55 protein-coding genes and 1 riboswitch (2 of these 56 cut by a window edge) are annotated in these 57,671 nt (G+C 44.2%); of the genes, 33 read left to right on the top strand and 22 right to left on the bottom strand.

Annotated features, from left to right (window positions below; genetic code table 11):
- On the top strand, nt 1-1,110 hold the 3' portion of the coding sequence (locus tag NSS66_RS05825; protein WP_028543185.1) for a sensor histidine kinase. It extends 780 nt beyond the left edge of the window; 1,110 of the gene's 1,890 nt are visible here — the last part of the coding sequence; its start codon lies off the left edge, out of view; its stop codon occupies nt 1,108-1,110.
- A gap of 99 nt (nt 1,111-1,209) precedes the next feature.
- Here the strand turns inward: NSS66_RS05825 and NSS66_RS05820 are convergent, their stop codons facing one another.
- From NSS66_RS05820 to NSS66_RS05805, 4 genes are all read right to left on the bottom strand, one after another.
- Nucleotides 1,210-1,446, bottom strand: a complete 237-nt coding sequence (locus NSS66_RS05820; RefSeq protein WP_013309068.1) for an NHLP leader peptide family RiPP precursor — start codon at nt 1,444-1,446, stop codon at nt 1,210-1,212.
- 75 nt (nt 1,447-1,521) lie between these two features.
- The gene (locus tag NSS66_RS05815) at nt 1,522-2,457 is read right to left on the bottom strand and encodes a hypothetical protein (RefSeq protein ID WP_338533321.1); all 936 of its coding nucleotides are present in this window, start codon (nt 2,455-2,457) and stop codon (nt 1,522-1,524) included.
- Between the two features lie 177 nt (nt 2,458-2,634).
- On the bottom strand, nt 2,635-3,708 hold the full coding sequence (locus NSS66_RS05810) for a polysaccharide deacetylase family protein (protein ID WP_053324787.1): 1,074 nt from the start codon (nt 3,706-3,708) through the stop codon (nt 2,635-2,637).
- 37 nt (nt 3,709-3,745) lie between these two features.
- Entirely contained in the window at nt 3,746-4,834 is a 1,089-nt protein-coding gene (locus NSS66_RS05805) for a glycoside hydrolase family 11 protein (protein ID WP_076157754.1), read from the bottom strand.
- A 376-nt stretch (nt 4,835-5,210) separates the two neighbouring features.
- Here NSS66_RS05805 and NSS66_RS05800 point away from each other — a divergent pair, with 376 nt between their 5' ends.
- Nucleotides 5,211-5,687, top strand: a complete 477-nt coding sequence (locus tag NSS66_RS05800; protein WP_338533322.1) for a hypothetical protein — start codon at nt 5,211-5,213, stop codon at nt 5,685-5,687.
- A gap of 86 nt (nt 5,688-5,773) precedes the next feature.
- Here NSS66_RS05800 and NSS66_RS05795 read toward each other — a convergent pair whose 3' ends face one another.
- From NSS66_RS05795 to NSS66_RS05785, 3 genes are all read right to left on the bottom strand, one after another.
- A complete protein-coding gene (locus NSS66_RS05795) occupies nt 5,774-6,268 on the bottom strand; it encodes a hypothetical protein (RefSeq protein WP_053324789.1) in 495 nt (164 codons plus the stop codon).
- Between the two features lie 94 nt (nt 6,269-6,362).
- Nucleotides 6,363-6,869: a DJ-1/PfpI family protein gene (locus NSS66_RS05790; protein WP_338533323.1), complete on the bottom strand. Its 507-nt coding sequence runs from the start codon at nt 6,867-6,869 to the stop codon at nt 6,363-6,365.
- A gap of 208 nt (nt 6,870-7,077) precedes the next feature.
- On the bottom strand, nt 7,078-7,524 hold the full coding sequence (locus tag NSS66_RS05785; RefSeq protein WP_338533324.1) for an AbrB/MazE/SpoVT family DNA-binding domain-containing protein: 447 nt from the start codon (nt 7,522-7,524) through the stop codon (nt 7,078-7,080).
- Between the two features lie 198 nt (nt 7,525-7,722).
- Between NSS66_RS05785 and NSS66_RS05780 the strand changes: the two genes are divergently transcribed.
- On the top strand, nt 7,723-9,120 hold the full coding sequence (locus NSS66_RS05780) for a helix-turn-helix domain-containing protein (protein WP_339201576.1): 1,398 nt from the start codon (nt 7,723-7,725) through the stop codon (nt 9,118-9,120).
- Nucleotides 9,121-9,358: 238 nt separating this feature from the next.
- Nucleotides 9,359-9,544, top strand: coding sequence for an aspartyl-phosphate phosphatase Spo0E family protein (locus NSS66_RS05775; RefSeq protein WP_076157770.1), 186 nt, complete (start codon nt 9,359-9,361; stop codon nt 9,542-9,544).
- A gap of 262 nt (nt 9,545-9,806) precedes the next feature.
- On the opposite strand, the gene NSS66_RS05770 is transcribed toward NSS66_RS05775, so the two are convergent.
- Nucleotides 9,807-11,033, bottom strand: coding sequence for an acyltransferase (locus NSS66_RS05770; RefSeq protein WP_076157774.1), 1,227 nt, complete (start codon nt 11,031-11,033; stop codon nt 9,807-9,809).
- A gap of 218 nt (nt 11,034-11,251) precedes the next feature.
- Between NSS66_RS05770 and NSS66_RS05765 the strand changes: the two genes are divergently transcribed.
- From NSS66_RS05765 to hcp, 4 genes are all read left to right on the top strand, one after another.
- Complete coding sequence (locus NSS66_RS05765; protein WP_075153854.1) at nt 11,252-12,259, top strand: substrate-binding domain-containing protein; 1,008 nt, start codon at nt 11,252-11,254, stop codon at nt 12,257-12,259.
- A gap of 37 nt (nt 12,260-12,296) precedes the next feature.
- Entirely contained in the window at nt 12,297-14,285 is a 1,989-nt protein-coding gene (locus NSS66_RS05760; RefSeq protein ID WP_340958562.1) for a cache domain-containing sensor histidine kinase, read from the top strand.
- Nucleotides 14,245-15,546, top strand: a complete 1,302-nt coding sequence (locus NSS66_RS05755) for a response regulator (protein ID WP_340958561.1) — start codon at nt 14,245-14,247, stop codon at nt 15,544-15,546. The genes NSS66_RS05760 and NSS66_RS05755 overlap by 41 nt, the downstream gene beginning before the upstream one ends.
- Before the next feature lie 142 nt (nt 15,547-15,688).
- On the top strand, nt 15,689-16,981 hold the full coding sequence (gene hcp / locus NSS66_RS05750; protein WP_028543172.1) for a hydroxylamine reductase: 1,293 nt from the start codon (nt 15,689-15,691) through the stop codon (nt 16,979-16,981).
- Between the two features lie 41 nt (nt 16,982-17,022).
- On the opposite strand, the gene NSS66_RS05745 is transcribed toward hcp, so the two are convergent.
- Nucleotides 17,023-17,370, bottom strand: a complete 348-nt coding sequence (locus NSS66_RS05745) for a helix-turn-helix domain-containing protein (protein WP_023987345.1) — start codon at nt 17,368-17,370, stop codon at nt 17,023-17,025.
- A gap of 452 nt (nt 17,371-17,822) precedes the next feature.
- Between NSS66_RS05745 and NSS66_RS05740 the strand changes: the two genes are divergently transcribed.
- From NSS66_RS05740 to mmsB, 9 genes are all read left to right on the top strand, one after another.
- Nucleotides 17,823-18,362, top strand: a complete 540-nt coding sequence (locus NSS66_RS05740) for a hypothetical protein (protein ID WP_254347677.1) — start codon at nt 17,823-17,825, stop codon at nt 18,360-18,362.
- Nucleotides 18,363-18,437: 75 nt separating this feature from the next.
- Nucleotides 18,438-18,764: a nucleoside triphosphate pyrophosphohydrolase gene (locus NSS66_RS05735; protein ID WP_340958560.1), complete on the top strand. Its 327-nt coding sequence runs from the start codon at nt 18,438-18,440 to the stop codon at nt 18,762-18,764.
- Nucleotides 18,745-18,876, top strand: coding sequence for a hypothetical protein (locus tag NSS66_RS05730; RefSeq protein ID WP_340958559.1), 132 nt, complete (start codon nt 18,745-18,747; stop codon nt 18,874-18,876). Before NSS66_RS05735 ends, NSS66_RS05730 begins: the two co-directional genes overlap by 20 nt.
- 361 nt (nt 18,877-19,237) lie before the next feature.
- Nucleotides 19,238-19,957, top strand: a complete 720-nt coding sequence (locus NSS66_RS05725) for a hypothetical protein (protein WP_340958558.1) — start codon at nt 19,238-19,240, stop codon at nt 19,955-19,957.
- A 1,136-nt stretch (nt 19,958-21,093) separates the two neighbouring features.
- Nucleotides 21,094-22,191 carry a dsDNA nuclease domain-containing protein gene (locus NSS66_RS05720; protein WP_340958557.1) on the top strand — a complete coding sequence of 366 codons (1,098 nt, stop codon included), beginning with the start codon at nt 21,094-21,096 and terminating at the stop codon, nt 22,189-22,191.
- Nucleotides 22,188-23,912 carry a hypothetical protein gene (locus tag NSS66_RS05715; protein WP_340958556.1) on the top strand — a complete coding sequence of 575 codons (1,725 nt, stop codon included), beginning with the start codon at nt 22,188-22,190 and terminating at the stop codon, nt 23,910-23,912. Before NSS66_RS05720 ends, NSS66_RS05715 begins: the two co-directional genes overlap by 4 nt.
- Nucleotides 23,913-24,713: 801 nt before the next feature.
- Entirely contained in the window at nt 24,714-25,799 is a 1,086-nt protein-coding gene (gene chvE, locus NSS66_RS05710; RefSeq protein ID WP_340958555.1) for a multiple monosaccharide ABC transporter substrate-binding protein, read from the top strand.
- 32 nt (nt 25,800-25,831) lie between these two features.
- Complete coding sequence (gene mmsA, locus NSS66_RS05705; RefSeq protein ID WP_340958554.1) at nt 25,832-27,382, top strand: multiple monosaccharide ABC transporter ATP-binding protein; 1,551 nt, start codon at nt 25,832-25,834, stop codon at nt 27,380-27,382.
- The gene (gene mmsB / locus NSS66_RS05700; protein WP_068938496.1) at nt 27,366-28,529 is read left to right on the top strand and encodes a multiple monosaccharide ABC transporter permease; all 1,164 of its coding nucleotides are present in this window, start codon (nt 27,366-27,368) and stop codon (nt 28,527-28,529) included. Before mmsA ends, mmsB begins: the two co-directional genes overlap by 17 nt.
- A gap of 119 nt (nt 28,530-28,648) precedes the next feature.
- Here mmsB and NSS66_RS05695 read toward each other — a convergent pair whose 3' ends face one another.
- Nucleotides 28,649-29,401: an MBL fold metallo-hydrolase gene (locus NSS66_RS05695; RefSeq protein ID WP_069081210.1), complete on the bottom strand. Its 753-nt coding sequence runs from the start codon at nt 29,399-29,401 to the stop codon at nt 28,649-28,651.
- A 158-nt stretch (nt 29,402-29,559) separates the two neighbouring features.
- Between NSS66_RS05695 and NSS66_RS05690 the strand changes: the two genes are divergently transcribed.
- Nucleotides 29,560-29,985, top strand: a complete 426-nt coding sequence (locus NSS66_RS05690) for an Lrp/AsnC family transcriptional regulator (RefSeq protein WP_023987353.1) — start codon at nt 29,560-29,562, stop codon at nt 29,983-29,985.
- A 65-nt stretch (nt 29,986-30,050) separates the two neighbouring features.
- Here the strand turns inward: NSS66_RS05690 and NSS66_RS05685 are convergent, their stop codons facing one another.
- A complete protein-coding gene (locus NSS66_RS05685; protein WP_340958601.1) occupies nt 30,051-30,527 on the bottom strand; it encodes a GNAT family N-acetyltransferase in 477 nt (158 codons plus the stop codon).
- Between the two features lie 132 nt (nt 30,528-30,659).
- Here NSS66_RS05685 and NSS66_RS05680 point away from each other — a divergent pair, with 132 nt between their 5' ends.
- Nucleotides 30,660-31,574, top strand: a complete 915-nt coding sequence (locus tag NSS66_RS05680; RefSeq protein WP_340958553.1) for an EcsC family protein — start codon at nt 30,660-30,662, stop codon at nt 31,572-31,574.
- A gap of 102 nt (nt 31,575-31,676) precedes the next feature.
- Here the strand turns inward: NSS66_RS05680 and NSS66_RS05675 are convergent, their stop codons facing one another.
- Complete coding sequence (locus NSS66_RS05675; RefSeq protein WP_023987356.1) at nt 31,677-32,945, bottom strand: MFS transporter; 1,269 nt, start codon at nt 32,943-32,945, stop codon at nt 31,677-31,679.
- Between the two features lie 355 nt (nt 32,946-33,300).
- Between NSS66_RS05675 and NSS66_RS05670 the strand changes: the two genes are divergently transcribed.
- From NSS66_RS05670 to NSS66_RS05645, 6 genes are all read left to right on the top strand, one after another.
- Entirely contained in the window at nt 33,301-35,292 is a 1,992-nt protein-coding gene (locus tag NSS66_RS05670; RefSeq protein ID WP_053324807.1) for a copper amine oxidase N-terminal domain-containing protein, read from the top strand.
- A gap of 210 nt (nt 35,293-35,502) precedes the next feature.
- Nucleotides 35,503-37,272, top strand: a complete 1,770-nt coding sequence (locus tag NSS66_RS05665; RefSeq protein ID WP_340958552.1) for an acid phosphatase — start codon at nt 35,503-35,505, stop codon at nt 37,270-37,272.
- Nucleotides 37,273-37,541: 269 nt separating this feature from the next.
- Entirely contained in the window at nt 37,542-38,948 is a 1,407-nt protein-coding gene (locus tag NSS66_RS05660; protein WP_076264421.1) for a sucrose-specific PTS transporter subunit IIBC, read from the top strand.
- A gap of 18 nt (nt 38,949-38,966) precedes the next feature.
- A complete protein-coding gene (gene bglX, locus NSS66_RS05655) occupies nt 38,967-41,222 on the top strand; it encodes a beta-glucosidase BglX (protein WP_076264420.1) in 2,256 nt (751 codons plus the stop codon).
- Nucleotides 41,215-42,594: a glycoside hydrolase family 32 protein gene (locus NSS66_RS05650; protein WP_264454081.1), complete on the top strand. Its 1,380-nt coding sequence runs from the start codon at nt 41,215-41,217 to the stop codon at nt 42,592-42,594. The genes bglX and NSS66_RS05650 overlap by 8 nt, the downstream gene beginning before the upstream one ends.
- 215 nt (nt 42,595-42,809) lie before the next feature.
- A complete protein-coding gene (locus NSS66_RS05645; RefSeq protein ID WP_023987362.1) occupies nt 42,810-43,643 on the top strand; it encodes a helix-turn-helix domain-containing protein in 834 nt (277 codons plus the stop codon).
- A gap of 112 nt (nt 43,644-43,755) precedes the next feature.
- Here NSS66_RS05645 and queF read toward each other — a convergent pair whose 3' ends face one another.
- The 6 genes from queF to NSS66_RS05615 form a co-directional block, all read right to left on the bottom strand.
- The gene (gene queF / locus NSS66_RS05640) at nt 43,756-44,253 is read right to left on the bottom strand and encodes a preQ(1) synthase (protein ID WP_013309106.1); all 498 of its coding nucleotides are present in this window, start codon (nt 44,251-44,253) and stop codon (nt 43,756-43,758) included.
- A 429-nt stretch (nt 44,254-44,682) separates the two neighbouring features.
- Nucleotides 44,683-45,546 carry a 7-carboxy-7-deazaguanine synthase QueE gene (queE, locus tag NSS66_RS05635; RefSeq protein WP_338533331.1) on the bottom strand — a complete coding sequence of 288 codons (864 nt, stop codon included), beginning with the start codon at nt 45,544-45,546 and terminating at the stop codon, nt 44,683-44,685.
- Nucleotides 45,539-46,030, bottom strand: coding sequence for a 6-carboxytetrahydropterin synthase QueD (gene queD, locus NSS66_RS05630; RefSeq protein ID WP_071559070.1), 492 nt, complete (start codon nt 46,028-46,030; stop codon nt 45,539-45,541). Before queD ends, queE begins: the two co-directional genes overlap by 8 nt.
- Complete coding sequence (queC, locus tag NSS66_RS05625) at nt 46,023-46,706, bottom strand: 7-cyano-7-deazaguanine synthase QueC (RefSeq protein WP_340958551.1); 684 nt, start codon at nt 46,704-46,706, stop codon at nt 46,023-46,025. The genes queD and queC overlap by 8 nt, the downstream gene beginning before the upstream one ends.
- A gap of 134 nt (nt 46,707-46,840) precedes the next feature.
- Nucleotides 46,841-46,884: riboswitch (PreQ1 riboswitch) on the bottom strand.
- A 79-nt stretch (nt 46,885-46,963) separates the two neighbouring features.
- Nucleotides 46,964-47,668 carry an AIM24 family protein gene (locus NSS66_RS05620; protein ID WP_013309110.1) on the bottom strand — a complete coding sequence of 235 codons (705 nt, stop codon included), beginning with the start codon at nt 47,666-47,668 and terminating at the stop codon, nt 46,964-46,966.
- Nucleotides 47,669-47,693: 25 nt separating this feature from the next.
- The gene (locus NSS66_RS05615) at nt 47,694-48,134 is read right to left on the bottom strand and encodes a hypothetical protein (RefSeq protein ID WP_023987365.1); all 441 of its coding nucleotides are present in this window, start codon (nt 48,132-48,134) and stop codon (nt 47,694-47,696) included.
- Between the two features lie 313 nt (nt 48,135-48,447).
- On the opposite strand from NSS66_RS05615, the gene NSS66_RS05610 reads away from it, so the two are divergent.
- From NSS66_RS05610 to NSS66_RS05600, 3 genes are all read left to right on the top strand, one after another.
- A complete protein-coding gene (locus NSS66_RS05610; protein WP_023987366.1) occupies nt 48,448-48,603 on the top strand; it encodes a hypothetical protein in 156 nt (51 codons plus the stop codon).
- Nucleotides 48,604-48,826: 223 nt separating this feature from the next.
- Nucleotides 48,827-49,594: a hypothetical protein gene (locus tag NSS66_RS05605; RefSeq protein ID WP_069081218.1), complete on the top strand. Its 768-nt coding sequence runs from the start codon at nt 48,827-48,829 to the stop codon at nt 49,592-49,594.
- A gap of 71 nt (nt 49,595-49,665) precedes the next feature.
- Complete coding sequence (locus NSS66_RS05600; protein ID WP_023987368.1) at nt 49,666-50,649, top strand: helix-turn-helix transcriptional regulator; 984 nt, start codon at nt 49,666-49,668, stop codon at nt 50,647-50,649.
- Between the two features lie 40 nt (nt 50,650-50,689).
- On the opposite strand, the gene NSS66_RS05595 is transcribed toward NSS66_RS05600, so the two are convergent.
- The 4 genes from NSS66_RS05595 to NSS66_RS05580 form a co-directional block, all read right to left on the bottom strand.
- Nucleotides 50,690-51,361, bottom strand: coding sequence for a 3'-5' exonuclease (locus NSS66_RS05595; RefSeq protein ID WP_023987369.1), 672 nt, complete (start codon nt 51,359-51,361; stop codon nt 50,690-50,692).
- Between the two features lie 243 nt (nt 51,362-51,604).
- Nucleotides 51,605-53,506, bottom strand: a complete 1,902-nt coding sequence (locus tag NSS66_RS05590; RefSeq protein WP_340958550.1) for a 5'-nucleotidase C-terminal domain-containing protein — start codon at nt 53,504-53,506, stop codon at nt 51,605-51,607.
- Nucleotides 53,507-53,700: 194 nt separating this feature from the next.
- Nucleotides 53,701-54,126 (bottom strand): ImmA/IrrE family metallo-endopeptidase, encoded by a 426-nt coding sequence (locus tag NSS66_RS05585; protein WP_023987371.1) that lies wholly within the window; start codon nt 54,124-54,126, stop codon nt 53,701-53,703.
- An 11-nt stretch (nt 54,127-54,137) separates the two neighbouring features.
- Nucleotides 54,138-54,611 carry a helix-turn-helix domain-containing protein gene (locus tag NSS66_RS05580; RefSeq protein WP_340958549.1) on the bottom strand — a complete coding sequence of 158 codons (474 nt, stop codon included), beginning with the start codon at nt 54,609-54,611 and terminating at the stop codon, nt 54,138-54,140.
- A 332-nt stretch (nt 54,612-54,943) separates the two neighbouring features.
- On the opposite strand from NSS66_RS05580, the gene NSS66_RS05575 reads away from it, so the two are divergent.
- The 5 genes from NSS66_RS05575 to NSS66_RS05555 all read left to right on the top strand — a co-directional run.
- Nucleotides 54,944-55,420 (top strand): ArpU family phage packaging/lysis transcriptional regulator, encoded by a 477-nt coding sequence (locus NSS66_RS05575; protein WP_013309118.1) that lies wholly within the window; start codon nt 54,944-54,946, stop codon nt 55,418-55,420.
- A 339-nt stretch (nt 55,421-55,759) separates the two neighbouring features.
- The gene (locus NSS66_RS05570) at nt 55,760-55,894 is read left to right on the top strand and encodes a hypothetical protein (RefSeq protein WP_023987373.1); all 135 of its coding nucleotides are present in this window, start codon (nt 55,760-55,762) and stop codon (nt 55,892-55,894) included.
- Nucleotides 55,891-56,751: a hypothetical protein gene (locus NSS66_RS05565; RefSeq protein ID WP_023987374.1), complete on the top strand. Its 861-nt coding sequence runs from the start codon at nt 55,891-55,893 to the stop codon at nt 56,749-56,751. Before NSS66_RS05570 ends, NSS66_RS05565 begins: the two co-directional genes overlap by 4 nt.
- Nucleotides 56,752-56,761: 10 nt before the next feature.
- Nucleotides 56,762-56,980 carry a hypothetical protein gene (locus NSS66_RS05560; RefSeq protein ID WP_013309120.1) on the top strand — a complete coding sequence of 73 codons (219 nt, stop codon included), beginning with the start codon at nt 56,762-56,764 and terminating at the stop codon, nt 56,978-56,980.
- Between the two features lie 2 nt (nt 56,981-56,982).
- Nucleotides 56,983-57,671, top strand: the beginning of a protein-coding gene (locus NSS66_RS05555) for a phage tail sheath family protein (RefSeq protein WP_160789420.1). Its footprint extends 778 nt past the window's final position; only the first 689 of its 1,467 coding nucleotides appear in the window; it begins with the start codon at nt 56,983-56,985; its stop codon lies off the right edge, out of view.

Here is a 57,671-nt window from a genome sequence, read left to right as displayed (position 1 = left end):
TTTGAGCAAAATATCAATTCGATTATACTGATTCGCAAATTCAGAAAAGTGTTAACCGCCTACTCTTTGTTCTGCTTTACCATGATGATTGTTAATTTAGGAGCACAGGAGCGGTTGAACGATATATATTATTTTTTTAGTGTAGTCATCCTGGGTATATTACTCGTCGCCTTAATGATACTGCTGGTATTTGCTTCGGTTCGCATGGCACTTAAGGGTGATCACGAAGCGATCATTTTATCGACAGGCTTTGCATTTTTTGCAGTCATCTCTATCGGGGAACTGAGCTGGTTCTTCATTCTAGACGGACACTACAATATGTTTTTGTGGAAATGGGGCGTGTTCGGTTTTGTACTGGCGTTGATCGCGATTTTGGGCAGAAGACTGGCAGAAAAGCACAAGCAGGTGGTTCGGTATTCCAGAGAACTGGAGATGTTCAATAATGAGCTTCAACGTTCGGAGAAAATGGAGATTATTAGCGATCTGGCTGCATCTGTAGCTCATGAGGTACGTAATCCGCTTCAGGTTACACGTGGATTTCTTCAGTTGATGAGCAAGCAGGAGGATGGTAAAAACAAAGACTATCTACATATCGCTCTGGAGGAGTTGGATCGAGCTTCCGCGATTATTACTGATTTTCTGACTTTTGCCAAGCCAGAGTTTGACCAAACCAAAACGTTGACCATATTGGACGAATTCAAACATATTGAAGGAATCATCAGTCCAATGGCTAATTTGCAAGGTGGAAAAATTTCACTGGATATTCCCCAGGAAATCAAAGTACGCGGGAATTCCTCCAAGTTCAAGCAGGCGTTCATCAATATTATCAAAAACAGCATTGAAGCGCTGCGAGACCAGGGTCATATTCATATATGGGCTTATGTGGACAACGGAGAAGCTGTCATTCATATTCGGGATAATGGTGAAGGGATGGATGCTCAGACTTTATCCAGACTAGGTGAGCCTTATTTCTCGAATAAGACAAAAGGCACGGGTTTGGGGATGATGGTGACTTTTCGGATTATTGAAACGATGAATGGAAAAATAACTTTTACAAGTGCAAAAGGGGTGGGAACGGAAGCGACCATCCGCTTCCCCGTAGCCGGATAATATCCGGCTTTTTTGCATTCGGAGAAAACGGAGGGAAGCTTGCTGAGCCCACCCACATGAGATTAAGGAATATAGATTAAATAAGCATTAACAACCAATTTACCACATCGAGCGAGGTTTCTGGGATGCAGCGAGTACACCGGAGGGGTCTGGAGGAATTACCAGAAAAAACTGATCAGGCGTTTCCTCTAACGTTTTGATTTGGATATGATCGGGGATCACGACTCCTAACACATCACGAATTGCAGATTTGGGATCTGTCATCAGTTTCTCTCTGAAACTGGCATCCTCCCAAGCTTTTTGAATGACTTGTGTTTGAAGAACTTCAGTAGCCATCAAAAATCACCCTCTCATTCAATTGGTTATATTTACCTAGTCAGTATACCACGAAAGACTCAGAAAAATCTAGCATTATTTCATATTTTTGGAGAGCCAGTAATCAAGTCCGCCTCTTCTCAAATGCGAGCGTCCGCCTTCAATTTCCGCCGCCACTTCGCCCAGCTCCGCTGCGATAGAATGTGCAAAGCTACGTAGGCCGTGGATAGAAGGCTCCAGGGTCTCTAACTGTTGGACTGCTTGATCGGCAATGTTCACATAGCTGGCGAGTGCACCGCGTACATAAATCGCTTCCTGAATCTGTTTGGGTCCCAATCCTTCACAGTAAGCCGTCTTCTGCTCGGCACTGATATGGGACAAAAGACAGTTATAGCTATGTTCGACCAAATCTTCTGACCAATCCGCCCAATCATCCGACATTTGAAGCACGAGTAGCGCCAAGTCCGTCATATCTGTAATGATCTGGATCAGATCGGCACGGCCTGCAAGCAGTAAAGCACCCGTTCCGGCCATTTTTAATGGACTTGCTTTCAGCGCGACCTTATTTCTTTCCCCTTGAAAATAGTCCTCTGTTCCTTCGAATGTCACACTAACGGCCCATTCATCAATATACGTTCGGGCATATGACCAAAAAGGAGAGGTTGCCGGAAAAAGGTCCCGATATACGCTTAGACACTCGGTATAGAATAGCTGGCTTAACGCGAGTTGCGTTTTACGGTTGTCTGCTGCTGTGTCCATCACATCATCTTGAATTAAATAGTGAGCCATGACGAATACGTTGCCAAGTGACAGCTTGCGGCATGTTTCGGGGGGGAGTCCGGTGAGTTCTTGCAGCCAAAATGGAAGCAAATAGCATATGTAATTACGCGTGCTGTCTTCCCTCAACGGATTAAAACGCGCCAGATAGTCCAAACCCTCTTGCTGAAAGGGAGCTGGAAACGTGGACGTCCGTTCCTCCGCTTGACGAAATACTTTTTCCAATTCGTCTTTGTATGCAAAATACCATTCCATCGCTATCACCTGCATCTCTTATGAATATTTTTATAGCGATTTCTAGTTGTTAACCGCCATTATACAACAGATTGCAATTTTCAAGATTTTGTTATTTTTACATTGAGAATGTTGTAAAAAGGATATCGACAAAAATCCCGGCTGGGAAGATCCCGCCGGGATTTTGTTTTTTTAAAATTAGATGATCTCTAAATAGTCAATATAAGCATCCCATGTCCCATCATCGGCTGTTACAACAAGCTCAATCTCTTGATTTCCGGTTCCATGGCTGACATTGTTTAAAGTATAGACCGCAGGACTGCTCCCGCCGAAATAGAAGGTACCCTTCGTTTGTCCACCAATTTTCAAGTCAACTTTGGCCATGTTGGAATTATTTGAAGCACCACGGAGTGAAAAACTATGGGTGCCACTGGTAAAATTCTGTGTGAATTTCACTGAATCATTGTTGGAGTATAAAGCCACTCCGTTGAACGGCGAGCTGATATTTGAAGTGTACTGACCGCCTTTGGTCATATTCTCTGCTTCCACTTTTGTGCCTTTGTTTGGCGGCGTTTCGCCGTTTCCGCCATCAGGCGCTACTGCCCGGCCATTGCTTGGTGAGATCATACCAGAGCAAAGGTTACGGTTTTTGAGGTTCTGTGCAATTTGTGGAATAGCTTGGAGTGTAGTCTGGTACTGATCATGCATCAGGATCACATCGCCGTTTTTAAGTTTGCCCGCAGCAGCTACGATCTGTGCGGTGGAGGCGCCGTTCCAGTCTTGGGAGTCAACGTTCCACAATACTTCGGTAAGACCGTTTTGGGTCTCAATGGATTTGAGGGTTGCGTTGGTCTCGCCATACGGAGGACGGAATAACTTTGGTACCGTGCCAGTAATGGACTGTATCGTTTGCTGCGTGCGTGTAATTTCCGATGACATCTGCGATGTGCTCAGTTGTGTCATATGCGGATGTGACCATGAATGGTTACCGATCCACATGCCTGCTGCTTGCTGGTCACGTACAAGCGAAGGATTATTCTGCACGTTTTGTCCAAGATTAAAGAGCGTCGCGCGTAAACCGTTTTGCTTCAAAGCACTAAGCAGCGCTTTGGTGTTAGAGGGATTGGGACCATCGTCGAAGGTTAACGCTACATAACCGCTCGAGCAATCAGCCGCAAGCGCCTGGTTGCTCGAGATCACCAGCGATCCTGTGAATAAAGACAAGGTGATTGACATAATCGCCGTCCATTTTCCTGCTTTAGCTATAAACAAGGTTGTACCTCCTTAACAATTTTAATAGATAGTAAGGTTAGTTGATCTCCAAATAATCAACATAAGCATCCCATGTTCCGTCATCGGCTGTTACAACGAGCTCGATCTCTTGGTTTCCGGTGCCATGACTGACATTGTTTAGAGTATAGACGGCAGGGTTGCTTCCACCAAAATAGAAGGCCCCCTTTGTTTGTCCACCGATTTTCAAGTCAACTTTGGCCATGTTGGAGTTGTTCGAGGCACCACGTAGTGAAAAACTATGGGTGCCGCTAGTGAAATTTTGCGTATATTTCACCGAATCATTGTTGGAGTATAAAGCCACTCCGTTGAACGGCGAGCTGATATTTGAGGTATGCTGACCGCTTTTGGTCATACTTTCGGCTTCTATTTTCGTACTTGTGCCTGGAGGAGTAGTCGTTCCGCCGTCAGAACTGCCGCCAATCGTAATTGTATTACTAGTTACATTGGCACTCCCACTGCTTTGGTATCCCTCTACAGTAAGTGAAGTTTCATACATCTTGCCCATTTTCATGCCCATGCTTTCCCACTTTTTGAAGTGCTCGCTAACCGATATGGTTCCGCTTGTGCGTTTGGATGTCCGGACACTCCAATACTGTTGAAAAGTTGTTTTGTCTCCTTTAATGGAAGGCTGGTCAACCCGAGTGGTTTCATAAATATCATATGTTCCCCCGTCAACGGTAAAAGTGCCCTTCGATGTTGCACCGGGTGGACGCCAGCTTCCCCAGCTATCGACGATGTAATATTCTACGAGCGGGTTAACTGCCCATCCATAGACGCATAAATACGAATTACCATTTGGCTGGTAGTTGGCACTGTAGTTTACGGAAATGTTTCCAATTTGCTGGTGTGTCTTGGTCTCGTCGAATTTCTTGCCTTTACGGAATAATGCATTTCCAATGTTACTCCACTGGGCACTGAACGCCCCCCCACTATTAAGAGTCATACTTGTGTTCCCGGAATCTTTCCACAACTCATAGTAGTAGTTGTCATGGGTACCGGTTTGGTTTGAGGTGATCGTTGTTGCCGCCTGTGCGTTTACTGCGGGTAAGATAAGCGAAAAACAAATCAAAATTGATAAAAATAACCGTATTCTTTTTTGTTTCATTGGACTTTCCTCCTTGTGTGTAATTGCATGTAGTCTGACTATGATGCAATGCATTCTGTAGTAGCTTGATACAACATTTATTTCCAAAAATTTAATTGTAATCGATTACAAAAAAATTTTATCATATTTTCCTTAATATTTTACCTGAAAAATTTCGAATTATATTGTAGAAAGTTTAGTACTTCATTCTTACTTACCCTACAGGATAAGGTTTCCAAGGAGTGCGTTCAGATCGAAGATTGGGGTATAACCGTGATAGAAATGTTCATGAGCTCGTATTTTCCCGGTCTTGTGACTACTTAACAGGTGAAAATACGAATAAAAATAGCGGAAAGAGAAAATATTAAATTAAAATGGGTGAAAGAAGGGCCTGAATATGAAAAAACAATGGAAATTAATCACTGCTACCCTGTATGTAGGAGTGATGATGTATAGTAGTGCAGGGATGATCGAAGCTGCTGGTATAAAGACAAGCCCCCAGATGCAAGCTCTTACTCCTAGCAACTCTATTCAGGGTGAGGCTGATCCAGGGCGCATGCAGTCACAGGACTGCCATCGACAAGGACATGCTTATAAGCACGGGCATGGCAAACGGCCTGGAGGCTGGGACCATCATCTGAACGAAAAAGTAGCCAAACTATTGGGTATCACTCCTGTTCGCTTAGAAAATGAGTTGGGACAAGGCAAATCGTTGTCCGACATCGCTAAAAGCAAAGGAATTAATGAGGAACAGCTTATAAATAAGCTAAAAAATGAAATGACCGTCGATCTGAAACGGCTCGTCAACCGCAAAGGCCCGATTACATTCGATCGTAAGTCCGGCGCTTCGAATGAAGCTCAATTGAAGCGTTAGCAGGGGATTCCGTGGCACATCTTCCTTATGAATAAGTCGAGGAGTAGATCGTTTGACAACAAAAAAAGGATGGGGGAAACCCATCCTTAAATTGCAACTTCCTTATCGTGTACGATGTCATATTTAGTTACTTTGCCAGTGTATTTGTCTACGTAATAGAATCCATAAGTTGCAATGTGATCAGGGAAATCTTCGTAAGCTCTTAAAGAGTATTTTGTTCCTTCCAAACCTTCAACCATTACATTTAAATTGTATTTAACAGCTTCGTTTTTTATTTTATCAAAAAGAATATTGATCGCTTGATTTTCTGTAATAATATTTTGCTGTTTACCTAAATACAGTTTATTATCAATGAGGCTGATTTGTCTGCCTTCTGCAATTCCAATATCTTTAACAGAGATGTATGTGTTTCCGTTGTAAATCAAGGCATCGGCAGTATTCTTTTTTGTTCCCTCTAAAAACACATCAAACTTTTTCACAACAGCATTTACGCTTGTTCCAGATGCAGCCATTGCGGTTGTACCTGTAATCATCGTACCAATGGTTAAGCCCACTAATAGCCCCTTTAATTTGTCATTCATTTTAATTACCCCTTTATGTATGCTAATTTCCTTATTAATAATATCCCAAATATCACCATGCATAAAGTGATTGTTGTGGGGGAGAGCAGAAGAGTCAACTATCTTTAAAGAGCTTAAAAAAATCAATGGTTTCTTTTAAATCTTCATCATCCGTATAAATGTTCATCACCTTGCCTATTTCAATTGCAAAGTCCACATACTTATTTGGTTTAGCCGTAATGATATTCTTGTGTATCTCCAGACCCGTTGGATGATTCACAGGACTTTTATAGTAGACAACTGCTATCTCCAGTAGTTCAGTGGCAGAACAAATGGTCGCTATCACTTTATTATCATTATTTAGTGTATTGATTAAAGCTAGAAGTTGCTTGTTCGTCTTTAATTGAGTGTTATCTCCACCAGGTATAATTAGGAGTTGAATATCCTCCGCAGACACTTCATCAATGGCCATCGAAGGCGTAACTTTAAAATCCTCATAGGAAATTACAGGGTCTTTGGTTACCCCAATCGTAACAATGTCCCCTTTGGTTTTCATAAAATAGGTTGCTAACATAATCTCAAAACTCACATAACCATCATAAATTAGAACATGTGATTTCATTTATTCACCACTCCAACATTTAATTTTGTAGCTTTGTATTCGTTAGACGTGCCTTCAGGAAGTTTACATATAGTCAGAATATATCACCTTGATAGGTTTAATTCCATAATTTACAGCAAATAATGGGTTGGAAGTTTAAATAACCAGTCGCACGAAATCAACCAGCGACTGGTTATTTAGCTTTGCTAGAATATGAGTCGTGCGGTACCTATAATAGCTTTTTAAGCTGGGAAATACGGCCTTGGGATACGCCAAGCCATTCAGCATATTCACCTTGCTTGGCTGCTGGATGCTCACGCATAAGTCTTCTTAGCTTTTCAACCAAATGTTGTGAAGGCGACCGATGTGCTCGTTTTTCTTTGTATGGTTCCTTAACAACAGGAACAGGTAATTGACTCACACCTATATTTCCCTTCAGATCGTTTATGCATTTTTTACACAAAAATGAATCCCTGAAATAGCTTAAATCATGAACCGAATAACATAAGTGACAGCAGACTCCAATATACTTCCGCATACTCAATAATCCTGTTTCAACATCTAAATAAAATTCTAAAGACTCACCAGCTTGAATACCCATAGAGGTTCGCAACTCCTTAGGGATAACAATCCGGCCTAACGTATCCAAGGGACGTGTCATACCTGTATTTTTCAAATGATCCTCTCCTTCCATTGTCCAACATCCAATGATCTCCTAATAAAAATATAAAAATCAATAAAGTAAAAGCATTTATGTTTGTTCCAAAAGATGGTATTATCGTGAAGGAAAATCTATAATTATACTATTAGTTTCCAAACTATATTGTTTATTGAAATTGAAATTCTATGAAAATGCTGAAAGGGTGGTTTATCCATGGAAATCACACCTACGATACAGGCAGAAATTCAAACCTATTTGAAACGAAAAGGCTTAACGATGACCAAGTTTGGTCACACGATTGATTTGAATGTAGGTACAGTTAGTAGCATTGTGACCGGTAACCGATCTATTTCTGTTCACCAACTGGATAGTATTACTGCGGGAATGAATTTACCACCGGATTATTTTTACGAGCGTTATATTGAAGAATGTATTGAAGAATCTCCGCTCAACTGGAAAAAAATCAGCCCTTTCCTATACCGCTGCATTGAGCTAGGACGACTGGACTGCTTGCAGCGAGTGGTAATTCTGTTATTGGATAACCCTAATTATCCGCCATCACTCTTTGAAGTTGCCGAAAATGTATACAAAGACGGTTATAATGAAGCAGCGGCTTACCTTTACAAAAAGGTGGCTGAAAGTGAGAAGCAGCAGCATTCAGAGCGATTGGCGATCTGCCAGTATCGTTTGTTCCAAATCAATATTGGACAAGATAGAGCTGTAAATCTTCAGGCTGCCATTGAATTTGCCCCTTTTGTTGATCGTTTAGACGAGATAGAGCAATTAGATGCATTAAAAGATTTAGCGAACGTGTATAGGTCACTAAGTATGTGGGACAAGGTGTATGAATTTTCATCTCAAATGGGTCAATTAGGACAGATCCAATATAATTTGGTTTATAACTCCAAGCGAAAAGGAACAGAGCCGCAAAAAAAGCCAATTAGACCGTTTTTTACTTACATAGCCTATTCTGGACTAATGTGTGCTAGTGCTTGCGATGCAAAAGGAGATCATGAACAAGCATTAGAACACATTCATTGTTATGCGGATCTAAGTTGGGTGAAGGAAAAAGATTCCGAGTCCCTTTATTGGAAGAAGCAGTATCTGCAATGGGCGAAAATTAATACGTACGTCAATAGACTTATGTCCGGGGACATCAGTGTTCTGCCGGATTACGTAGAACATATGGCTGCCGAAAAAGAGATTTTTGCCGAGCTACTGAACGTCCTTGAAGTAGCTAATCGATATAATGTAGATGTAGATCATATCCTCCGGCGCTTTGAGTCCCAAATTGCAGCGTATCAGGAACCATCATCTTCTGATACGTATACTCAACAAGTTTTACCGGAAGAATACGTACGCTTCTGGTACAAAATGGCCAAGTACAGCCTAAATAAAGGCAGATATCTATATGGTTTCAAATGTTTAATAAACGCGTTTGAAAAAGCTGTTACAATTAACCATGTACTACTTATTGCCAATTGTTTTGGATTATTTTATCATTTCAAAGCACATGCGGCTCCTAAAACACAGGCTCGGTTCCAAACTATTTATGAGGAGGTGTGGGAGAAAAATGATCAAAAGGATGGCTTTCTTCTTAGCGGTAACTAGCTTTTTACTGGTATTCACAGTACCAGCTCAAACTGCAAATCTAAGCCATGACACAATCCAAACACAAGGACACGTTGGTGGAATGTGATCCAAGTAATGATCATCTTCATATTCTTTACCCTGGACCAGCTTATCGCTGGTCTCTTTTTGTATTATTTTGTAATTTTTTGGTTCAAAAAAGATTATGACGTATTTGTACATCCCTCCTTAAAATAAAATTCATTAGGAGGTATGCAGGATGAACAGGTATGAAACGGTGCCGTTAATTCAACAGATGGAACACGCCAGACAACAATTGCATGATCTTTACGAAGAGTATGGCTTCGGACATGCTTGTGTACTTGAGCAGTCTATGCTTTTGGATGAACTGATTAATCAGTACAACCGTATGTTTCAGACCAAGAAGCTGCCTCACTATGTTTAGAGCTAGATCATTAACAACGACGATGTTATGTTCGGTTCATTCCCCCTTCTTTTTATGCAAAACTATGACTTCTTCCGCGTAATGTTTATTATTATTCTATATAATGACTTATTTTAAAATAAAATACATATTCATGTCATAAAATGTTAATCATTTTTTTGAGGGGACGGCATACTAAGGCAACAAAAAAAGCAGAGCTCAATAAGTGAGCCCTGCCAAAGTCCATTGGAATTATAACCCCATGCTGAAACACAGACACAGATTAGCCAAGCTCCTGCGTGCTTTTGGAAGCACGTTTGGAGGAAAGGAACTGGAAGCGAAACGAGTGCCACTTCAACCGCTGTCTGCCTTTGGAACCAACAATCCAGTTGCCTCCAGGCAGATGGGCAAAGAGCCAGCTGATGCCCAGAGAAACACTTGCCACGACGATAAACGTAATGAGCGTAGCTGTAAAATGATGATCGCCCAGTGCAAGCGGGCGGGTGTAGTAGGATATGAAGGCCAGTACGAGCGCATGGGCCAGATATCCTCCAAAAGAATAACGTCCGATCCAGTTCAGCATACGGCGAAACGGCTCGGATCGCGTATCTTTTTGCAAATGGAGCAGCAGTCCGTACAATAAAAGCAACTGCGACACGATTAGAACAAAGGTGCTTGGCTTCAAATAGGTGGAAATATTAAGATTGATCGTATCGCCCGACTGGATCAGCATCGTGTGACCCATGAGCATGAACAAACCAATAAAGACAAATACATTCCACGGCAACGTCTGTTTGGCCAGTCCACGCCAGGTGTCTGTCATGTAAGCACATACTGCGCCCAGCATAAAATAGAAAAAGTACATGACAAAGTTGTAGGTGCGATAATCCAGCAGAGTCTGCCAAAAGGACGGCAACCCAGTGCTCCATGCAGACATGTCATAGTAGGACCATTGTAACAGCAAAGCATAAACCGCAGCGGAAATCAGCATAATAGCCAAAACAAGCTGTTTGCGTCTTTTCGTGCTGTAACGACGTAGAAACGCTTGAACCTGCCCGGCTGCTTTTGAAAATAGAGGAAACAAAATATAAAACTGAAAGATCATCACTACAAACCATAGATGATATCCGCTGACGGGGATGATCATTTCCTCGAACATACCTTTGTAAAAATAAATATTTCCCCACTGCGCCGTTGACCAGTTCTGAGTACATACCCAATAAATAACAGTCCAGCAAAGGAAAGGAACATAAATATCTCGAAACCGCCTGCCAATATAGCGAGGATAACCAATCGGTTTGTTGCCATTATAAAAAAGTAGCGCCGCAGACAGGAAAACGAACGTCGGTGTGCCAAAACGTGTCAAATGATACAGCATCGCGAGCATAACAGAATCTGGCTGTTGGATGTCGCTGCGATAAATATATTCGCCAATGCAATGCTGAAGCACGACAGCGAGGTAGGCAAGGCCCCGTAGTTCTGTCCACTCCGCGATACGCGGCTTGCTCATCCATATCACTCCTTTTCCTCAAGATACGCACATGTTTTCCCTAGCACAATTGTAGGTATTGTAACGTAGAAACATTAGTGCAGGATTAACGCCACCTGAAAGTAAGAAGAGTGAAGTAGTTCCAATTTGATATGATTGCGTTTACAATCTAAGTAAAACCAGAATAAATTAAAGTGAATTTATAACTTAAGGATACACACAGGAAGAGGAGAGGAAGGATGAAAAAAACGCTGCTGGTATATATGCTGTTGATTGCGGCCTTTGCTCTCTATGTGTTCAGGTATGAACAATCTGGCCCGTTGAATGGCACTTGGGAGGATAAGGGGCTACGAGGCAGCATTGGAGAAACCTATATGATGATTACCTTCCAGTCTGGTTTGGAGTATTGGAAAAGCGGGCTCAAGGGCTTCGAGGATGCTGGGGATGCGCTGGGGGTGACTGTGGAGTATCGGGGAGCTACCCGTTATGATGCGCAGGAGCAGACGACCGTTATTGAGCAGGCGATTGCTCGTAAGCCCGCAGGGATTGCCATATCAGCGATTGATCCTCACTCCCTGATTCCGGTGATTAATAAGGCGCTGGATGCGGGCATTCCTGTAGTACTGTTTGATGCCGGAGCGCCGGGGAGTCGTGCGTATTCCTTTTTGGGCACGGATAATTATAAGGCGGGCGTGACCGCTGCGGATAAGATGGCAGAGCTGTTGGGACGAGAAGGTCAAGTCGCTGTTCTGACACTGCCTGGACAGCAAAATCATGAAGAACGCTCGCGTGGATTTCGCGATACCATTCAGCGGCAGTATCCTGCGATGAAGGTGGTGGAAGTCGCAGATGGCCGCGCAGACGCGATGGTATCCCGGGACGAGTCGCAAAGGCTGATGAAAGCTTATCCGAAACTGGCGGGCATTTTTGTGACCGATGCAACGGGAGGAACAGGTGTGGGTGAAGCGGTACTGAGTCAAAAAAACAGCCATCCGCTGAAAATCATTTCTTTTGATACAAATAAAGCGACACTGGATATGATTCGTGGTGGGACGATCTCGGCAACGATTGCCCAGGGAACATGGAATATGGGCTATTGGTCGCTTCAATATCTGTTCCATCTGCATCATCATTTAACGATTCCTGCACCTTCTTCCTCTGGCGACAACACTCCGCTGCCCGTGCGGGTAGATACTGGGATTTCCGTGGTCACCCGGGCGAATGTAGATGATTATTATGCGAAATAAATTTTGGAAGCGTATCCACTTAAGGGTGCACCAAACGATGCCTCGCTTACGCTTGCGCAATATGCCTTTACGCTATCAGCTCATGCTGCTGTTCCTGTTGTTTGGCATTGTGCCTTCGCTGGGATTAGGTCTGCTGGTCAATTGGACGGTGGAACGGATTATTGAGCGGCAGGTGGAAGACCATACGATGCAATTGATTGGCAAGGTAAACGAAGCACTGGACACCAAAATGGAAAATTTGCAAAACATGACGTATCTGATTGCTTTTAACCCCGATATCGGGGAGTTCTGGAAAGGGCGGACGCTGGCAGACGGCCACGCGGGTCATGCGAGTATAGTAACGCCGGAAAACCAGGGGGAGCGGACACAGAACTCGGTGCAAAATCAGGCTCTCAGCTCCAAGCAGGCATTAAGTTCTGTACAGGAGCAGGATACGCTATATGAAATGAAGCAATTTTTGCAGGGATATACTACGTTATATCCTGAGATTGCAGGGATTCTGATCGTAAACGAAAAAGGCGACTATATCAGCAATGAAATGTATGCTCGAAGCACGCGTAGCCTGACGGAAGAAGGCTGGTACCAACAGGCGGCGCAGCATGCAGGCATATTCACTGTGCTAGGACAGCCGAGCCACCGTAATGTGACTACTCATGTCCGGTACAAGGACAGCGAAATTGTCTCCGTCGTTCGTTCGGTTACGGATCCGGAAACCGGACACGTGTTAGGCGTGATTATGATTGACCTCAAGCTACGGGCTGTGTCGCAGGCTGCCAGAGATGTAACCCTGGGCAAAAGCGGGTATTTAATGGTGACAGACGCTGAGGGGCGCAGCGTGTACAGGCCGGATATGCCTTTGATTGAGCGCATTCCGTCGCAATGGTTCGGGGCAGGTGACAGCGGGATGTTTACCCGTGAAGCTGGGGGCAGAGAATTGCTGTTCATGTTCAGGGCTTCCGAATTCACGGGCTGGAGAACAGTGGGGGTATTCCCGGCACGCGAATCTACACTGGAAGTTCGGCAAATTAAGTTCTATGTCGTCTGTTTTGTTTTTATTGTATGTCTATTTGGCTTAACGGCATCCTTGCGATTGTCGAGTTCCATTGCGCAGCCGATTTTCCGGCTGATGTCCTATATGCGGGCAGCAGAGACAGGAGATCTTACAGTTCGCCAATGGAGTGACCGTGGGGATGAAGTTGGGATGCTGGGGCGGAGTTTTAACCGGATGCTGGAGCAAATTCGCCGTCTCATGTCACTTAGCGAACTGAGGGAACGGCAAAAACGGGATGCCGAGCTGCGTAGCCTTCAGGAGCATATTAAGCCGCATTTTCTATACAATACGCTAGATACCATTCACTGGATGGCTCGAAAAAATGGAGCAGACGACGTGTCCGACATGGTGGGGGCGCTATCGAGATTGTTCCGTCTCGGGCTGAGCAAGGGGGATGACTTTATTCCGCTGCGCTCCGAGATTGAGCACATATCGAGCTATATGCAAATCCAGCAAACCCGCTATCGTGACCGACTTCGCTGGGAATTGAATGTACCCGACGAGCTAAAGGATCTGTTCGTGTTGAAGTTAATGCTTCAGCCTGTAGTGGAAAATGCGATTTATCACGGCATCAAGGCCAGACGAGGCCCAGGCACGATTTGGGTAGAAGCTAAAGCTGAGGGCGACAAGCTGCTGCTGACGGTACGTGACGATGGAGCAGGGATGACGGCAGACCGTCTGCGTGAACTGCGTGACTGGCTGGAAAACCCCCTGAAGGCGATGGAAGGAAAGCAGAAGCAAAAGGGAGTTAGTACCCATGGCAGAAGCTATGGCATGCTGAATGTACAAGCGCGTATCCGGCTGTCTTTTGGTGAGGAATATGGAATTGTACTGGAGAGCACAGAAGGGACAGGTACCTGCGTGACGATCACTCATCCGTTGCTGCTGGATATGGCACAACTGAAGAAGCCTTATGAAAAAGGAGAGGGTCAGGATGACGAAATCAAAGGCCACAGACAACTCGACAACGGATAGTCTGATTGACCAGGCCATAACGGAAGTGACCATAGGGACGGCAAAACGTTATCAAGTATTGATCGCAGATGATGAGCCGATCATCCGAGAGGGGATACGAGATTGCATAGACTGGGCGGCTCTGGGCATGGAGGTGGCAGCAGAGGCGGAGGACGGAGAAGAAGCGCTGGAGCTGGTGGGTCAGCTTCATATCGACATCGTGCTGGTCGATATGAATATGCCGTTCATGGACGGCATTGAACTGATTCGGCGGCTGCGGGAAGAACGTCCGGAGTGCCGCTGTCTGATCATTTCTGGGCATGATGAGTTTGCTTATGCGCAGGAGGCTGTCCGACTTGGCGTAGAGGATTATATTTTGAAGCCGGTAGATGCGGATCAGCTTCATGCTGCGTTGTTGCGGCTTCGTCAGCGAATGGACGAAGAGTACAAGCGTGCTGCCTATGTAGAACAAGCCGCCGGACAGATTGAACGGAATATTCCGCTGCTGCGCCAGCGGTTTTGCCTGGAATGGCTGGAAGGGCAACACACGGGAAAAGACGTCATGGAGCAGTTGGCGTTTTTACGGCTTCCATCGCGGCCGCCTGCTCAGATCGGTGTCGTACGGTGGCCTGCGGCAGAGGCCCGGCAGACGATTATGCGCGAGAATGACCGCCAGCTATTTCTTTTTGCCGCTGAAAATATTATTGGCGAACTGCTGGAGGACTGCCCGCATGTGTTGTTCCGCGATGCGAACGGACTGATCGGCATATGCCTATGGCAGGAGGCACCCGAGACGATAGGCGCTTCCATGGAGCAGGCGATTGGACGCTACCTGAATATAGCGGTTCATACGCATGTGGAGTCCAACGCGGGTGGACTGGAAGGCGCAATTGACGCGTACCGGGTGAGTCGGGATCGAGTGTATGGCGAATCGCAGCTGTCTCCCATTGTACGCCGGGCCCGGCAGCTTATTCAGGAAGGTTACGCCGATCGGGAGCTGACGTTGGAAGCCCTTGCTTCGCGGCTACAAGTATCCGCCGTATATCTCAGCCGTGTGCTCAAAAAGGAGCTCAACGACAGCTTCGTGACCCTCGTCACGCGTGCCCGTATCCGTAAAGCGGTGCAACTGCTGGATTCCACGACGTTGTCTATCTATGATATAGCAGAACGTACGGGTTACGACAGTCAGCACTATTTTAGCACCGCTTTTAAAAAGACTATGGGCGTGTCCCCTGTGCAGTACCGTAAAGGCGGTGGAATTCAAGAAAACACGGTGGAGTAGGAATTGGCACGGGGGATGAGTCCCACACTGTCTCATAATAAACTGTAAGAAAAAATGTGTGTGTAATCACACCTACGCATTCAGGGGTTTGTTACGCTGGGGATAACGAACAAATATCTATCAATATTTGGAGGAAAACGATATGTTTTGTTATCAGTGTGAACAGACGCCGAGTGGCGGGTGTAAAGTAGTTGGGGTGTGCGGGAAGGATGAGACGATAGCAAGCTTGCAGGATACGATGATTTTTGCATTAAAAGGGATTGCTGCCTATGCGACACATGCTCGCCAGTTGGGCTATACCGATCCTGAGGTAGATCGCATCACGCATGAAGCGTTATATATGACCTTAACCAATTCTAACTTTAATGTACAAGAGCATTTGGAAATGGCGATGAAGGTCGGAAATGCGGCTGTACGGATCATGGATGTGCTGGATCGTGCGCATACGGATCGTTTTGGCATTCCGCAGCCGATTACTGTCAGCCAAAATAAAATCGAAGGCCAATGCATCGTCGTGACCGGACATAATTTGTATGCGCTGGAGGAATTGCTGCGGCAGACGGAGGGTAAAGGCATCAACATCTATACCCACTCAGAAATGCTGCCTGCCCACGGTTATCCGGCATTGAAGAAATATGCACATCTCAAAGGGAATATCGGTAAAGCCTGGTACGATCAGCGTAGACTGTTCGAAGAGTTCCCGGGTGCAATTCTGGCTACGACGAACTGTGTTATGCCGATTAAAGGCACGTATGCAGACCGCTTCTTCTCTTATGAAGTAGCCGGGCTGGAGGGAGTAGCCAAGATCATGGACGACGACTTTTCACCATTGATCGAGCGTGCGTTAGCCCTGCCAGCCGCAGATGTAGATTCGGAGCAGGTGCTTACAACGGGATATCATCATGAGACGGTTATCGGGCTGGCTCCTGAGATTATTCAGGCAGTTAAAGACGGGCATATCCGTCGTTTCTTCGTCATTGCAGGCTGCGACGCACCGGGCAAAGGCGGCAACTATTATCGCGAGCTGGCTACATCCTTGCCGAACGATACAGTCATTCTGACCACGTCCTGTGGTAAATTCCGTTTTAATGACGTGGATTATGGCACCGTTGGAGATACCGGCATTCCGCGTTATATTGATTTGGGGCAATGCAACAATTCCGGTTCTACTGTTAAAATCGCTCTGGCATTAGCGGATGCTTTCGGCTGTACGGTGAACGAACTGCCTGTCAGCATTGTTCTGTCCTGGTTTGAGCAAAAAGCGGTCGCCATCCTGCTAGGCTTGTTCAGCCTTGGCATCCAAGATATTCGCATTGGGCCGAAGCCGCCTGAGTTCATTTCTTCTGGCGTACTGGATGTACTGGTGGAGATGTTTGGCTTGAAACTAATTACTACCGCAGAGGAAGATATGAAAGCGATGTTGGCGTTGTCGTAAGGGGTTGGTGGGGAACTGCAAAGCGCAGTTCCTTTTTTGTTTCATCGTTCATCGATTCTTATAAAGATGTCCGTAAGAATCTTTAATGCCAGCTCAGTATCTTTGGATTCACGAGTTCTTAGGAGAGTCAAAATGGTTTTTATACTCGAATCTTCTTCGGTAAGCTCATCATTGTCCTTCACATATGTAAGCAACTGATAGACGCCCACGTTCAATGCCTTCGCTATTTTCTCCAGATTTTTCAAAGATATATTTCTCTCCGCTCGCTCAATGAAACCAATATAACTCGAATTGAATCCTGCTTTTTCGGCTAAAGCTTCTTGGGAAAGCCCTTTAGACTTTCGGATATCTCGAATACGTGTACCGACTAATTCTAAAAGTTCTGACATGATTACACCTCTCTATAGTAAGAATTTCACAAAATTCGATTCCAATCGCTCCAAAATGTAATATATAGACGAACGAGATCATCTCAATCTATATATTATTAATTGGAAGTCGCTTATTGGATTTTGCAAAATCCTCTAGTTAGAAGTGTAGAGAAAGAGTTACATCTAATTAATAAGTGTTAGTAAGTAAATTGAATTAAAAACTACTATATAGTAATATTTATTATGAAGCTTGTCCGGTAGCTAGAAAATTATACATCTTGATGGTTACATAATTGTGCTACGTTGCTCACATTGTTTCAGGATTTTGCAAAATTCGATACCAGTCGCTCCGAAGTGCAAGATATAGACGAACTAAACTATTTCCATCTATATTTTGTTCATTGGAAGTCGCTTATGGGATTTTTGCAAAATCCTCGTTTATGAAATTTTAATTCAGGAGTTGATTCCCCTTGAAACATTACTCCTTAAGTCCCCTACATAGTGATTCCGATTTCAAATTGCCTAAGTACAGCGACACCTACATATTCAATTGCATGATGGATTTTCAAAAGCTTGCCGAATACCAGATCAAGCTTGCACAGATGATGCGCGACCATCATCAGTTTCAAAACTGCCTCATTCTTTGTGATCAAGCGATGTTTTCTATGGCTAAGGCTATTTATGTTCATCGAAACCAAATCATTCCATTGTATATTCGTTTATCCGTGACTGACCTGTTCCCTTTAATTCACACAGAGGCTGAGCCCAATTTAGATATGGTGCTGTTTATCGGTACGGTACATTATCTGGTTTCGGGAGAAGATGATGTATCTAAAGAGCCGATGAAGCTGGGGGAAGTAGACAAGTTGCTTTATAAAACGGACTCTATTCTAGAGTCTCTGTCACAGCGGATCGTAGCTGATCCGTCTAAGCGGTATCCATCTATTTATAAAGAAAGTCCGTTCAATGAATCGGTAGATCTTTTATCAATAATACCCGGTTCTTTTTGAGCTAATGATATAATGAGGAAAAGGAAGATGTTGGATTACGACTTAAAGTTCTATAACAGAAAGGGTGTATTTCATATGCCTACATACAACAAGCTGGTACGAGATCGGATTCCGCATATCATTATGTCTCAAGGCAAGGAGTGTCGGACACGCATTTTGGACCCAGAGGAATATAAGCAGGAGCTGAGAACCAAGCTTCGTGAAGAGGCTGAGGAATATTTTGAAGCGGACAAAGATCAGGATGCGCTGGAAGAGCTGGCGGATATGCTGGAAGTCATCCGAGCGTTGGCAGAAGAATATGGGGCGAATGCAGAAGAGCTGGACAAGCTGCGGGCAGACAAAGCCGAGGCACGGGGCGGATTCCAGGAGCGGGTGTTTTTAATTGATGTGGATGAAACTTAACGTCAAGCTTATTACGGATTATTTGGCGGATGAGCTGATCGCCGGGATACAACATGCCTCCGGTATTTATATTATGACTTCTTTTATAATGCAGTTAGGGGTGAATCACTGAGAAATTGACTTATTTGCTCCAGTACGCTTAAAGTCTAGCCAAATAGTACACATGGGAATGAGCCTATTTTCTTATCTATTAGGTATAGTTAACGTTTGATGATTCTTATGTACATGCCATTGATGAGATGTTCGTGTGAATCAATTTGTTACAACTTGTATTAGCAAGAGCTTTTTATCTGAGGTTTCAGAGTTTTCAAAAGTAATATTCTCCTGTCTTGTAGTATGATAATACTCGGATAAATTACATTCCTTGGAGTCTTAAAATATCCTGGTTAAACAACTTTAAATAGTAATAAGTAATTAATCCATTTATTAGCGCTAATAAATTATATTCACAAAAAAAGAAAGGAAGTTCCTTAGTGCAAGAAATTATTGAAAAACTGCCAGCATTAATTACTGTTGTAGGGACGATCATAGTTTGGGTTAGATTATTTATTAGAACATCGAATAAAACCATTGTGGATATGGTGGTAGAGCCAAGAAATGTGAATATGTGGGACAAATTTATTGAAATCATATTGTTGTCTTCGCTGCTGGTAATTATGTTTTTACTTCCAATGTTTATGTCTGAAATAAATCCTGGAATATTTGATGTTATAATGATGGTTGATATTATTTTATTTTTTATAACTCTGATTATCATTTTAATTTGTTGGGTATGTTCATGGTTTAAGCAAGTAAAAGGTAGAGTTCTAACTATCTCTATATTTACAAATTATTTATTAGTATTTTGGATGCCTTTAATTTTAATATGTTATAACAAAAGTAAAGTCTTAAGTGGAGTTAAAGAGAATTACATCTATGGGTTTATTGCCTTTTTGGCTCTTGTCGTTTTTCATTGTATCTTGATAACATTTTATCCATCAGTTCTTAGGTACTTTAATAAACCAGAAATAAAAAGGTATAAACTTGAGCGAATTCAAACACCTCATGATATTTTACAAGGTTTATATTTGCTATATATGCTGGATAATGAAAGACATGTACTAAGTGAAAATTCAAATATTGCTAAGATAGGAGATGGAGATTTTTATATTTACTATCCTAAAGAAAATGCTCTAATTAAATATTTCAAATAAAGACCCACTCAATCATAATGAGACCTACACAGCTATAATACCAGCTAGAAATAGAAATTAACTCAACTCCCGTAGCCAAAAGCACGGGAGTTTTTAAATTTTGTTAATGCTTTTTTACCATAATAATTCCTTTGTTACACTTGCTCCAATTTACTATACCTCAAATACAAATCCCCAATCCGCGCCAATATCTCTTCATTATCCGGCTGGAAATGAATCGCCCATTCCATGTACTTAATAGCTTTACTTAATTGCTCTGACTTCAAGCAGGCCTCAGACATAAACTGACTAAGCGTAAAAAGTTTGTCCTCCCATTTATCACGTAAGCCTATATCCATTCATCGGACAATGGTCTGAATGAGTTCTTATGAAGCTGCTCAAACAATTGCGAACAAAGTTGCTGTTTATGTATGGAATCCTGTTCAATCCAAGCCTCATCCAGCAGCTTAATAAATGCGGTTAAGTCACATTCTATATTTCCGCTTAAGAAGTAGATATGTTCCTTGTCCAACCTAAGAAAATGGTACTCATCGTTCCTAATGAGTTTTCGCAAATGGCTCAAATACATCCGTAAATTATGCCTTGCTTTTCCTACTGTCACTTCTCCCCAAAAGTCATCACATAACTGTTCGGCTCAAATGTATTGTTTTTGTCTCCAGGTGACGTGCCTCAGCTTTCATGGTATGTAAGAAGTCATCGGTTGATTACTTTAGTTCTCAGTATAACTTAAATGAAAACGACATAGATGTCGTTTTTTATTTCTAAATAAAGCAAACGTATGTTCTAATATATGCTAAAATTATTACATATTGAGCTAATGGTAAGAAAATCTATGAATGGAGGTATTGGTATGGTCGACACCATTGCAAAAAGTAATCACTACTTGATTGGCCTGCTTATAGATGATGCAACTCTGACCAGCTTCTCAGAATTGCAACCTTGTCCTCGAACATGGCAGAACGGGTAAATCAACTGATCAGCGGCAGTTTACGAAAGCCACTGAAGAAGAAAAATGCATAAAATAGAAGGAATTTGAATATATTTGTCGAAATATTCCTAATACTATAACCCCTTGTGTGACGGAGGAAATGGATTAATGCAAATTTATATAAATAATTTGTGTAGAGGAATAGACAATGAATAATCAAAGTAAAGCTGCTGTAAATGCTGGTGTTCATGGTTCGACGGGCACTGAATTTCAGAAACATTGTGCCTTATACTTTTTGTTCGAAAAGTATAAGGATATAAAAGATAGAAAGTACTTTATTTGTATAGAGCACCATGATGATTTTTTGTTTTGTTATCAAACCTATGATGAACTTATCTCCTCCATTGACTCTTATCAAGCAAAGAAGTCTTCTGAAAAGTGGGAAATGAGTGGCTTGTATGAATTACTTGGAAAAATGACTGGAGTAGGATTATCACTGAACGCAGATAGTATGCCGAAAGAAAAGGACTATAAACATAACCTAGAATTTATAACGAACAACTCTATAAAATTAAGTAATGGTGTCAAAGGAAAGGGCAAAAATAAAAGTATAACTATTAACGAAAGCAATAGTAGGTTGAAATTTACTGAATTAGATACTGAAATTACTAATAAAATTGAATTGGAAATAAAAAAAATACTTGGCAAGGACTTAGACGGTTTAAAGGAATTAAATAATATTTCATTAGCCTATATTGATTTTCCAAAGAAAAGTGCTGGGCAAAAGGATTCATTAGTTGGACAGTTTAATAGAATATTTGGAGAAAAGGTCAGCGATCATAGAGCTGCTGTAGATGCTCTGTTGCTTCTATTTAGAGATGTAGAAAACACTTTAAACCAAGGCAATGTTGTGAAGTTAATGGATGAATCGAAACGTGTTAGTTCTGCAAGCATTAATGATGCTATTGATGTAATTACTACAAAAACGATGGCATTTGATTTGTGGCGAAATGAGGAAAAAGAAGTGTGTAGAAATCTGGAAATTGCCATTCCAGATAAGAGTGAGTTTAAGCTAAATTTTATTAATAGCTTTGATAGATTTAAAGATTATCGACAAGTTGAACATAAAAAAATACTCTCCTTTGTTAAGGAGAATAGTAATATAATGTACCGCTTTACTGTGGAGACTGATTGTATTTTAGAATTATATCAAATGTTTCGAAAGAACATAAGTTCTCAATTGTCAGAGCTAAGTATAAAAGCAGCTATTTATGCTGCATATATAGAAGTAAGGGGACAATTATGAAAACAAAATTATTAATAAATAAACTATTTGCATATTCAGAAGGTAAAAACAAATATTTTTACACAGAGTTTGATGACGGTATAAACATTATTTACGGAAAAAATACATCAGGAAAAAGTACAATTTTTCAAATGCTCTTATACACTTTGGGAATAAACGAAAATAACGACCACTTAAAAGAAATTATTGAAGAAGGTGCTTTTTTAAGGGTGGACTTTCAAGTAATTAACAATCGAGAAAGTGAAAAAGTTACTTTTGTTAGAGATGATGAAACCATATTCATTAAAAGGGTTGATAAACCTATTATGAGGTTTAATGGTATTAGAGCGAATCAGTCTGCTGAACATATTAAACTTAAAGGGTACCTCCATGAGTTATTTAATTTCTCACTTAAATTAGAGAATAAGGAGGGATACAAAGCTGCTCCAATAGAAGCAATGTTTTTGCCTTATTATATACCTCAGTCAGTAGGGTGGGTATACCTTAGAAAATCCTTTAGCAGCTTTGAGTATTATAAAAATCTTAAAGAAGACTATCTTGACTATTATTTAGGAATTGAATCACTTGTTGATAGGGATAAGAAACAGGAATTGGAAAGGAAATTAAAAAGTAAAGAAGATGAAATTAAATTTTATATAAATTTAGAAAAAAATAATGACGAGCTCCAAATTACAAAACTAGTTGATGAAGAATTTATTGAAAAGTCATTAGAATATATTAAGTTACACAGTGATAATCAGGTACTTTTAAATGAAAATGAAGAAGAATATATTTCTAAATGCAATGAACAGAGCTATTATAAAGAACGGCTGTCTCTACTTCGAAAAGTGTCAAGACATCACAAGAAACAAAACCCTATAGAGGGAGCATGTCCTGCTTGTGATCGAGAACTTTCATTTAGTATTACTTCATCATATAAGTATTTTCAAGAAGAGAATGATACTGAGGCAGAGATGGTAAAATGTAAAGCAATGATAAAGAAGCTGCAAGCGGAAATTAATTCTCTGGGAAAACTTATAAATGTTCGTAAAGAAAAAAACTTAAAAACATATGGAATATTAAAAAGATATTTTAATCATAATATTTCTTTTGATAGTTGGTTGGAGAATAAAGTAAATATACAGTTAATTCATGATATTAATTATAAGCTAGGGGTATTAAGTGCTGAAAAAATTACTATAGAGAATAGTCTCAAAGGATTTAAAACAGAAGAAGAAGTTCAAAAATCCAGATTATCTAAAAGTAAAGAATTTGAGCGTATATTCCTAGCTTATATTGATGATTTAGGTGTAAAAGCCTTAAAAGAAGATAGATATATATCATTATATAACATTTCAGCGTTCCCTTCTCAAGGAGTCGAACTTCATAAAACAGTACTTGCATATAACTTTGCTTTAAATAAATTAATAGAAAAGACTGATGGTATACATCGTTTTCCCTTTATGCTCGATGCAATTTTTAAGGAAGATATAGAGCAATCAAATAAAAATGCTATCGTTGAGTTTATTGGGAAAAATAAACCTAACGATACTCAATTAATACTGTCAATAGCAGAAACTAAAGAAAATGAAAAAAGCATACATGAATATAATAAGAAGTATTTTAATGGAAGAGCTAAATTGATTTGTATAGGAGAAGGAGTTAGAGAACGCGCTTTTTTAACTCACTATGATGGTAGCATGGAAAAATATTTAGATGAAACTCTGAATATTATTAATTGATAAGAGTAATTAATTTTGTGCTACACGAATCATTTAGTGGAACGACAGAGATGTCGTTCTTCTTTGTTTGCACAGTATTGAACGTATCTTGATTAAATATTGTAACATTCAGGGTTCGAAGTAACATTATGTGATTTTTTAATGAAAGGAAGCTTCCAATGGACAATCGGTTTATTGATAGGATTGAAGTTCAGGCGGATGGCACGGTCATCATTCACTACAAGTTTACCGCCACCGCTCTTCTTACGGCTTAAATAACATTGACCGACACTCAACAGATGCGGTGACTATAATATTGATGATTAGAAACAAATAGATGAGATGTGACAGTATCCCTCATATGCATTGATTTTAATGTCTCTGTACACTTAGGTCTGTTTTTAGACTAACGAGCAGTTAAGGTAAATCGCAGTGAACCGTATCATAAGTGGATATTATGCTTACTTGAAGCTTAGAAATAACAAATTAAGACTTTGCCAATCGTAAGAAGGCTAAGTCTTTTTTTCGTTTTCAAAATATATGACCGCTCTCCCGACAATCTCCATTCTCCTCAAATCCAATCCCGTCCCCTCCCTTCCCCCACACAAAGGTTAAAATTTTATAAAAAAAGTTCAAAACCAGCAAAGACCTTTCCCGGGCTGGAATGATACCATGTGTTTGCACATAAAAAAAGGAGAGGCACTCGTTGCCTCACTTATGTAAGCGCTATCTCATCTCAACTCTAATTAGCACTGACCTGAGGATTTTGCAAAATCCTTACCTTCAAATGACCTGCATTACATGAGGAAAGGGGAACTTCATATGAAAAAAGGAGCTGTTGTCGTATGGCTTCTGGTTTTGGCCCTGATGCTTTCGGCCTGCAATCTGGCGGAGAGTGGAACAGGCAGCAAGGAAAAAGGCTATGTGGGCATTTCCATGCCGACTAAATCGTCCGAGCGTTGGGTAGGGGACGGAGAGAATATGGTCCGGTTGTTTCAGGAGCAAGGCTATAAAACGGATTTACAGTACGCCGAGGACGTGGTGGAAAACCAAATCTCCCAAATCGAAAATATGATCACCAAGGGCGTCAATGTTATGGTGATTGCTTCGGTCGACGGAAACACGCTGACGGATGTAATTCAGAAGGCACACGACCGAGGGATTCAGGTCATTTCTTACGACCGTCTGATTCGCAACACACCGCATCTGACGTATTATGCGACCTTCGATAACTTTAAGGTGGGCGTGCTACAGGGGGCATATATTGAGAAAAAGCTGGGACTCAAGGAAGGCAAAGGCCCTTTCAATATCGAGCTGTTCGGTGGTTCACCGGATGACAATAACGCTTATTTCTTTTTTAATGGCGCGATGTCCGTACTGAAACCGTACGTGGATTCCGGTAAGCTGGTCGTGCGCAGCAAGCAGATGACGATGGCGCAGATCGCTACACTGCGGTGGGACGGAGCTTTGGCCCAGTCGCGAATGGATAATCTGCTGAGTGCGTACTATTCGGGGGCTAATCTGGACGCGGTACTATCCCCTTATGACGGAATCAGTATCGGTATCATTTCATCCCTGAAAGGGGTCGGATATGGATCAGCGAACAAGCCGCTGCCGATCATTACAGGGCAGGATGCGGAGCTGGCTTCCATCAAGTCCATTGTGGCTGGGGAGCAGACGCAAACCGTATTTAAGGATACCCGCAAGCTGGCTGAGCAAACGGTCGTGATGGCCAACAGCATTTTACAGGGCAAGCAAGCGGAAGTGAATGACACGGAATCCTATAACAACGGTAAAAAGATCATTCCTGCTTACTTACTTGATCCAATCTCGGTGGATCGGACGAATGTGGAAAAGGATATTGTCGGCAGTCACTATTACACCAAAGAGCAAATTGGACTGAAATAAGAGTAGGAATCCAACCGAAAGGAGCGTATCCCATGACTGGAATCATTTTGGAAATGAAGGGAATTACCAAAACCTTTCCCGGCGTGAAGGCATTGGAAAATGTAAATCTCAAGGTCAAGGAAGGCGAAATCCATTCCCTGTGCGGTGAGAACGGTGCGGGCAAATCGACGCTGATGAAGGTACTGAGTGGTGTATATCCGCATGGAACCTATGAAGGAGATATTGTTTTCCAGGGCAAAACGTGTGAGTTCAAGGATATCAAGCAGAGCGAGGAATTGGGCATTGTCATTATCCATCAGGAGTTGGCGCTAATCCCGTATCTCTCGATTGCGGAAAATATTTATCTGGGCAACGAACGCGCCAGTGGCGGTGTGATTGATTGGAAAGAGACTTTTGTGGGTACACGCGATCTGCTGTCCAAGGTCGGTTTGAGTGAGAATCCCAATACATTAGTTACGAACATCGGGGTCGGGAAGCAACAACTGGTCGAAATTGCGAAAGCGCTCTCTAAAAAGGTGAAGCTGCTTATTCTCGATGAACCGACAGCGGCGTTGAATGAGGATGATAGTGAAAATCTGCTTAATTTGATGCTGGAATTTAAAAGACAGGGCATTTCCTGCATTCTCATCTCCCACAAGCTGAATGAAGTCGCAAAGGTGTCGGATTCAATTACGATTTTGCGGGATGGGAAGACGATTGAGACACTGGATATGAAAAAGGATGAGGTCACGGAGGATCGGATCATTAGTGGGATGGTTGGACGTGATCTGACCAGCCGTTATCCAGAGCGTCATGCCGAGATTGGCAAAGTCGTTTTGGAAGTGAAGGATTGGACGGTGTATCACGAGCATCATGCAGACCGCAAGGTGCTGGATCAGGTGAATTTGAACATTCGTCGCGGTGAAATTGTCGGTATTGCCGGGCTGATGGGGGCGGGACGGACCGAGCTGGCAATGAGCATTTTTGGCAAGTCGTACGGACGCAACATTTCCGGTCAGCTGATTAAAGACGGCAAGCCGATCCAGAACAACACGGTTACGGACGCGATCAACAACGGCTTTGCCTATGTGACAGAGGATCGCAAGGAGTACGGTCTCATCCTGATGGATGATATCAAGCGTAATATTTCGCTGACTGGCTTGAACAAGCTGACGAAGGGCGCTGTCGTCAATGAGCAGGAGGAAGTCGTTGTTGCAGAGGAAATGAAAAAAAGCATGAACATCAAAGCGCCGAGCATTTTACAGAAAACGGGTAATCTGAGTGGCGGCAATCAGCAGAAGGTGGTGCTGAGCAAATGGATTTTTGCCGGGCCGGATATTCTGATTCTGGATGAACCGACACGCGGCATTGATGTGGGCGCCAAATATGAAATTTACACGATTATTCATCGACTTGCCGCTGAAGGCAAGGGAGTGCTGGTCATTTCGTCCGAGCTGCCAGAGGTACTAGGTTTGTGTGACCGGATTTATGTCATGAATGCTGGGCGGATCACTGGAGAGGTTAGCCGTGAGGACGCGTCGCAGGAAACGTTGATGAAATATATGACCAAGTCAGGAGGCGTGAAGCATGGAAACCATAACTAAACTATTTAAAAATAACATCCGCCAATATGGCATGATGATTGCGCTGGTCGTCATTATGATTTTGTTCGAGGTGCTGACGGGCGGCCTGCTGTTGAAGCCGATTAATATTACCAATCTGATTCTGCAAAACAGCTATATTCTCGTACTGGCTATCGGGATGGTACTGGTCATCATCACTGGACATATTGATTTGTCCGTCGGCTCCATAGCCGCTTTTGTCGGTGCGGTTGCCGCCATAATGATGGTCGATTGGCAGCTTCCAGCATGGATCGCTGTGATTGCATCCTTGCTGGTCGGGGCATTAATCGGCGCATGGCAAGGGTTCTGGGTCGCTTATGTACGGATTCCGGCATTTATCGTTACATTGGCGGGAATGCTGCTCTTTCGCGGATTGACAATGATCGTGCTGGAAGGCCAATCGATCTCTCCATTTCCGGGGGGATTCCAGAAAATCAGTTCAGGCTTCCTGCCGGATTTTTCATCTACCGGGTATAACCTGGTATCCATCATTGTCGGCATTGCACTCACGGTATGGTTTATCGTGAACGAAATTCGCGAACGTCGTTCGCAGCTTAAATATGGATTCGAGGTTCCGTCACAGACATTATTTGTACTCAAGTTGATTGTGGTGGCTGCGGTTATCAATCTGTTCACCTTCATGCTCGCGAGCTACGCGGGGATACCTAACATTCTTGTACTGCTGTTCATACTGATCGTTGTATACTCCTTCGTCATGAACCGCACGATTATGGGCCGTCATGTGTATGCGTTGGGTGGAAATGAAAAGGCAGCGGGTCTGTCCGGTGTCAAAACGAAAAAAGTAACGTTCTGGGTATTCGTCAACATGGGCGTGCTGGCCGCCATTTCCGGTCTGATCTTTGCTGCACGTCTGAATGCGGCTACGCCGAGAGCAGGTACGAACTTTGAGCTGGATGCCATCGCGGCTTGCTTTATCGGCGGTGCTTCGGCATCCGGCGGGATCGGAACCGTTTTTGGAGCCATTATCGGTGGTTTGGTCATGGGTGTACTGAATAACGGAATGTCTCTGATCGGTCTGGGTATTGACTGGCAGCAAGGCATTAAGGGCTTGGTGCTGCTGCTGGCGGTTGCCTTCGATATTTACAACAAAAACAAAAGATCAGCTTAAGCTCAGATTCGATATCGTAAAACAAGACACCTCCAGTCCCACTTAAAATGTGGATGCTGGAGGTGTCTTGTTTGTTAGGCCTGGAATGTAGGAACCATCATCCGAAGCCAGCACACATATTATCCTGAAACCGTCGCTCCATCTGCCGGAATATGGACGCGTCCCTCCAAACCTTCACGGTTGATGTGTTCCGTAAGCTCGGAGCGAGTTAGTAGACAATGGTTGATTGCCTCCATGTGGACAGCCACGATTTGTGTATAAGTGGCATACTGCGCAACAGCTGTTACATCTTGGGCAGTCATAATAATAGGATCACCTACCGTAAACCGTGCTCCTCCAGCGTTCACAATTGTCCACTCAGGACGGTATTTATCCAGTGCTTCCGCGACTTCACTGCACCAGATCGTATCCCCGGCCAAATAGACGACAGGTTCACCTGGAGCCTGAAACACAAAGCCGGATACGGGTCCCATCTGTTCCCCGATTTCTCCGGTGCCGTGATGCCCGGTAGTACGGATAATCTCAATTTCTCCCACAGAACCAGCTACCCAAATCGGAGTAACCTGTGTAAAACCGTCAGCAGCGATCTGTTCTTCATTTCCGGGCTGGCAGAAGACGGGAATTTGTTTGTCCAACCAGCGTACTGCTGCCGGGTCCCAATGATCCGGATGTAAATGTGTGACGATCACAACGTCAGGCTGTCCGAGTGCCTGCCATTGCGGCGGCAAGGGAACCAGCGGATTACGGCGGGCATTTTCCGTATTGGGAACTGGCGGATTTGCGCCAGCATCGCTTAACATCGGATCAATCAGAAATTTTACTCCAGCGTATTCCAACCATAAGGTTGCGTTGCGGATTAGTGTGATTTTCATATATGGAAGCTCCTTTGGTAGTGAATGTTTTTGGACCGAGTGTATTTTCGGTGGTTCTTTGTTTCTGTTACAATCATATCTGACGCAAGGAGCTACAGGCTACGGCCTGCTGAAAGGAAAACCAGCATTATCGTTTCATCATGAAAGGAAAAATAACTATGGAACTATTCGTACCTGATGACACCGATCTGCGCATTCTTCATCATTTAATTGAAGACAGCTCTTTATCGAACAAGGAGATCGGCCAGCTTGTTCATTTGACAGGCCAAGCAGTAGGAGCGCGTGTTCGAAAAATGCAGGATGCGGGCATTATCGAGGGCTATACGCTGCGCTGGAACCCTGAGAAAATTGGACAGACGATTCATGCCTTTATTACGGTTTTTTTGAATTCAGGAACAACTCACAGTGCTTTCCAGGCTTTTGCCCGGGAGCATCCCTATATTGTCGAAATCCATCGGGTGAGTGGGGAAGGCTGTTATTGGATGCGCTTGCGCATGTCATCACAGGCAGAGTTAAATACCATGCTGGATGAGCTTACGAAGTTTGGTAATTACAAATTGAGTTTTTCCATTGGTGAGATTTAACGTTAAAAGCTTTCGGCGTTTGTGCCGAAAGCTTTTTTATTTGGGCGAGGGCTATGAGGTCAAAGTTATAGGCTCATTTTAAAAATATGCTGCAAGCCGTGTTGTCCCATTTTAGTGTTGCCTTCATCGATAAAGCCACATTTGCGATACAGATTTTGGGCAGGCAGATTACGGGCATTGACGCCCAGTACAATCTCGCGAATATGTGGGAAGTGTCTGGCGATGAACTGTGGTAGTAAAAGCAGCCCTTTTTTAGCGAATCCTTGTCCCTGATCTGCGTAATGAATAGAGAACGCGCGCAGCAGCAGTGCCTCAGCAGTATTCGTATAGTCCGCTAATTCTTCCCCATCGTATAAAATGAAAAATCCAACGGGTCTTCTAGTAGCCGTAATCACGATAGGATGGCGGTGCGGATCTTCCTTGGCCAGTGTCAGCATTTCATCCGGCATTCCAGTAAACTGCTTCTGCTCCTCAGGTAAGTAGAAGGTATGTAAAATGGCATCATGCCCACAATGGTAAGGGACAAGCTCTACATTATTCATCATTACACTCCGATCTGTACGGATTTTAACTTTCTATATCATCTAGTTTGCTAAAAAAAGAAACCTGAACTCGCCTTGCTTACGTATTACCCATACATAAACTAGCATAGTCAAAAGGAGACGTCTACGGTTATGAAGCAGCTTGCAGAATATCGGGAAAGCCAGGACGTATTGCGTCATGAGCTGAAGAATATTGAAAAATGGGAAAAGGAACAGAAGGACATTTTTTTCTGGGAAAAAATCGGCAGATGGCCTTTTATGCTGCTGGATCGGCTGACGCCCAAAATCATTAAAGACAAGCTAGAGCAACTGCTTAATGAGATGGGCAGTTTCATTCAGAACGGCGGCAAATATTTGGTGAAGGAAGAAACGGTTCTGAACAGGCTGAAAAAGACGGCCCATGAACATGTAATTCAGCAAAATGGCACAGATCCCGTGTCGGATACGCAGGACCTGCCTCGTGCCGGGGAAAACGCTGATTCGGAACATAGTGCCGAACCTAGGTGGGAGTTGAAGCAGGCGGCTGAGCTCCCGCTAACAATCATGGATCGGACTGCTGACGAGATGACGGCGGGTCGCATTACCTTTGCCACCGCTCAGGGAGCAACAACGGGGATTGGGGGTGTGTTTACGATTGCGGCGGATATTCCTCTTTTGCTCGGCTTGTCACTCAAAGTGCTTCAGGAAATAGCCTTGTGTTATGGCTTTAATCCCCATGATAAGCAGGAACGCATTTTTATTATTAAATGTATGCAATTTGCTTCATCTGATATTGTGGGTAAAAAGGCTGTTTTAGAGGAGCTGGCTTTGTTTGATGATCCTTCACGTCAGGCACAGGTTTTTTCCCAGATGCAGGGATGGAGAGAGGTCATTAACACCTATCGTGATCAGTTTGGATGGAAAAAGCTGCTTCAAATGGTCCCGATTGCGGGTATTTTGTTTGGCTCCATTGCGAATCGAAGCGCTATTAGTGACGTAGCTGAAGCAGGGAAAATGCTGTATCGGAAGCGTCGTATTTTGATGCGTTTGGCAGAAGTAGAGAACTGATTGCAACACTTAGGCGTAAATGGGGATATTTTTTCGTGAGGAAACACGTGAGTTGGCTATAAAGTTGTGCAGCGGCCAAGATGGCCGCCACACGTTTGCCTGTTACACTTCGGCTCCATTTTCTTCCGCCCAGCGGTTCAGGGTTTTATCTGTAGGAAGCAGGAAGGTTAAGATGCCGAGCAGTGGCAAAAAGCCACACAAGAACATGATGTGGGTGATGCCTACTTTGTCGATCCAGTTGCCGAGCACGAGTGCGCCTACACCGCCAAGGCCAAAAGCCAGGCCCGTAATGAGACCGGACACGGTCCCGATTTTACCAGGCACGAGCATCTGTGCATATACGACTGTGACCGAAAAGCTAGACAGCATAATAAATCCGATAATTGCCAGCAGGATTGCCGTCCAGAATTGGTTGGCATAAGGCAGCAACAGCGCCAGCGGTGCAGCTAATACCATGGACAGAAAAATCATATTTCGTTTACCAAAACGGTCCGCCAGCGGACCGCCAAAGAAGGTGCCTAGCGCTCCAGCCCCGAGGAACAGGAAAATGTAAAGCTGTGCATCAGCCAATGGCATTTTAAATACTTCCATCAGGTAAAACGAATAGTAGCTTCCGACCGAGGTTGAGTACCACGAACGGACGAATACCAGTAGAATGAGGACAATCATGGCAAACATAACGCGGTTACGCACTTCGGGCTTCATGCGGCGTGCCACCGCTTTTTTGCGTGCAACGCCTTCTGTACGTAGGACGTTACCGTACCAGCGGGCGATGAACGATTGCACCACAATTCCCGCTGCTGCAATACCTGTGAACCAGATCGCACCGAATTGTCCTAACGGGATAAAAATCCAGCTCGTGAGCATCGGCGCCAGCGATTGGCCCGCATTGCCGCCAACTTGAAAAATGGATTGTGCCAATCCCCGGCGTGATCCTGCCGCCATATGGGATACGCGCGAGCCTTCAGGGTGAAAGGCAGCCGAGCCCAGACCCACAAAGATGACTGCGATCAGCACCGCTTTATAATCGGCAGCATAGGCGAGCAGCAGCATGCCGGTCAGCGTAAAGCCCATACCGATGGGAAGAATAGCTGGCGTAGGTCGTTTGTCCGAAAACAAGCCAATCACGGGCTGCATGATTGAAGCTGTAAAATTGATCGCGAATGAAATCCAGCCGATCTGCGTGTAGCTCAGGCTCATAGATTCCTTTAAGATCGGAAAGATCGCTGGAATGACCGATTGAATCGAGTCATTGAACAGATGGACGAAACTGATCGCAATCAGAATCGCAAAAACGGTGCTTTTCGCTTGCGGCCCCGGGAGGGGAAGCGATTGGCCCGTTTCATTTTTTGTAGCAGATTTACTAGTCATGGCAACCTCCGAATATGTATGTATATTTTAAGATATAGGAAGCGATCCGTTTGCAGCAAATGGCTGAAAGTGGGATAAAGTCCCCCTTTACTCATCGCTGCTTGCCCATTCTGCTGGATACTCTTTATTACTCGATTTAGTTGGTTTCTAAAATGGTACATCGAAATTCAAACGTTTATCATCCTCAAAACCGATATATATGTGAGTATTTTGCATAAGTCCCAAGAGCGCTTTTCAAATCAGCAAAATAGAGATCGAAGTGATCCAGTTCGTCTATATATTATATTTTTGAGCTTTGGGAATGGAATTATGTAAAATACTGATATGGAAATATAGATAGAAAAGGGGAACCACGATGAGAAAAGCAGCGAAGATTTTGCTGGCAGTATCCATGGTATGTGGAGCGGTGGTGGGAACTACGTTAAACACTGGAGAAACAGCAGTAGCGGCAAATGTAACGACGAACAACACTTGGAAAAACGCTAAAATTATAGACGTGATCGACCGGAATAACTACATACTGGATGACGGTTCTTTATGGAGAAAGAGTATAGATGGCCCGGTTATTGAGAAATTGAATTTGAAAGGCATTACAGGCAGCAAAAACGAGAGCCAAGGTTATTATGGCTGGACTGAGGACGGGAAGGTAGCCATCTGGGATGATAACTCCGACCCAAAAGTGACGGCTCAATCCTCAGGAGTTAAAGAAATTACAGGTGAGGGTTTGGCTATTAAAACCGATGGGACGATCTCCTGGGGAAGAGAACAGGTTGAGGGAATATCGGATGCTATAGATGGTGATAAGGTAAGTACCTATTTTACGGTTCTTACTCGATCCGGTGATGTATGGTATTCCACAGGGTACGCAGAATCTAAGCCCCGCAAGATAGGTCATGTAGATGGTGCGCTTGATATCAAAATGAGTACGGCGTATGCTGCAGTACTTAAGGAAGATGGCCATGTCACGATGCTGGATATGCTGACCAATGAACCCCCACGCGAAGTGGGAAGTGATATTGCTTCAATTTTATGGAAAAAAGGTACACATGTCTTGATTACTGTACATCATGACGGGACTGTATGGAGCTATGACCGAATGAAGAAATATCCAGCTGTGCAGCTTAGCGGGTTATCTAATGTTGCACGGTTGGTTGATTCGCCTGACGAGCTTTTTGCACAATTAAAGGATGGCTCTTGGGTCGGCTATAAGGACGGAATCACGACTGCGCTGAGCTTGCCTACATTAACGGGTATGTCCTTGTTGACGACCTCCAAAGAGGCTGCCATCGGCGATACGATTCAATTAAATGTACAAGAGACGTATTCGAACGGTTATCGACTAACACGTCATCCCGAAGCTAGTGAGATTGAAGTGGAGAAACCGCAGGTTGCCGAGCTACAGCAGAATGGTTCCGGTACACTCAAAGTAAGGGGCATTGGAAGCACATCCGTAGCTCTGCGGACCGAAGGAATACCATCTTCTTTTACACTAAAGGTATCGTCCGATCAAACCTTGACCGGGGCGGCTATACTGAACGGCAATGTGTATTTGCCTGTGCAGTCTGTGTTCAAGACGCTGGGTGGATCTGTTACCGTGGCGAACCAGACCTTTACGATCAAGCTGGGTAAAAACAATATCGTACTCCAAAAAGGGAGCTCCACCGCGATGGTGAATGGTAAACCTGTTGCACTGAAGGGCAAGGTTCAAACGGTTAACGGACAGGTTGTATTCCCGGGAACATTACTGACCGATCTGAAGTTGGGCGGATTCAAATGGAATCGTGACCGCCAGCAAGGAGAATTATCTTTGGGCGCTACCAAGCTGGTCATTGAGACGCCAGAAACGGCAAAAATTATCAGAGCCATTGATCTGGGTAGTCTGTCCAAATTAATTGGCAAAACCTATTGGGTCAATAACTTTTATAGCGCTGGAGAGCGATTTGGCAAGGTAACAGTTAAAGATATCGAAGTCAGCACGGATCCGAACGGTGTTAAATCTTACGAAGTTATTTTCCAGGGGGCCAATGGCGAAACTTATGACACGTATTCCATCATCGGAGCTTCACGCATTCCACAAATGCTGTCTGATTCCGATCAATTTCTGACTTACGATCCGTACAAGAAATACCAATGGTCGCAAGCCATCTGGAACAAGATTAAAAATAATGAGGTAAGCTTGGGCATGAATACGACGCAGGTGCAGTTCGCATGGGGAAACCCAACAGTCAGAGAAAAGGGGGCTGCTTCAAACGGAACTCAAGTCGAAGCCTGGGTATACGGCAACCGTAGTCTTTATTTCAAGGCGGTAGCTTTCGTGAATGGCAAAGTCATAGAAGTATGGCTGTAGGGTAGCTGGTTTTTCTATAACGGTTTGAACGAGGTGTCTCCAGAGTCGTATATACGGCTCTTGGGATGCCTTTTTTTCATTTAACAAAACTAAGCTCTTTATTTAACAAACTTAAGATATGATTCTTTATATCATACATCTTGTTATTTAGATAATAGCTCCGTAGAGAAAGTACGAAGAGCACAAGAGAAGAGAGGATCTGATTTGAGAATGAAATGGCTAAGGAAACCATTATCAGTTGCATTACTATCTTTACCATTACTTCTAGGTTCCCTGGGTGGAAGTTATGCGAGTGCGGCAACCCTACCAACAACGGTAACTCCAACAGAACCATCGTGGGGATATTTCGTAGATCATTATAAAAATAATAGTTCTGCCAATAAGACGGAAAGCTCTAATCCGACCCTCGGGTTGCTCTCCGAATTTAATAAGCTTTGGACTCCCGGCGCTACTTGGGATACAGGTACCAAGCTAAACAGCAGCGTGCTGGACGCCAATATTCAAAAAGTGATTGATATAGCTGCCCGTCGCACTTCTAGTGAGGCTGATGCGGCTTATTTGGATGATCGCAGAAACCAGAGCTACAGTGTGATCGACGGTCTGGGTTCGCTCACTGATGTATATCGAAAGAATGCAGGTGCCACGACAACGATCAACGACATTCCGGCAGATGCCCTGACTAAGAAATACGAAGATGAGGGAACGAATGCAGGGAGTACAAGCTCCAATCTCGGTAACATCGTAAATCTGGTAAATACCTTGCGTGGGGAATACTCTACGACGAACCCGGCTAAGTCTTACTTTAGCTATCCTCGTCCGTTTCGCTGGAGCGATAACTCAGTGGTTGTTCCGAGCCTTATTCCTGCTCTCAAAGCTGATGCTACTAGCGATGGCGGCTTTCCTAGCGGTCATACCAATGCTGCATATCTCAGTTCTATTGCTATGGCCTATGCCGTGCCGGAGCGTTATCAGGAACTGCTGACACGAGCTTCGGAGCTGGGCAATAACCGTGTTGTTGCCGGTATGCACTCCCCGCTTGATGTTATGGGAGGACGTGTCATGGCAACGGCGATGGCTGCTGCTATCCTGTCTGATCCGGCCAATAGCAGTTTGAAGAAAGCGGCTTATCAGGATGCTCGTAAACAACTGCTGTCTCAAAAAGGCACAGCTCCAGATCGATTCAGCAATTATGCCACAAACAAAAAAAATTATAATCAACGATTAACATACGGATTCAGTCAGGTTAATCCAACTACGACGCCAATGACAGTGCCTAAGGGAGCTGAGGTACTGTTGGAGACACGCTTGCCTTACCTGGATAGCACACAACGTCGTTGGGTTTTGGCTACTACAGGGATTCCTTCCGGCTATCCTGTACTTGATGATGCTGAGGGATGGGGACGATTGAACCTGTTTTCCGCCGCGGATGGCTACGGTGCTTTCACCAATAATGTTGCGGTAAATATGGACGCTTCCAAAGGCGGTTTCAATGCACTGGATCGCTGGCGCAACAATATCTCCGGCGTTGGAAAGCTGACTAAAAAGGGAACAGGTACGTTGAAGCTAATGGGCAACAATACGTATTCCGGCGGTACACAGATCGAACAAGGTACTCTGGAAGGAACTTCGGAAACGGCTTTCGGAAGTGGTGGAATTACGAATAACGGGGGAACTCTTCTTAAAAATGCTTCTGGAAAGCTGATTATTGGCGGAAATTACAGACAATCTGCCAAGGGAACACTTGAGCTTAACCTGCACAGTAAAAATGATGTGCTCAAAATGAAGGGAACAGCCATACTCAACGGAAAATTACGTCTGAATTTTTCTAACAAATATGTACCGGCCAATGGTGCTACGATCTTAACTTATGGTAAACGGAATGGAGCATTTTCTTCGATTGAAACAGTAGGTTTACCAAGCAATTATAAAGTGAAGGTTATCTATACAGCTGACAGTGCTCAGTTGAAAGTCACTAAGTAAAACGTAATTAACTCTCTATACAACAATTGAAGTGCACCTTTAAAATACATGGGGATAAACCAGAAGGTTATTCCAGTATGTATTCTAGGGTGCACTTTATTGTTTCATCATAATTAATCAAAAGTATAAAAAGGTCAAAATTTGACCTTAATGTAGTAAAATAATCCCGCTGTTTGAAAGCGCAGTCATGATATTCTTAAGAAGCATATTTGATCAAAGTTTTAAATGATTCAGACTAACTAAGAGGAACAGAGGAAAGGAAGAGACTGATGAGTCTTGAAAAGGAATACGTTAAAATAGCCCAAGATGTCATTAAAGGGCTTGGCGGAGAAGACAATATTATTTCCATGGCACATTGTGCCACACGGCTGAGGCTGATTGTAAAAGATAGAGAAATTATTGATGATGAATTTATTGAGAATATTGATAAGGCCAAGGGCGTTTTCTTTACCTCTGGGCAATATCAAATTATTTTTGGAACCGGTACTGTAAATAAAGTATACGATGCCATGGTTGGTCAAAGCATATCTGCTACATCAAAGGCTGATTTGAAAGAAATGGCCTCCACCCAAGATGATAATCGGTTCAAAAGAATGATCCGAGTTTTCGGGGATGTATTTGTTCCGATTATGCCCGCATTGGTAGCTACAGGATTATTTATGGGAGTTAGAGGCTTAGTAACTCAGCCTGCACTGCTCCAGTTATTTGGACTTACACCTGATCATATTTCTGCGAATTTCATATTGTTTACGCAAATATTGACCGATACGGCTTTTGCATTTTTACCCGTGTTGGTATGTTGGTCGGCCTTCCGGGTGTTTGGTGGATCGCCACTATTGGGGATTTTGATTGGATTAATGTTAGTGAGTCCTTCGTTGCCTACATCCTGGGATGTCGCCCAAAAAGTTCAGGAACCACTAGTGTTTTTCGGATTTATTAAAATTGCAGGCTATCAGGGCTCGGTTCTGCCTGCTTTCATAATAGGTGTCGTGGGGGCGATGCTGGAGAAGAAAATCAGAAAATCAGTCCCCGATGCATTGGACTTAATTCTAACACCGTTTTTGACATTATTAATAACACTGGTACTGGGATTGTTCGTAATTGGTCCCATTTTTCACGAGGTGGAAACTTTAATATTAATGGCTGTTACCGCCATTTTGAAATTACCATACGGAATCGGCGGATTTATTTACGGTGGCATCAATCAGATTATTGTAGTTACCGGACTACACCATGCCTTAAACCTGATTGAAATACAGATGTTAGTGGGCAATGGTTGGAATATGGTGAACCCGATCAGTTCGGCGTCGATTTGCGCACAAGCGGGTGCTGCGCTAGCTGTTGGTCTAAAATCCAAAAATGTAAAAACCAAATCCATTGCTTATCCTTCTACCTTGTCTGCGTTGTTGGGCATTACAGAACCCGCTATCTTTGGGGTGAACATTCGATATGGCAAACCGTTCATGATGGGCTTGATTGGAGGAGCGGTTGGTGGTTTCTTCGCACGTATATTTAATATTCAAGCAACGGGGATGTCGATTACAGCCCTACCTGGAATGTTATTGTACCTGAACAATCAGATATTTCTTTACATTTTAGTTTGTGTAATCGGCTTTGCTGTAGCATTTTCGCTAACGTGGATCTTTGGGTTTAAAGAAAAAACAGATAACAAATAAAATGATGTGGGGAGAATCATGGACAACAACACACTACTTAAGAAATTGGACAGCCTTTCAATAGAAGAGAAAATAGGCCAGCTCATCCAACTGACCGGTGATTTTTTTGAAGGGGATATAGACACTGTTGTGACAGGGCCTTTAAAAAAATTAGGGTTAAACGCCGGCTACAATATATATAACACAGGATCGATATTGAACATCACTAACCCAGAAAAAATTATCCAGTTGCAAACGGATTATTTGGAAAAATCGATTCATAAAATTCCGCTGCTGTTCATGGCAGATATTATCTATGGGTATCGAACTATCTTCCCGATTCCGATTGCACAAGCATGTAGTTGGAATTATGAGGGAATAGAACATGCGGGTTCGATTGCTGCCCAGGAATGTTACGACGAAGGTGTTCACGTGACCTTTTCCCCCATGGTAGATATCGTTAGAGATCCCCGTTGGGGGCGGGTGATGGAATCGCCTGGAGAGGATACTTTGCTAGCGAAGAAATACGCTGAAAGCATGGTTCAGGGGATACAGGGAAGAAACTTGGAAGGTATCATATCAGCCAATAAAATTGCCGCTTGCGTCAAGCATTTTGCCGCTTATGGGGCACCTGTCGCTGGACGTGAGTATAACGCCGTGGATATGTCGGAGCATACGCTGCGAGAATATTATTTGCCAGGGTATCAAGCTGCAATCGAAGCGGGGGCAAAGCTTGTTATGACGGCCTTTAATACCTTGAACGGCGTCCCTGCGACAGGAAACGAGTGGCTTAACCGCGACGTGCTAAGACAAGAAATGAATTTTAATGGTGTGTTGATCTCGGATTACGCCGCTATAGAAGAACTGATCATGCACGGTTATGCTGAAGACGAGGCTTCAGCCGCAAGGATTTCGTTATTGGCTGGTGTTGATGTGGATATGAAGACAGCGATATATGCCAATCAATTGGAGAAAGTAGTATCGGATAACGAGCATATGCTGGAGCTTTTGAATGAGGCTGTATACCGTGTTTTAAAGCTAAAAAATGATTTGGGGCTTTTTGAGGACCCGTTCCGCGGATTACAGGAAACCGTTCAGCGGTCGAGAAACAGTATTCTGTCAGATGAACATAAAAAAGCCGCGCTGTCCTTGGCTGAAGAATCCGTAGTCTTGCTGAAAAATGAAAATCAACTACTGCCATTGTCTAAACATACCAAAGTAGCTTTAATCGGTCCTTACGCAGATGAAAACTCCACCCTGGGCATGTGGGCCATTAAGGGGGATGAGGCGGATACCGTCAATTTGAAAATGGGATTATTAAAGCATGTTGATCCCGACAATCTCTCGGTTTGCAAAGGGGCGCATATGCTCCCCGCTAATGCAAGAGAAGCCCTTGGCAAATATGCGGACAAGCTGGCTGCTGAAACAGTGGATGAGGAGGCCCTACTGCGCGAAGCGATCCGGAATGCTAACGAAGCGGATGTCATTGTCCTCGCCTTGGGAGAAAGTATTTATCAGAGCGGAGAAGGGGGATCGCGAACGAACCCGACGCTTCCTAAGCCGCAAATGAAACTGCTCCATGAATTAAGTTTACTGGGCAAAAAGATGGTTCTGATCGTTTATAGCGGAAGACCTTTGATTCTTACCGAAGTAGCCGGAAAAGTTGACGCTATTGTTCAAGCCTGGTATCCAGGAACGATGGGCGGAGAAGCACTGGCCAATATACTGTATGGGGAAGTCAATCCATCGGGGAAATTAGCCATGACCTTTCCACGAAGCGTTGGACAAATTCCGATATCCTACAATGAGTTGAATACAGGAAGACCAAATTTAAAGGAAAATGGTTCTTATCGGTTTGCATCCCGATATATTGATGAAGTGAATGAACCCTTGTATCCGTTTGGCTATGGTAAATCCTATACCTCATTTGAATACAGCCTATTAACAGTTAGCCAAAAAGAAATGAAAAAAAATGAGTCAGTTGATATCTGTATTTCTGTCACCAACACTGGAATTTATGATGGAAAGGAAACGATCCAATTATATATTCGCGATAAATTTGCAAGTGTTGCAAGACCAGTGAAAGAATTAAAAGACTTTAAAAAAGTTTTTTTGCAAAGTGGCGAGACCCAAAATGTCGAATTTTCAATTCATGAAGAGATGCTTAAATTTTATGATCGTGAAATGCAATACAAAAGTGAACCCGGCGAATTTGATATTTATATCGGGTCAAGCTCGCAGGAAATTTTGCTGAGTTTTAGTTTTGTTTTTTTACCGGAGGATGAGCATGAATAAAAGCGACGCGTATAACCTTAAATATCATATTACTCCTCCTTACGGTTTGCTCAATGACCCTAATGGGCTTGCCTATTTCAATCATCAATATCATGTGTTCTATCAGTGGAATCCAAAAGGAACGGAGCATAAAAATAAATGCTGGGGCCATGTTGTTTCTAGCGATCTGGTGCACTGGCAAAGGAAAAGTGTCGCGCTGGAGCCTTCAGAATGGTATGACAAGGATGGCATTTATTCGGGCGGAGGCATTGTTCATAATGAAAAGCTGTATCTGTTCTATACAGGAAATGTAATCCGAGATGATGGAGTAAAAGAAAGCTATCAATGCGCCGCGATTTCGGAGGATGGCGAGTATTTCCAAAAAATAGGTCCCTTGTTTGAGCACCCCAAAGGTTATACCCGACATGTTCGAGATCCGAAAGTATGGAGAGACCAACACGGGAACTGGTGGTTGATTGTTGGTGCTCAGAGAGAAGATTTGACTGGAAATACGCTTATCTACAAATCTAAAAATTTGTCCGAATGGGAATGCCAAGGATCATTTGTTGATCACGATCATCAATTTGGATATATGTGGGAATGTCCAGATGTACTTCATTTTGCCGAAAATGATGTTTTTGTTTTCTCTCCTCAGGGTTTACCGGAGAGAGGCGAATATTATAAAAATCCTAATCAATCGGGTTATATTGTTGGCAAATTATCGAATACAGGCAAATTTAACGGCAACCTTTCCGATTTTAAAGAGCTTGATCGAGGATTTGATTTTTACGCGCCACAATCATTTAAGGTTAATGACAGAACCATTATGTTCGGATGGATGAGCGCCATGAATGAAGAAGCGGAGAGGGCTGTCCCGACCATTCAGGAGGGCTGGATTCATGCATTGACTCTTCCTAGAGAAGTGGTATTGATGAACGGTGTGTTGTACCAGAAACCATTGCCGGAATTACAATTGTTAAGACTGGATGACATGCATTACAAAGGGGAAATTCAAAATAACAGTGAGTGGTTACTGCCTTCTACACAAACGGAGCTCATTGTTCATTTTTCCTTACTCACAGAAAACTTTAAAATGATCATTAGGGATGCTGTGCAATTTGACTATGATTGGGAACAAAATAGTCTGACAGTTTGGAGAACAAACTGGTTGACTGGCGAGAGGGAGTACAGAAAAGCAACATTAAATAATAAGCTTGCAGAAATGCAAATATTCATTGAAAGCTCAAGCTTGGAAATATTTGTTAACGAGGGTGAAGAAGTGTTTTCCCTGCGTTATTTCATAGAAGATGCAGACCAACGCAATGTATTGCTTGAGGCAGGAGACAATGTAGGTGAAGTTAGAATGTATCAGTTGCAGGAATGTGTAGGTTAACATTTTTTTGCTTGCCGAGTTGCAAGTAGGCTAAGGAAGGCTGTTCATTATCCCGTTTACGGGAAGAACTGCCTTCTTTTTTATTTTGGTCCGTTGAATAGATTCTGCTTGTCCGGGCATTTTACTATCGGTATAGTATGAGTATTAGTATAAGAGTTTATTGCTTAATATAGAATACAGATGGATCACTCATGGCTGGCTGATGAGGTGTAGTGATGAAAAAAATATATGAACATATCGAAATAGACAGAAAAAAAATGATTAACCTTTTTATGTTCCAATCCAGAGATACAGAAAGAGTCATTCCTATGCATTTTCACAGCAATATGGAGTTGATCTACTGTACAAGTGGAAGTCTAAAGGTGTGGCATGAAGGAAAAATAACTATTTTGATGGAAAAGGATGCGCTATTCATTAACAGCAATGTCCCGCATTCCACGCAGAGCATTACGGAGAACCAAGTCATTGTGCTGCAATTTCCAGACACTTTCTTTGCCAATGAACAAGTAATCATCCAATTAAACACGCAAGAGAAACAAGTTGAAGATACTATAATCTCTAAATTAAGAGGATTGTTTATGGATATATATGATCTACATATTTCCAAAAGCAAATACGACTACATTTTAGAGCAAAGCCGAATTATTGAACTGAAATATTTGCTTGTCAATCATTTTAGTCAAGCAACAGACATTCCACCGGAAGTATTTAGTGAAAAGCAACGAAAGATAAAGACAATCATGGACTTTATTAAAGAGCATTATACTGAAAATATTAGCCTGGCCAAAACGGCCCGTATCTGCGGTTATTCGGAGGCTTATTTGTCGCGAATGTTTCATGAATATACAGGCCAGACGTTTACCGAATACAAGCAAATTCTTTGTTTGGAGAAGGCGATCGATTTACTGGATTCAACCAATAAGTCACTTACAGAAATTTCTTACGAGGTGGGGTTTCCAAACGAGAAATCTTTCAGAAAAGCTTTTAGAGAAGTTATGGGTAAAACACCGTATGAATATAAAAAATCAAGATTTGATCTGGATGTGTAACGCCACGAGCATGCACAGCATCCTTTCAGTACAACCAAGGGGCTGTCCCTTGTCATTTGATGACTTTAGGACAACCCCTTGATATTTACGCTATGTCAGAAGAGTTATTAGCTTAACGGTTATCGATCTTTTCCGGGTACATATCATGGTTCATCATGCGGTGCTCCGCTATCTGTTCGTACTTCGTTCCTGGCTTGCCGTAGTTGGTGTACGGGTCGATAGAGATGCCGCCGCGTGGCGTGAATTTGCCCCATACTTCAATGTAGCGAGGGTCCATCAGCTTAATTAAGTCATTCATGATGATATTGACGCAGTCTTCATGGAAATCGCCGTGGTTACGGAAGCTGAACAGGTACAGCTTAAGGGACTTGCTTTCTACCATTTTAATATCAGGAATGTAGCTGATGTAGATGGTTGCAAAATCAGGCTGTCCTGTAATCGGGCACAGGCTGGTGAACTCCGGGCAATTGAACTTTACAAAATAATCCCGATACGGATGTTTATTATCAAAGCTTTCGAGAATGGCGGGATCATAGGCAAACGTGTATTGTGTGCCTTGATTGCCAAGCAGGGTAACGTCGGTCATTTCTTCGGGTGTTCTTCCGGTCATTGGATGGGGCTCCTTAAGTTTGGTTTGGTTTGGTAAACGAGATAGGGAGTTATGGTGGTGGGGAGGTCGCTCCGCGAATGATTTGATCTTCCGATCGCTGTTGAAATGGGATTCTTTCTGATAAGGTGAAAGATATAGGTTAGAATCCCATTTCAAAGGCGAACGCTAACGCTTCTACAGATTCAAATCCTCCGTTTCGCTGCCGACCGCCGTCAACACCATAAAGTCCTACCCGTTTACATATTGGTTGGGGCAGAAGTGAATAGTGCTCGCTCCTATATGAAAGGAGCGTTATTTTATGAGAAACCCCGTCCTTACGGACGAGGGTTTCTCTTGTTTTGTAACTTGGGTGTCGAGGGTGTACTTCGACTAATTTGGTGTATCTTGTGTATCACATACAGCCCATACGGAATATATTACATATAAGTGTTATACGCCGCGTTTATTGCCCCATACGAGCGTGTGGAGCTGCGGGAGTACTCTTACGTCGTTTAGTCGGGAATCGTCCATGACACGGTCGATAAGCCATTCATAACGATGGAGTAGGGACTCCGCAATCTGTCCGGTGTTCTCCATGTTCACATCTGGATTACCCGTCTGGAGGAACAGCGGTACGTGTGGATAGCGCTCGTGAACGATGCGGGCATAGGCAAGATCGGTGTCATCGAAGATGACGACCTTCAAGCTGCAAGCTCCGGTATAGAGCCGCGCAGATTCATTAGAGGGTTCCTTCAAGCCTGGTGCGGTTGGGACGTTGGACGTAGCTCGGGACTCACTAGCCATCTTCCGGTTCGATAGACGGGCGACAATATCATCCAGCACGTCCCAGTTGGTCGTCATACCAGAGCTGGGCGGCTTCGGGGATAGGGTTACCTCATCGATATCGTACAGCCATTCCTGCCAACGGGAGCCTTGTGTTTCGACAGCGGTGGCAATGCCTTGGCTGCGCAGCAGGGTAATTAGCTCCCCAAGCTGCGGTAGCAGGGCAGGATTGCCTCCAGAAAGAGTCACATGCGAAAACCGTTCGCCACCGATGGCCTTCAGCTCCTGCCAAATGTCTGAGGCACTCAGACGGCGGATCTGATCCTTGGCGCTGCCGTCCCAGGTAAAGGCGGAGTCGCACCACGAGCAATGGTAATCGCAGCCTGCTGTGCGAACAAACATCGTTTTACGACCAATGACCATACCTTCGCCCTGAACGGTAGGACCAAACACCTCTAGTACGGGAATAGGGGCTAGTTTGGTGCCGTGGGAGGCTGTCATGGGTTGGTGAGTCGTTACGGTATTACTCATCGAGCATCCACTCCCGTCGGAACTCGGCGTAGCTGGTAGGTGTCTCGAACAACCGTACAAACTCGGTACGTCCACCTGCGACACGGTTGCAGTATGCATCCGAGGTCAAGGCTGACTCCATTTGTTCAAAGATCCAGACGACCATATTTTCCGCCGTTGTATTCATTGGAGGAAGCGTCTCATTCAAGTAACGGTGGTCCAGAAAAGGCTCAATCCGCTCTTTCCAGATCGTTTTGATGTCACCAAAATCCAGCGTTAGACCCGTTTCGCCCGGTATACCGCTTATGCCAAACACGACGATATAGGTATGTCCGTGCAGATTTTTGCATTTACCTTCGTAGCAGTGCAAATGATGTGCTGCATCGAATGTAAATTGTTTGCTGACTAGTACACGTTTGCGGTGATAACGCAGCTGAGAGTGCTCAATGTCTGTCCCGAACTGCTGGAGCTTGTCGACAATGCGAAAAGTACCTGGCTCACGCATGACCTTCAACTCCTTGGGATGAAGCTCCGCGCACCGCGAGATACTGCTCGAGTCCAGCACGGCGAAGTTTGCAAGCAGGGCATTCGCCACAGCCATCGCCAATGACGCCGTTATAGCACGTTAGTGTACGTGTTCTTACAAATTCAAAAGCTTTCAGCTCATCGGCCATGTGCCAGGTTTCGGCCTTGTTCAACCACATGAGCGGAGTATGAATTACAAAGGGATAGTCCATCGAAAGGTTCAGTGTGACGTTCAGCGATTTGATAAAGGAATCCCGGCAATCGGGATAGCCGCTGAAATCCGTCTCACAAACGCCTGTAATCATGTGGCGCGCTCCTTTTTGCTTGGCGAGAACTCCCGCGAAGCTCAGGAACAGAAGGTTGCGACCGTCTACAAAGGTGCTAGGCAGTTCGCCTTCCTGTTGTGTAATGTCAATGTCGGTGCGTGTGAGGGCATTAGGGGCTAGTTGATTAAGCAGGCTCATATCCAGTACCGTTTGTGGAACACCCAGTTCACGGGCGATTCCAGCGGCTACTTCGATTTCCTGCTTGTGGCGTTGACCGTAATCGAACGTCACGGTTTCTACTTCAGCAAAATGTTTTTTTGCCCAGAATAAACAGGTTGTGCTGTCTTGGCCGCCGCTGAATACGACGACTGCTTTTTCGTTTGTAAACATAAAAAAACCTCTCGATCTTCTTGGAATGGTGCAAGACATGGAGTCTTGTCACTTGGAAGAAGGAGAGTTCTTGAACCGACTTCAACAAAAAACAGGCCTTGCCCCGCGAATTCATTTTTCTTGCGGAGGACAAAGCATCGTTAGTTTTTTATAGAGGGAGTTCGCGAACCTCTCCCATGCATGACGCATGGATTTTCTCCATTAGTATCTGCCATGAGGACAGACGGCTATAGCATTGTCATTATAGCATGGCAGGGCTATTTGATAAACACTCCACCAAATGGAATGACTTCCCGTAAAAATCGCTTGATCACGCCATCGTCGTTCATATCCTGTTGAAGCCGCCGATGATGTTCCCCAGCATGAAATAGTACGGTACCCTGTCCGGTCATTTTAAAATGATAGTTCATATGCTGGCTGGCCAGATGGTTGCCGTACACGGTCAACTCCAGTTTGGCGTTTTCGGGATAGGCAATGACGCTGCTTGCATCCACATATATCGGCTCTGTCGGATGAAGCTGTTCTTGACATACCAATCCCTGCGTCAAAAGACCGATTTGACCAACACCATCGAATTTCATTTTTATAACATCGCGGCTAAACAACATGTTTTTCATGCTTAGCAGCTTGGTACGCATTTGAATACCGGAGCTGTACCAGAACAGGTTGCGAAAATCGTATAACAGATCATCGCTTCCTTCAAGCTTAATCATTTTTAGACTAAAGCCAGGTGGAAGTGCGGCAATTAGGCGACAAGCTCCTGTGAAATCGGCCTGAATCAGTTTGTGTTTGCGATACATGCCCTTAATATTCATCAGTTTATCACTACGGCCTGAGCTGGGTCCGCGGTATGCGATGATTTGCTGCGGATGCAGAACATGCAGCTTTTCTCCTTCCGCCAGATCGAGCGTTACGACCGAACCGACGCTTTCATCATGGTGTTGTCCTGCTTGTATGTCCATTCAGACCTTTCATCCTTTCAGACAGTTAGTACCTTCCCGAACGTCGACGCATCCCGTAACGCAACAGTCGGATACCGATAAAATAACCGGCCAGCAGAATTATAGCTGTGATGATGAGCATTTTATTTCGGTGTGAAGCCTGATCGCGCTGGGTTTGAAGATTTTTTAATTCTGTGACAGTGTCAGTCAGCTTGCGGTTTTGCTCCAGCAATTGGGCATTTTGCTCTTGATAGGCCTCTAAGCTGTTACGAGCCTTTTCCAGATCTTCCTGTGTTTGTCGGTAGCTTTCCTTGAGCTGGTACACATCACCGGGCAACCGCGAAAATTGCTCGAAGCCTTGATACACATCATCCCAATAAGCAGCATGTACTTCGGGTACACGAGTTATCCCAAAAATAAACAAAAGTGCTATAGCAGCGCAGACAATGCGGCGGTACAAAGCAAAACGACAAGTTGGTCGTGCCAAGAGATGTTCCCCCTTTTGATAAACCAAGATGTTAGGTGATACGGATCATTACCCATATGACATGGTTACGTATAATATAACGATTCGGATGCAGATTTTAGAATAAATGGACGACAAATACGGAGAAAATGTTCTCAAAAAAAGTCGATATATTAGTTTAAGTGTACCTTAAAACGGGTATATCAAGGAAGCGGCAACATTCCGGCATTTTTTCCAGCATACGAGTAAAGAACGATCCCCACCTGATCAGGGCTTAAGTTGAATATATGAACTGAAATATATTAAAAATTGATATAGAAGGAGATTTTGCAAGATGAATGAGAGAGAACAAAACTATAAAACTTTAAAAATCACTGTAAATGGAAAGCCGTTATCAAAGGATCTCGTTGTAGATAGCACTACTTTTGCTCCTATATCTGATATTTGCACAAAAACGAAAGTTTCTTTAACAGAAACTACAATCTCATAAGTATAAATATAGAAGTAGACTATAATATAGCCCGGCATATGCCGGGCTATTTTTGCGCATTTATGTAATTAAAATGGTTTAAAATGTTATTTACCAAACTAGGTCCCCCTTCATAAAGATTCCCATGTATAATTTTCACAATCAAACATACGTTCCCTGACAATATAGTGTCAGATAACACTGTTAATTTAGAGTTACATGTTCTTTTAGGGGGAATTTACCAGTGGTGAAGTCAATGCTCAATGTAACGTGCACATGGGACAAAGAGTCTATATCTGCGAATGGGTCCAAACAAGTAAATCTACTGATAGAATGGGGCTATGGAGCTATACGTAAAAGAAAAGGAAATCTAATACCGAAAGCAGCGGGATGTGACCTTCAACTCCAGTTCATTCCAGAAAACGGGGTAAGTCTATTAAAAGCTGAAGGGGTGAGGCTCGGTTTTAAACGCTCAGAAAACGGAGATAGCATGTTTGTTCACTGTGGTGATGTACGGCGGGGAAAATATAGACAGGCTATTTTAACGTTTTCTATACCGGCTCACTCGTCCGGAAGACATACGATTGGAATGATGGAGTGGAGCTGGCGCAAGCCATCGCAGGAAAAGCGAACGCTGATCCGGACAGACCAGCTCTATATCCATTTCACGCATCATCTTGGTCTGCTGAGCATTCCATCCAACCCGAAGGTGGAAAAATACATAAAGCTGAATGAGACGTCCCCTATTGTAAAAAAAGCATTGCGTATGTACGAGAAAGGGGAATATGAGCGAGGGGCGTTCATCCTTACCAGACAAGCAGATGAATTACTTATACTTGCAGCAAGAAGCGATGACATGGACTACCTGCAGGAAGCCGAGTTAATTCTGGCCATACGCAATAAATGGAGTGGTACTTTTGTCTCATTCACAGCGTATAGTTCTAAGGTCATTTTTAATAAAGCAATATCGGTAGGAGATGTTCATTTTACTGAAAATGATATTTTAAGATAGGCAATTATGCTAGTTTATTTGTGTAATATAGTGAGTCTAATTTACTATCTTTTTGTAAAGGAGAGACTTCCTTGACTGATCGGTTGATACGTTTAATGCGGATTATTACTATTGTTCAGGCAAATCCGGGGATATTGGCAAGAGAGCTTGCCGAACGTTGTGAAACATCAGAACGTACTATATACCGGGATATGGAGGCGTTAAGCGCTATGCATATTCCGATTACGAATATGGGGCATGGAAAAGGGTACATTTTTATTAGTAATTTTGCTTTGTATCCTCTGAATTGGACGGAAGAAGAGGTAGAGGCTTTTACCAAGCTGGGAGAGATTATGGAAACGGTAAAGCCTCTTTTACCGCCAGCTTTTGAAAGTGCTTATGAGAAAGTGATGGCCTCTAGTCAGAAAAAAAAGATGGACCAGACGAGCTTCGCGCAGGAAATGAAAAATATCATCCGGCTCGGCTCGACACTTGATCGGGAAAACCAGCCCTATCTGCTCAGGCTGATTGTTTTGGCGAGTCTTACGCAGCAGACGATTGAAGCGGAATACAGCTCGCCTCAAAATGAAAATGTATCCCTAGTTCAGGTAGATCCTTATTGTTTGGTTCCGCAGGATCGGCGATTCTATATGCTTGGTTTTTGTCACAAGCACTCCGCTATGAGAACCTTTCGGATCAGCCGCTTTCGGAACATGAGAATTTTGCCGTATACGTTTCAAAAAAATACAACTGAAATGGAAATGTTTTTTAAAGGGACCTGGTCGGTGACCAAAGGAAATCAGAATATCCGGTTTGTGGTACGTTTTTCTGCCGAGTCTGTATATCGGGTCAAAGAAGAGGAGCTGTTCATCAAGCCTTTTCTTAAGGATTTGCCGGATGGAAGTTTGTTGTTTGAGGTGACGGTCAATCATGACCGTGAATTTTTGGATTGGCTCACTTCCTATGGAGCTGAGGCCGAGATCCTGGAGCCTTTACGGTACCGCAAACGAATGCAAGAAATGCTGCGGACCTGGGGGGCATTCTATTTCGATAAAAAGGCAGGAAATCAAGAATAACAGGGGGAGATCCCCCGGAACGGGCCGGGGAGCTATCCGTTTAACGGTCTTTAAACAGGTTGGCGAGATTGCCAAAAGGACTGTACTGCTCCTGTTCTTCTTCTGGTGAGGAGTAGACGAGCTTCGAGCCGCGGCTTTCCTCATCGTCAGCAGCATTATGAACTAATGTAATACGATCAAAATGGTACATGAAAACCTGTGCGGTGTTCACGGCATCATCCAGTGCCCGGTGTTGTTGACCGTCAAAGTCAATGTTGCACAATTCCAGCGCCTGAGACAGGCTCAACTGACGGTACTTTCCATTGGAGCTAAACAGACGGGAAATCTGCTTCTGTATATCATTTGTATTATGAATCCATCCGAGATCTACATGATGGGTACGACAATGGGATACCAGCTTCTGACGGTCATCCGGGCCCCATGCGCATAAATAATAAGGGGAATCCGTACCGAGCCAGGCTATGAATTGCTTCACAGCTTCAGGGAATAGTGGGGCGGCATCAATGTCTCGTTGAGTAATACCCGTGAACTGAACGGTATCTGTAGAGAGTACAGGCCGATTCGAGGGTCTTACAAAACTGTGAAACGTATCCGCAACGTATAGGCCATCGTCTCCCTGAACAACTTTGACGGCACCGATATCAATGATTTCGGAGGAATATCTGGCGTTACGGCTAACAGTAAATTCAAGATCGTAAATAATGTATTGCATTTCTGGACTCCTTCCACACATATAACTGATCCCGATGGATATCGGGACGAATGTTCTCTGCCCGAATGACTCTTCTCCATCATACCTCTCGGTTCACAACTTGTCAGCGGTTAAAAGGTTTGCTTTTAAAAAAAATATGCGATGTCCAAATGAGCTTGGACTATCGCATATCTAAAAACGCCTGACATACAGCAGCATCCGAAACCACTAGGATTCCGGACGCTGTTTTTGCTAGCTATTGAATTAGGCCGGGAGGTCTAACTTTTGTCCCGGATAAATGCGGTGAGGATTCTTCAACTTATTCAACTGCTGAAGCTGTTGCCAGGTGGTACCATGTTTGCGGGAAATGTTATACAGCGTATCCCCGGATTTCACAACATATACATGGCTATTTGTAACTTGTGCAGAAGCGGATGTCTGCTGTGGCTTGGCTGTTTGAGACTTTGCCGGTGCCGGTTTTGCGGGTGCTGGTTTCGCAGCCGGTGTAGGGACGGATTGCGGCTTTTCCTGCACAGGTGCGGGTGTTGCCGTTGAAGCAGATGGCGCAGCTTGTGTGGCAGGGACAGAAGTTTTACCATCAGCCTTGGCTTCTTGAATGCGACCGTCCGCTTGTACTTGCAGGCTAGCGGAGCCCACCTTTTGCATGTAGCGAATTAACGCTTCGTCAAGCGAGCCGAACATCCCTGCCTGTGGATATTTAGCGAACATCGTATATTGGTCACCACCTACGGCAGTAAAATCATTGGTGGCCAGTGTGTATGTTGCCTCAGGATCAAGTGTCTTTCCGCCGATCAGGATAGAATGAACACGGCTCCCTTTGGCTGCTGATGTGTCTATTTTGAACGAGATACCTGATACCTGTGGGAAACCTCCGCTTGGCTCTGGATAGGAGGCTGTACCATTTTCCAGTGCGGCCTGAATGTCAGAGCCCTTCACTTTCAGGGTAACGATCTGGTTGCCGAAGGGCAGCACAGTGATGATGTCTCCCTTGGTTACTGTCCCCGTCTTGATGGAAGCCCGTATGCCGCCACCGTTCGTTAAAGCCACGTCTGCTCCCGAAACATCACGCATAGCATCGGTGAGCAGGTCACCGAGATTGGTTTCACTTGCACGTACCTTTTCGCGTGCTCCTTCCAGATCCACACTCGTTTGCGTTACAACCTCTTTAAGAATAGGTTCCTGGTCCTTTTGAATGGAGGCGATCAATGCAGCAATCTCAGCGTCGGGCTGAACGTCGACTGCTTGAGTCGAATCAATCAGCTTGGCTTGCTTTTGCGTAACCTTACCGCCGTCGACCCATAAGTCCACAACACCCAGATACTTGGTGTATTCACCTGCGCTAGCGATCAATGTACCATTGTCACTAATCAAGCCTTTTTCCAGAACGGTATGGCTGTGTCCATCGATGAAAATATCAATGCCAGGTACTTCCTTAACTACCTTAAGGCTGGTGTCCTTACTAGACGCATCCTGCCCCAGGTGACCAAGAACAACAACGACATCTACTTTGCTGCGGATTTCATCAACAGCCGCTTTGGCCTCAGCCGCAGGGTCGGTGAATTGAATACCCTCAACATTTTTGGGATTAGTCTTATATGCTGTTTCTGGCGTAGTCAAACCGATAATACCGATTTTAACGCCGTCCACTTCTTTAATAACATAGGGTTTGAACAAACGTGTTCCGTCTGTTTGTTTAATATTGGCGCTGAGCACAGGGAACTGAATCTCCTTACTTAGCTCAACAAGATGCTTCCAACCATAATTAAACTCGTGGTTACCCGGAACCATAGCATCATAACGTAGCTTGTTAATCACTTTCACAATGCTCTCACCGTTAACCAAAGTAGCGAAGGTCGTTCCATGAACGGTATCCCCGTCATCTAGCAGCAGTGTATTGGGATTGGAAGCCCGATACTGATCAATGATACCCGCCAGCTTGGCGAATCCCATTTCCTTGTCGTTCGCGACCACGTGGGCATGGGTATCGTTCGTATGTAGGATGGTGATGTGCTTACCGCTGACTGGAGCCGTTGCCGTTCCAGCTGTTCCCACATTGGTTGCTGGGTCTGCTGCTGCTGTACCGAGACAACCAAGTAGAAGCGCGGCAGTCGTCAGGATCGACGAGAGTTTTTTCCATGAGTTCATGTTGTTCCTTCAACCTCCCATAAAATGAATGAATTAGAGAAACCGCTTACGACCACATTTTATCAGATGATTGTAAAAATAACTTCTATTTTATATCAAAGCACTAAAATTTTTTGAGATATCGGTTGTTAAATCCATCGTCTAGTTACCTATATTGTAGAGGAAGTAATAAACAGCAACTTATAGAATAGGAACTAATGTTCTGTTTTGTAGTCAAAAAAAAGGGCAGTCTCTTTGGGCAGCCCGATCCGGGGTAAATAGTGATCCAACGTTTCGTCAGCTAGTGGCGGTTTTCCTTCACTCAGCAAAAGCACGGCAAACCGATTGGCCTGCTGTTCAAATTTTCCTGGAGAAAAGTAGGAGTGCTCCTCCATAAAAAAGCGGCTAATACCTTTATGCAGTCGGTCATGTCCCAATTCATGCGCACAGACGAACCGTTCCCATTCGGGTGTGAGGCCATTGTGGATAACGATAAATCTTCTACGCAACTTGTGGTAATACAGCCCTTTGGTTGTGGGGCCTAGATCGCAGTATCGGATATGGATACCCAAAGCTTTCGCAATATCGAAGGGGCAGTTGGTACGGTATTTTCGGACAAGTTTGTGAATGAGTTCGTTCATGCGCTCACCTACTATCCCTGATCTTTGCCCGCTTGGGGCTCTTTGGGCTTTTTATGTTTGTTCATCTGCTTGGCTTCCCAGAACAGACCTGTCAGCACGTCCTTGATCCGTTGACGGTCTTTTTCATCCAGCGGAATGCCATCGAACATTAATTCGTCGTCTTCCTCCAGCATTTTTTTAAAATCCCGGCGGTCTTTGGAGGTTGCCCATTCCGGCACAGTAGAACGATAAAGTTCATGTGGATTTTGCTCCATTGAATCATCATCTCCCCAATATCCGGCGGCCTTCATCATTTCGGTATAGGATACGCTAAGCGCGTCCGCTATTTTGCGGAGAGTGGAGGGTTTGGGGATTCCGCGCCGTCCATTTTCAATGCGGGAAATTTGTGAATTGCTTATACCTGCAGCATCTGCCAACTGGTTGATGCTCCATTGCTTGTGCTCACGCTGCTGTTTTAAGTAAGTTCCGAATGCTGGCTGTTCCACAATGGGGGCTCCTTTCTGCAAGAGAATCATAGATACTAGTTTTATTATACCATTAGGTAAATAGTAAAAGCACGTAATATGCCAAAAGGCATAGGAAAATAAAGCGAATATCCTGTTTTTAGAGCTATACTGCTTTTTTTGACGATGGATACCTATCCTAAATAATGTTATGTTATACTCAAGATGCGAACAAAAGGGGAACACAATGTAAACACGAACGTTTTTCTATTTCAGGATTTTGCAAAATTCGATTCCAATCGCTTCGAAGTGCAAAATCTTCATTTAAAAATACATCATTGTCAAAAGGCATAAGATAAGGAGTGTTGCTTTACATGAGAAATAACTTACCCGAATTGGACCGTCGCAAAACGCAGAATGCATTGGAGGGTGTGTTTGAGAAATACCGAATTTATAAAACGATTACTTTTATGGATCGGGAGAGCTTTATTACGGCTGGCTATACGGATCGCCCGAACGGCCCAACGAATGTGACAAGCGATCCAACGGCCCGGACAGCCGTATATAATGTAGATGCTCCTGCCGCCCGCTTGGCCTACTGCGAAATGGTGGATGCCGTAGTGAGTCGCTTGAATGAACGCGAACAGCTGCTCATCCGTGAACGTTATTTAAAGGATGACGATGTGTTTGATTACAAGGTTTACAATTACGTACTGGACCCTCCGGTCAGCAAGGATACGTACACGAAGCTTCGTACGCGTGCTTTTTACAAAATGGCGCTTGCACTGGCGGACCAAGGCGTTTTAAATTTGGCAGGCTTGCAGAAGGGCGCGGATCGAAAACTGGGTTAATGTAATAATTATCCACTTGTTCTCATTTCTATTTTAAAATGGTTTCCTAAAAGGCCTTGATTTCCTGTAATAACAGGGATCAAGGCCTTTTTTTATAATAGGAACATATGTTCTCTAAAAACCTCCCAACATCATCCCTAGTCTCTGCTTTTATCGTCCATTTCCCCGGCAACGCATTCGTTATTAGGGTGTAAGATTATATCATCGGGAATCAAGACAAGAGGACATACCGAAGACACACACAGTCAAACGTTAGCCGGCCATTAGGGCCGGTTTTTTCATGCGGTGATCGTCTCTGTCGGTTCCCGGGAATTCGTTGTACAGAAAGGAGGAGTCGTGTTGCCTAAGCAAGGGATGCTGCAATGCATGAGTACGAGGCTGCGCCGGATGAGAACACGAAAGTGGAAAAAAGCCTGGCTGAATAGCCACAACATGCGAACGCAGGGGACGCAAAGGTGGCATGCCGCAGGATGAGACAAGCCTTTAAGCAAAAGCTCATTGAAATTATTCCAGCGCTGCAAGGGCGTGTATACGATGTTCAGCCACCGTCGCAGACGGCAGAGGAGCCGTATGCTGTTATGGCGCTGGGCGAGGAAATTTGGAAGTCTTCCTGGGCCGGTTATCGGCAGGTTGTTCGCATCAAGCTGTACGCAGGACAAGCCGGACTGGCGCAGGCTGATGTATGGGCGAATGCCCTGATTGCCGGGCTACACCGGGAACCAGTGACAGGTGCAGGTGAGGACACATCGGCTTTTACCGCGCACTATTTGGGTGTGCGGGATGCAGAAAAGCAGGACACTGTTACGGGCAAGGCCTATAGAACGCTGCGTTTTGGCGTGTATGTGCCTGAGACGGAAGGTGGTTCGGCCGTTCCAGCAAACGGTGCTACACAGCCGGAAGAGTGGCTGGCCGCGCTGGTCCGCTGGACGCAGAAGCAACTGGGCGAAACGTGGTCGGTATACGCCAACGCTTGGCCCGCACAGCCGGGACGGCACGCGGTACTGTGGCGGATGAGCGGCTGCGAAACTAGGATGGCGGGAGCCTCCATGTATGAGCTGCGCAAACGGTTCATCGGGCATATTACCGCCCCAGACACCACTGAAGAAAACCGCGCAGCTTCCGCACTGATCGAGGGCTTTGCCGCTCAAATCCAGCTTCCTCTGGATCAGGACAAGGGCCGTTATATGTCTACAGCTGAAGCTTCAGCTGATTTGCAGGCAGATGCCATTTTAGACGGTCAGCTTCGACTGATGCTAGTACAGCGGCGAATGCGCCCAGCCGAGGAAGCGGCGTTGATTCGCAGAGTGGAAATTCATCCTATTTTGAAATGAGGTGGTCCGAGTGACCTTGGAAAACCATGAGAAGGCCCCGGTATATGCCGGGCAGGAAGCAAGCGGCCCCCGCTATACGCTGGAGGAGCTAAAGGAGCACGCAGAACAATTGTTTTCCGTGAAAGAAGAAGTGCTGGCAGGCGCCTTTTTTGGCACACAGGACAAGCTGTTTACGGTAGCAGAAGCACACACTAAAATCGAACAATTTATGAAAGCGAAGGTGGACTAATTATGGCAGGCGGAACATGGGAAAACACGAATAAACCGGTATTACCGGGTTTGTATATGAATTTTCAGGCAGCAGCAGCTTCAGCAATTCAAGGTGGGTCGCGTGGTACGGTCGTTGTACCCGTTAAGGCGAATTGGGGCCCTGTACGTGAGTTTGTAGAGATCGGCAGTGAAACGGCAATCAGCCAAATCTTTTCCGGTGACAGTCTGGACGGTGCGACCGCGTATTCGACGCTGTATCTGGCTTTGCTGGGGGGTCCGAAAAAGCTTCTAGCCTACCGTTTGGCAGATGATACAGCTGCTGAAGCATCTGTGACGCTGAAAAGCGGCGGTGCGACCCCGGCGGATGTGCTGCGCCTGAAGGCTTTGTACACAGGTAGCCGCGGTAATGGTTTCGCTGTAACTGTACAGCCAACTTTGGGTGATGACCAAGCTCGTGAGGTGCGCCTCTATGAAGGAACCAAGCTACTCGGCACGTACAAAGGCAGTGACGGTACAGCAGCCTCTATTGCCAAGGCCATGAACGAGAACAGCGAAAACGTATGGGTGAAGGCCGAGGTTGTTGGCGACGGCGGCATTCCGGTGGATGTCAGCGGCGTACACCTCACTGGCGGCAACAGCGGCAATAGCAAGCTGGTTAATGCCGATTACATCGCGATGCAGGAGGCACTTGAAGGACAGGAATTTAATGT

This window comes from Paenibacillus sp. FSL R10-2748 (assembly GCF_038005565.1).
In the GTDB taxonomy this organism is placed as follows: Bacteria; Bacillota; Bacilli; order Paenibacillales; family Paenibacillaceae; genus Paenibacillus; species Paenibacillus polymyxa_B.
Note: the sequence above shows the minus strand (reverse complement) of the source record. Positions and strands in the feature narration are given on the sequence as shown.

Coding starts and splice junctions, on each gene's coding strand:
- NSS66_RS05820 (WP_013309068.1), bottom strand. CDS start 1,446: ATGGCTACTGAAGTTCTTCAAACACAAGTCATTCAAAAAGCTTGGGAG.
- NSS66_RS05815 (WP_338533321.1), bottom strand. CDS start 2,457: ATGGAATGGTATTTTGCATACAAAGACGAATTGGAAAAAGTATTTCGT.
- NSS66_RS05805 (WP_076157754.1), bottom strand. CDS start 4,834: ATGAAACAAAAAAGAATACGGTTATTTTTATCAATTTTGATTTGTTTT.
- NSS66_RS05800 (WP_338533322.1), top strand. CDS start 5,211: ATGAAAAAACAATGGAAATTAATCACTGCTACCCTGTATGTAGGAGTG.
- NSS66_RS05795 (WP_053324789.1), bottom strand. CDS start 6,268: ATGAATGACAAATTAAAGGGGCTATTAGTGGGCTTAACCATTGGTACG.
- NSS66_RS05790 (WP_338533323.1), bottom strand. CDS start 6,869: ATGAAATCACATGTTCTAATTTATGATGGTTATGTGAGTTTTGAGATT.
- NSS66_RS05780 (WP_339201576.1), top strand. CDS start 7,723: ATGGAAATCACACCTACGATACAGGCAGAAATTCAAACCTATTTGAAA.
- NSS66_RS05775 (WP_076157770.1), top strand. CDS start 9,359: ATGAACAGGTATGAAACGGTGCCGTTAATTCAACAGATGGAACACGCC.
- NSS66_RS05770 (WP_076157774.1), bottom strand. CDS start 11,033: ATGAGCAAGCCGCGTATCGCGGAGTGGACAGAACTACGGGGCCTTGCC.
- NSS66_RS05765 (WP_075153854.1), top strand. CDS start 11,252: ATGAAAAAAACGCTGCTGGTATATATGCTGTTGATTGCGGCCTTTGCT.
- NSS66_RS05760 (WP_340958562.1), top strand. CDS start 12,297: ATGCCTCGCTTACGCTTGCGCAATATGCCTTTACGCTATCAGCTCATG.
- NSS66_RS05755 (WP_340958561.1), top strand. CDS start 14,245: ATGACGAAATCAAAGGCCACAGACAACTCGACAACGGATAGTCTGATT.
- hcp (WP_028543172.1), top strand. CDS start 15,689: ATGTTTTGTTATCAGTGTGAACAGACGCCGAGTGGCGGGTGTAAAGTA.
- NSS66_RS05745 (WP_023987345.1), bottom strand. CDS start 17,370: ATGTCAGAACTTTTAGAATTAGTCGGTACACGTATTCGAGATATCCGA.
- NSS66_RS05735 (WP_340958560.1), top strand. CDS start 18,438: ATGCCTACATACAACAAGCTGGTACGAGATCGGATTCCGCATATCATT.
- NSS66_RS05720 (WP_340958557.1), top strand. CDS start 21,094: ATGAATAATCAAAGTAAAGCTGCTGTAAATGCTGGTGTTCATGGTTCG.
- NSS66_RS05715 (WP_340958556.1), top strand. CDS start 22,188: ATGAAAACAAAATTATTAATAAATAAACTATTTGCATATTCAGAAGGT.
- chvE (WP_340958555.1), top strand. CDS start 24,714: ATGAAAAAAGGAGCTGTTGTCGTATGGCTTCTGGTTTTGGCCCTGATG.
- mmsA (WP_340958554.1), top strand. CDS start 25,832: ATGACTGGAATCATTTTGGAAATGAAGGGAATTACCAAAACCTTTCCC.
- mmsB (WP_068938496.1), top strand. CDS start 27,366: ATGGAAACCATAACTAAACTATTTAAAAATAACATCCGCCAATATGGC.
- NSS66_RS05695 (WP_069081210.1), bottom strand. CDS start 29,401: ATGAAAATCACACTAATCCGCAACGCAACCTTATGGTTGGAATACGCT.
- NSS66_RS05690 (WP_023987353.1), top strand. CDS start 29,560: ATGGAACTATTCGTACCTGATGACACCGATCTGCGCATTCTTCATCAT.
- NSS66_RS05685 (WP_340958601.1), bottom strand. CDS start 30,527: ATGAATAATGTAGAGCTTGTCCCTTACCATTGTGGGCATGATGCCATT.
- NSS66_RS05680 (WP_340958553.1), top strand. CDS start 30,660: ATGAAGCAGCTTGCAGAATATCGGGAAAGCCAGGACGTATTGCGTCAT.
- NSS66_RS05675 (WP_023987356.1), bottom strand. CDS start 32,945: ATGACTAGTAAATCTGCTACAAAAAATGAAACGGGCCAATCGCTTCCC.
- NSS66_RS05670 (WP_053324807.1), top strand. CDS start 33,301: ATGAGAAAAGCAGCGAAGATTTTGCTGGCAGTATCCATGGTATGTGGA.
- NSS66_RS05665 (WP_340958552.1), top strand. CDS start 35,503: ATGAAATGGCTAAGGAAACCATTATCAGTTGCATTACTATCTTTACCA.
- NSS66_RS05660 (WP_076264421.1), top strand. CDS start 37,542: ATGAGTCTTGAAAAGGAATACGTTAAAATAGCCCAAGATGTCATTAAA.
- bglX (WP_076264420.1), top strand. CDS start 38,967: ATGGACAACAACACACTACTTAAGAAATTGGACAGCCTTTCAATAGAA.
- NSS66_RS05650 (WP_264454081.1), top strand. CDS start 41,215: ATGAATAAAAGCGACGCGTATAACCTTAAATATCATATTACTCCTCCT.
- NSS66_RS05645 (WP_023987362.1), top strand. CDS start 42,810: ATGAAAAAAATATATGAACATATCGAAATAGACAGAAAAAAAATGATT.
- queF (WP_013309106.1), bottom strand. CDS start 44,253: ATGACCGGAAGAACACCCGAAGAAATGACCGACGTTACCCTGCTTGGC.
- queE (WP_338533331.1), bottom strand. CDS start 45,546: ATGAGTAATACCGTAACGACTCACCAACCCATGACAGCCTCCCACGGC.
- queD (WP_071559070.1), bottom strand. CDS start 46,030: ATGCGTGAGCCAGGTACTTTTCGCATTGTCGACAAGCTCCAGCAGTTC.
- queC (WP_340958551.1), bottom strand. CDS start 46,706: ATGTTTACAAACGAAAAAGCAGTCGTCGTATTCAGCGGCGGCCAAGAC.
- NSS66_RS05620 (WP_013309110.1), bottom strand. CDS start 47,668: ATGGACATACAAGCAGGACAACACCATGATGAAAGCGTCGGTTCGGTC.
- NSS66_RS05610 (WP_023987366.1), top strand. CDS start 48,448: ATGAATGAGAGAGAACAAAACTATAAAACTTTAAAAATCACTGTAAAT.
- NSS66_RS05595 (WP_023987369.1), bottom strand. CDS start 51,361: ATGCAATACATTATTTACGATCTTGAATTTACTGTTAGCCGTAACGCC.
- NSS66_RS05590 (WP_340958550.1), bottom strand. CDS start 53,506: ATGAACTCATGGAAAAAACTCTCGTCGATCCTGACGACTGCCGCGCTT.
- NSS66_RS05585 (WP_023987371.1), bottom strand. CDS start 54,126: ATGAACGAACTCATTCACAAACTTGTCCGAAAATACCGTACCAACTGC.
- NSS66_RS05575 (WP_013309118.1), top strand. CDS start 54,944: ATGAGAAATAACTTACCCGAATTGGACCGTCGCAAAACGCAGAATGCA.
- NSS66_RS05565 (WP_023987374.1), top strand. CDS start 55,891: ATGAGACAAGCCTTTAAGCAAAAGCTCATTGAAATTATTCCAGCGCTG.